The sequence below is a fragment of the Phytohabitans sp. LZ39 genome (assembly GCF_059359075.1).
This window is the reverse complement of the sequence record NZ_JCADBM010000040.1, coordinates 1-48,439: the sequence shown is the minus strand read 5'-3', so window position 1 is coordinate 48,439 and position 48,439 is coordinate 1. Positions and strand designations below refer to the sequence as shown.

The following is a 48,439-nucleotide window of genomic DNA, read 5'->3' as shown; positions in this document are numbered from 1 at the left end:
CTGGCCTACCAGTGGGGTGGGACCGCGTTCTCCTACCGCACCTCCAGCGATCCGACCAATCCGAATGGCTGGTCGTCGCAGCAGGTGCTGTCCACCGCCACCATCTCCAACTCCAGCACCGGTCCGATCGACCAGGCGTTGATCGGTGACAGCAGCAACATGTACCTGTTCTTCGCCGGGGACAACGGCCGCATCTACCGGGCCAGCATGCCGATCGGGAACTTCCCGGGCAGCTTCGGCAGCCAGGCCACGGTGATCATGACGGACACCACGAACAACCTGTTCGAAGCGGTCCAGGTCTACAAACTCCAGGGCCGAACCCAATACCTCATGATCGTCGAAGCCATCGGCGCGCAGGGCCGCTACTTCCGCTCGTTCACGGCGACCAGCTTGGGTGGGACGTGGACGCCGCAGGCGGCCAGTGAGAGCAACCCGTTCGCGGGCAAGGCCAACAGCGGCGCGACGTGGACCAACGACATCAGTCACGGCGAGCTGATCCGTAGCAACGCCGACCAGACCATGACCGTCGACCCTTGCAACCTCCAACTGCTCTACCAAGGCCGCGCCCCCAACTCCGGCGGCGACTACGGCCTGCTCCCATACCGACCGGGCCTCCTGACCCTGCAACGCTGAACACCTACGACGGCGGGCCCGGCACACCACCGGGCCCGCCGTCGGCGTAGCGGGCGGCGATCGCGACGGCGCGGTCGCGCAGCGAGGTGCGCAACCATTGCGGGGCCAGGGCTTCCGCGCTCGTGGCGAGCTGCCACAGCGCCCACTCGGCGTGTCGCGAATCCTGGAACGTGACCTCCATCCGCAGCCAGCCGTCCGCGTCGGTCTCTTCGGCGAGGACGGCAAGCGCCGTGCCCACAAGGGTTTCCCGCCGCGCCGGGTGCACCCGAAGCCGCACGGCGACCTGATCGCCGCCGGTCCGAAACCGCGTGCTGCGTTCCCGCCAGATCTGGTCCAGGTCGACCCGGTCCGGCCGCTGCGCCGGTTCGGAGAGTGCCTCCGCGGCCAGCACCCGCGACAGCCGGTAGGTGCGGTCGGCACCGGACCTCGTCGCCAGCAGGTAGGCCTGGTCGCGGACCGTGACAAGGCCGATCGGGTCCACCGTGCGCCACTTCGGCGCCTGGCCGACCGCCGCGTAGTGGATGCGCAGCTTGAGTCCCGCGAACACCGCGCGCCGGACCTCCCCCACGACGGCCTCGGGCACCTCCTCGGCGACCAGCCGGCGCGAGAGGAGGTCGGTCTCCGGGTCGACGAGCAATCGCCGCGCGGCGCCGGCCGCGGTGGCCCGATAGCTTTCGGGCAGCGCGTCGACCACCTTGCGCATGCCCGACGCGAGCGCCGAGCCGAGGCCGAACGCCTGCGCGCCGCTGCGCGATCCGGCGACCAGCAGGGCGAGCGCTTCGTCGTGGTTGAGCCCGGTGAGCTCGGTCTGGAAGCCGGGCGACAGCACGAACCCGCCGTGCCGACCGCGTTCGGCGTACACCGGGACGCCGGCCGCGGACAGCGCCTCGATGTCCCGCAGCACGGTGCGGGTGGACACCTCCAGCTCGCGGGCCAGCGTGGCCGCGGACAGCCGACCGCGCTGGCGCAGCAGCAGCACGAGCGAGACCAGCCGGTCGGCGCGCATCCGAAAACTTTACATGAATACACGACACAGGATGTCGTGATTCGTTGGGAGGCTGATCAGCAACAACGTCGACGACGAACGGAGCTGAAGTGGCAGTGGAACGAACGGCGGTCAACCCGGTGGCCTGGTCGGTGGAGATGGGATTCAACCAGGGTGAGGTCGTCTCCGGGCACACCCGGACCCTGTACTGCTCCGGGCAAACCGCGATGAGCGAAGACGGCAAGCCCCAGCACGACGGAGACATGGCGGCGCAGTTGGCGCTCAGCGTCGACAACCTGGAGGCGGTTCTCGGCGAGGCCGGCATGTCCCTGGCAGACCTGGTCCGGCTCAACGTCTACACCACCGACGTCGACCTGCTGTTCCAGCACTACGGCGTGCTGGCGTCGAGGTTGGGCGCCGCGCGGGTGGCACCGACCACCACGATGCTGGGCGTGACCCGGCTGGCGATCCCCACCCTGATGGTCGAGCTCGAAGGGACCGCCGTCGCGTGATTCCCGTGCTCAGGATGGTGACGATCGGCGTCTACGGCTTCGACCGCGAGTCCTTCCTGCGGCGGCTGCGGCACGCTGACGTCCGCCTGCTGCTCGACGTACGCCAGCGCCGCGGTGTCCGCGGACCGGAGTACGCCTGGGCGAACTCGCGGCGGCTCCAGGCGGCCCTCGCCCAAGCCGGGATCGCCTACGAGCACCATCCTGAGCTCGCCCCGACCACCGAGCTACGCCAGCTCCAGTACGCCGAGGACGACCGCCGCGGGGTCGGCAAGCGCTCGCGGCGGGAGCTCGCCGCCGAGTACACCCGCCGGTACACCACCGAGATCCTCGACAGCGCCGACCTCGCACCGATCGTGTCGGCGCTGCCGAGCGGTGGGACAGCGGCGCTGCTCTGCGTCGAGCGCGATCCCGAGGCCTGCCACCGCTCGCTGATCGCTCAGCGGCTGACCGAGCGGCACCGCGTCACGATCGAACACCTGCGCCCGATGTGATGGACGGGCTGGGCCTCGCCAATGGCCGGCGCCAGCCCGTCCGGGATCGAGGGTTGGAGCCGGGTCAGGCCAGGTCGTACCGGTCGAGCTCCATGACCTTGGTCCAGGCCGCGACGAAGTCGTTGACGAACCTGTCGCGAGCGTCCTGGCTGGCGTAGACCTCGGCCAGGGCGCGCAGCTGCGAGTTCGAGCCGAAGATGAGGTCGACCGCGGTGGCCGTCCACTTCAGCTGGTCGGTGGCCGAGTCGCGGATCTCGTACACGTGCTCCTCGGACTTCGACGCCTTCCATTGGGTACCCGGGGAAAGGAGGTTGACGAAGAAGTCGTTGGTGAGCATGCCGGGCCGGTCGGTGAGGACGCCGTGCTGGCTGTCTCCGACGTTGGCCCCGAGGGAGCGCAGGCCGCCGATCAGGACCGTCATCTCAGGCGCGGTCAGGTCGAGCATGTACGCACGGTCGACGAGCAGCACCTCCGGCTGGGTCTTCTCGCCGGGGCGCAGGTAGTTGCGGAAGCCGTCCGCCCGGGGCTCGAGGACCCGGAAGGTCTCGACGTCGGTCTGCTCCTGAGTGGCGTCGGTGCGGCCCGGGCGGAACGGCACCGTCACGGAGAAGCCGGCGTCGCCCGCCGCCTTCTCGACGGCGGCCGAGCCGGCCAGCACGATCAGGTCGGCCAGCGAGATCTTCGCGCCGCCGGCGTCGTTGAACTCGCGCTGGATGCCTTCGAGAGTCTCCAGGACCGTCGCGAGCCGCTCGGGCTGGTTGACCTCCCAGCCGCGCTGGGGCTCGAGACGGATCCGGGCGCCGTTGGCGCCGCCACGCTTGTCGGTGGAGCGGAAGCTCGCGGCGGAGGCCCAGGCCGTGGAAACCAGCTGGGCGGTCGTCAGGCCGGACTCCAGGACCTTCGACTTGAGGACGGCGATGTCGGCGTCGCTCACCAGCTCGTGGGTAACGGCCGGCACCGGGTCCTGCCACAGCTGGGGCTCGGCGACCCACGGCCCGAGGAACCGGCTGACCGGGCCCATGTCGCGGTGCAGCAGTTTGTACCAGGCTTTGGCGAAGGCCAGCGCGAACTCGTCCGGGTTTTCCAGGAAACGGCGCGAGATCTTCTCGTACACCGGGTCGACGCGCAGCGACAGGTCGGTCGTGAGCATCGTCGGCTTGTGTTTCCTCGACGGGTCGTAGGCGTCCGGGATGATCGCCTCGGCGTCCTTGGCGACCCACTGCTTGGCACCGCCGGGGCTCGTGGTCAGCTCCCATTCGTAGCCGAAGAGGATCTCGAAGAAGCGGTTGCTCCACCGCGTCGGCTGGTCGGTCCAGGTCACCTCGAGGCCGCTGGTGATCGTGTCGGCGCCCTTGCCGGTGCCGTGGGTGCTCAGCCAGCCCAGGCCCTGCGCCTCCAGCTCGGCGCCCTCGGGCTCCGGGCCGACATGGTTGTCGGCGATGCCGGCGCCGTGGGTCTTGCCGAAGGTGTGGCCGCCGGCGATGAGGGCGACGGTCTCCTCGTCGTTCATCGCCATCCGGCCGAAGGTCTCGCGGATGAAGTGGGCCGCGGCGGCTGGGTCCGCGTTGCCGCGTGGGCCTTCCGGGTTGACGTAGATGAGACCCATCTCGGTCGCGCCGACACCCTCGGCCACCTCCTTGTCGGACACGTAGCGCTCGTCGCCCAGCCAGGTGTCCTCCGGACCCCAGAAGATCTCCTCGGGCTCCCACACGTCCTCGCGGCCGAAGCCGAAGCCGAAGGTCTTGAAGCCCATCGACTCCAGGGCGACGTTGCCGGCGAGCACGAGCAGGTCGGCCCAGGAGATCTGCTGGCCGTACTTCTGCTTGACCGGCCACATCAGCCGGCGGGCCTTGTCGAGGTTGGCGTTGTCGGGCCAGCTGTTGAGCGGGGCGAAGCGCTGACCGCCGTCGCCGGCACCGCCACGACCGTCATGGATGCGGTAGGTGCCCGCGGCGTGCCAGCTCATCCGGATCATCAGGCCGCCGTAGTGACCGAAGTCGGCCGGCCACCAGTCCTGGGAGGTGGTGAGCACCTCGGTGATGTCCCGCTTGAGGGCTTCGACGTCGAGCTTCTCGAACTCCTTGGCGTAGCTGAACCCCTCCCCCAGCGGGTCGCTCTTGTCGGAGTTGGCGTGCAACACCGAAAGGTCGAGCTGGTTGGGCCACCAGTCCCGGTTGGTGTGCGGGCGGCCACCGGTCTTCGGGGTCGGCGAGTCGATCGCCGGGTTCTCGCTCTCGCTACCGTGCGCGGTGACGGAGTCGTGCGCGACCGGGCAGCCGGCCGCCGCCTTCTCGTCCACGCCCTGCGCGCTGGCCGGGGCGTTGTCCTGGGTGTCGCTCATCTGCTTCCTTCCGAACTGGCGGTCAGTTGGGCGTGCGGTTGGTCGCACAGTCGGGGCAGGTGCCCAGATAGACGACCTCCGCCTCGTCGACCACGAAGCCGCGGTCGTCCGAGGCGGTGAGACAAGGAGCGCGCCCGGCAGCGCATTCGACGTCGGCGATCGCACCGCAGGAGCGGCACACGAGGTGGTGGTGGTTGTCCCCCACCCGAGACTCGTAGCGGGCGGTCGCACCGGCGGGCTGTATGCGCCGGACCAGACCGGCGTCGGTGAGCGCCCGCAGCACGTCGTAGACCGCCTGGCGGGAGACCCCGGGGTGATCGCCCCGGACCAGCGCGAGCACCGCGTCGGTGTCGACGTGCGGGTGGTCACGCAGCGCGGCCAGCACCGCCAACCGGGGCCGGGTCACGCGCAACGAGGCTTCCCGCAGCCGCGCCTCGAAGTCCGGGTTCACTCGATCAACATAACACTAATCTGGAGTGATTCAAGTTTTCCGGCAGATCTTGCCGGTACCAGCCGCCGCGCGGCGCCCGACACCCATGGTGCACCGCATACCCACGCGAGGAGGTCCAAACCGCGGGCTACCGTCATGGCCTCTGGCCACGGTCCTGCTGTGCGCCCGCGCGGGTCGTCCAGGCCGACGACCAGGCACCGCGTACGACGCCGGCCTGACCAGCCCGCGGCACCGCCCATCGGCGCGGTCAGAAACGACAGCCCACATCCCACCCGGGGAGCGCCGAGCGGTCGTCACGTCTGTCCATATAGGACATATGCACTCGCTGGCCTCGACGTCCATATAGGAGGACCGGTTGCTGGGCAGCCGAACAGGCTGGAATGGTATGCCGCCGGACCAGGCCGTGCGACCAACGGATGACCGGTCTCGGTCAGGTGGCCGCGCTCCGCGAAAGCGGGGGACCCATCCGCTTGGTAGTGTCGGGTGTGACCTGGGTTCTGTCGTGCTAACGGCTCGTGGTGCGGCGTGATCATGGAAGGAACGGGTGACCAGTCGACGCGCGGGCCGCACCAACCCAAGGAGTCTCGATGTCACTCACCCCGGCCGACGTTCACAACGTCGCTTTCAAGAAGCCTTCCATCGGCAAACGCGGCTACGACGAGGAACACGTCGATGCCTTCCTGGACGAACTCGAACAGGAGCTCATCCGCCTGATCGAGGCGAACAACGACCTGCGCATCCTGATGACGCGGGACCGCGCACAGGCCGGCGCGGACACCGACCAACAGCTGGCCACCGCCTTGAACGAGTTGACCGCCCAACTCGACCGCGTCCACCGGGAAAAGGCATCCGCGGAGCAGGTCGCCCGTGCGACGCAGGCCGAGCTGGGGCAGGCACGCGCACAGACCGGCGCAGTGGCCGCCCGCGACCGTGAGCAGGCATCCCAGATGCTGATGATGGCTGAGCGCACCGCCGACACTCACCTCGACGAAGCCCATCGCGAGGCCCGCGACGTGTTGTCCGACGCCCGCTCGACGGCGCGGCAGATTACCGGCGACGCACTGGCCGATGCCGATGCCTTGGAGCGGGGCGCACGACAGCGCCACGACGACGCGATGAGCGGCCTAGAGGCCGAGCGCACCGCGGCCCAGCACCAGCTCGAGGATCTTGAGGCATTTGAGCAGGAGTACCGGTCACGGCTGGCGGCACATGTCGAAAGCCAGCTGCGCGAGGTGGACGGGAGCGACGAGCTCAAACCCTGACGGTCCGAACGCGGCCGCAGGTCCATCCACGGGTGCGCGTGCCCCGCGGCCTCCCACGCCCCTGCCGCCACCCGGCGCGACCAGGACAGCGGCAGCTGAGCCCGCGACCTCAGCCGCCGGTTTCGGCCCCGTCGACCGGGCCGACGTCAAAAGGTGTCCGAAGTCGCTTCATCGCGGCCTCGCTCTCGTCTGGAACGGCTTGGCGCGGTCCCGACGTGTCCGCGTGCGGCGCCGGCCGGAAAAGCTCTCCGTCGGAAGAAGGCGCCTCGAGGGCGGGCTCGGGTGTCGCCTTACCAGTCATTTGCGCTCCAATTGCGAGACCGATGGATAGGCCCCGGACCTCGCGAAATTGCAATCCGGGCGGGTTGGGTGTACGCCTCGCGTACCCCGAGAACCCAACGGTACGCGCAATCCGCTCACGTGAGGTCGGGGCCAAGAGCGGACTACTACAGGACCGCTCCGCGCGGTGCCACCTCGATGGCCGCCACCCCCCTGCCGTAGAGAATCACGAGCCGGTCGCCGTGCCTACTGCGAAGCACGCCGGACTGCTCGGCAAGGGTCGAAACGACATGTTCGACCAGCTCGTCCTCGTCGGTGGTCTGAGGCTCTTCGTAGGTGATGTCCATACGCTCGCCGCCGGTGAGCCGGACGCGAAGCACTACAGTTGCCATAACGTCGAACCTAACCCCTCGGTCGAGGCGGTGCCGGCAGGCCGTCGACACCCTGTTCATGCACGCGGGAGCGGCCATGTCAAAGACAACCAGCCGAGTGTTGGCCGGCGTCGCCGTTGCCACCTTGGCGGCGGCGGGTGTGGCGGCGGTCATCCGCTATCGCCGGGGAGGGCAAGCTCCCGCGGAGGAAGGTGCCCACCTCGACGAACTCCAGGTGCGGCTGACCGAAGCCGAAACGCCGGGCGATCTTCAGCCGACACGTGTGCGGCGGGTCCTCGAAAACCTTCAGCGAAATCAGGGCATATCGGCAGCCCAGCTGGTGCGGTGGATCGCTGCCCTCCGGCATGGGACCCTTACCCCCGAGCAGGCGACGGTGGCGGAGAGCGACTTCGACACCCTTGAGCGGGAGGCAGATCAAGGCGGCGCATGACAGCCCCGGCCGCGGTCGCTGTCCGATATCAGGTCGCTTCCTCGGCCGGCCCGCCGGGAAATGTCCAACACCGGGCTATGCACGTCCTATATGGACCGAACTGGAGTGGCGCCCGCGGGGGCGTCTTCGGCTTCCCCCGCGTTCTCGGCGGTGCCGGTCGGGCACCGGCTGAGTCCGGACCGCGCTCAGCGGCGTCGCCACACGCGAGTTGGAACCTACCGCCGGATAGGTAGTCCGGAGAATGGGCGTCGTGAGCGTCGAGTCGATTCTGCTTTTCGTCCTGGCCGCTGTCGCGGTGATCGTCGTGGTGCGGTGGGTCGCCGACCGGATCGGCTTGCCGGCCGCGGCGCTGCTCCCGCTCGTCGGCATCACATACGCGTTGCTGCCCGGGCCGAACGTCGCGCTCGATCCGGACATCATCCTGACGTTTGTGCTCCCGCCGCTGCTGTACAGCGCCGCTCTGGACTCCTCGTTGCTGGCGATTCGCCGCAACATGCGCACCGTGGTGAGCCTTTCGGTGGTCCTGGTCCTGCTCAATGCGCTGGTGATCGGCTTCGGCTTCGCCTGGTTCGTCGCCGGCGCGACCGTGGCCGCCGGCATCGCGGTCGGTGCGGCGGTCGCGCCGCCGGATCCGGTGGCCGCGCTGGCGGTCGGGCGCCGGGTGGGGCTGCCGCCCAGGCTCCTTACCCTCATCCAGGGTGAGGGGCTGTTGAACGACGCCACCGCGCTGACGATCCTGAGCGTCGCCGTCGCGGCGGCGACCGGTGACGGTTTCTCGGTCCCGTCCACGCTTCGCCTGTTCCTGTTCGCGGCAGCGGGCGGCGTCGCTGTGGGCATGCTGGTCGCGTTCGCCGTCCGCCTGCTGTCGCGGCCGCTGAGTGGCGATCCCTTGATGGTCAACGCCGTCTCGTTGGCCACCCCGTTCGCCGCCTACCTGCTGGCGGAACAGATTCACGTCTCCGGCGTGCTGGCGGTGGTCGTCGCGGGGCTGATCGTCGGACACCAGCGGCCGCGGTCGACGTCGGGCGCGAGCCGGCTACAAACCAGTGCCGTCTGGCGACTGGTCGACTTCCTGCTCGAAGGCTTCGTGTTCCTGCTGATCGGGCAACAACTTCCCGCGGTCGTACGCGGGCTCGCGAGATACGACACCTCCACCATCGTCATCGCGGTCGCGATCACGGTCGGCGTCGTCCTGCTGCTGCGTCCACTGTGGCTGATGCTGACCCAGTCCCTACCCCGTTCACTCCACACCTGGCTGGGTAGCGAAGCGGCCGGCGAGCGCCAGAGCCAGCGGCTGAACGGCCGGGAGGTGCTCGTCCTGAGCTGGTCGGGCACCCGCGGCGTGATCAGCCTGGCGGCCATCTTCACCCTCCCGCTGACCACCGACAGCGGAGCCCCGTTTCCGGACCGCGACCTGCTGCTGTTCTGCACGTTCGTCGTCGTGCTCGCCACCCTCGTCGGTCAGGGCCTCACGTTCGCACCGATCGCCCGCGCCCTCGGGCTGCGCGCGGACGAGGCCGACCAGGCCCGCCAGCGCAACGAGGCGCGTGCGGCTTCCGTCGAGGCCGCGCTCGCCGCGCTCGACGACGTGGAAGCCGAGGAACACGACGACATCCACACCGATGTGATCGAGGCGACGCGCACGCAGCTACGCGCCCGGCTGGCCCGCTACCAGGGCCGGCTCGACCTGCTCCGCGAGAGCGACTCCACCGACCTACCCGTGTCGCCGCGCTACGAAGCCGCACTGCACGTACGCCGCGTGGCGATCGACGCCCAACGCGAGGAGCTCCTGCGGTGGCGGGATGCCGGCCGCCTGCCCGACGACGGCCTGCGGACTCTGGAACGCGAACTCGACCACGAAGAACGACTACTACCCGACCGGCCGGCACGCCGCTGACTGTGCGTCAGGCCGGCGCCGGCTCGGGCGCCGCCAGCAGGCTGGCGCGGGACACGCGAGACGGCATCGGTCGGCGCACCGCCGCGAAGAGCCGTGCCAGCGCGGCCGACCGGCCAGCCGTGGCCGTGACCGCGGCGACGGCGTCCGCGCCCCCATCGACCCAGCTGTTCCAGCTTGACCGTTCGGCGGGGTCAAGCCGGTCGTGGGCGACCGCCAGATCCAGCAGCGACCCGGCGATCTCCCGGCACATGTCCGGCTTGTACCTGAACCGGCTGGCGATGACCCCCAGTTGGCACACCGTCGCGGTGCCACCGGCCACGGCGATCGAGATGTTGAGGTGTGACTCGACGCCGAAGTGAGTCGGCAGCACCCCGTCGAGGAAGCGGCGGCGGATCGCCCGGTACCCGGTGAGCGAGTTGGCGCCCAAGCTACCGACCTCCGGGAAGAACTCGGCCACCAACGGCTCGTAGATGGTGAACGTGCTGCTCAGGATCGTCCCCACGTCCGCGTACTCATAGTCGCCCACGATGTGGTCGGCGGTGCCCGACACAGCCGCCTGCCGCAACGTCGCCGGCACGTTGGCATCGGACGAAACCAGGTCCGCGTCCAGGAAGCAGAGCCACGGCGAGGTGCTACCGGCGATCGCCGCCGCCATGGCCGCTCCCTTGCCGCGGGGCCCGCGAAGCACCTCGGCGCCCGCCGCCTCCGCCCGCCGCGCCGTAGCGTCGCTCGACGCGCTGTCCACCACGAGAACCCGGTCGCCCGGCTGCGCGGCCACGCACGCCTGGCCGACGATCGTGGCGATGTTCTCTTCCTCGTTGCGCGCGGGAATCACGAACGTGAACACAGACCGTGCCTCCATCGATGGGCGAATCACAGCGGATCTGGGAAGTACCAGGGCACAGGTCAGAGGGAGGGCCGCCTCCCCTTTGCGATCGCCTCAGCGATCCTCGGTCGGTGGCGGCACACTGGTCGGCGGCGGAATGGCGACGCGCATCGGCGATCCCAGCGAGGTCCGGGCCGGCTACCGTGCCAACAGCCTATGCCACCGGTACGCCGAGAACACTCTCGGGCGGCGGCCCTGGCGCATTTGCCCGCAGGGGTCCATCGTTAAGCTCATGGCGCAGACCTCGCACGGGACGGACCGGGACCTTCAAGCCGGCATCGCCGACCTACTGGAGCGCATGGCCGGCGAGACCGCGCACGTCGGCGTCTCGGTCCGGGGCGGGATGGTGATGCTCTTCGGCGAGGTGGGCAGCACCGCCGAACGCCTGCGGACCAGGCAGGCGGCGATGGGCGTGCTCGGTGTACGCGGGGTCGCCGACGAGATGGTCGTGCGCGAGCCGGGCACCCCCGGCGCCTCCGACGCCGACCTCACCACACTCGCCAACCGGCTGCTGGCCACGGACGCCGCCGTTCCCGCGGGCGCGGTCCGGGCCGGCGTGCGTGGCTGTGTGCTCACACTCTCCGGCGCGGTGGCCGTGACCGGGCAGCGGGACGCTGCCGCACGCGCGGTCCAAAATCTGCCGGGGATCGTCGGTCTGTGCAACGACGTCCGCGTCGCCAAGCCGCCTGTGGATGGCAACCGGCGGTCGAGCTGACGGCTCGCTCAGCGACGGCGCCCGTACGAAGTCGGGGCTGTGGCAAGCCCAAGTCGCCAGGTCCCTGGTGCCGGCGCCTCACCGAGTCGTACGCCTCAGGCGATCGCTGGTCTCCAGTTCGCCGCCGCACCTGCCGCCGATGAGCGGCGCGCGATCGACCGGTGTACCCGCCTGGCGACTTCGCCACCACCCTACACCTGGCGAAGATCCGGGGATCCGGCGCTTCGAACCGAAGCTCCGGATCCCGTATCGCCCGACCACAACTACTGCCGCGTCGCCGGCCGGGCAACGCCATGAGCCTACGCCGCTCCCAACTGTGACGTACGTCAACAATGTCGGACTTGTCGACCGGCCGCAGAAAGCGGCGCCGGATTTCAACGCCGGCCGGCGCGGCCGGAGGCGACCTCCCGAACCGCCTGATCCGGACCGAACTGGCGTACTGTGAAAGGTCGCCGGAAGCGACCACATCCCAGCTCTGAGGTGCCCGCCACACCGGCCCTTAAAGGGGATGCCCATGTCCGTCTCGCGCCCGACCGAAGCTGACCGCGCCGCCGCAACCGCATCGTCGGGCTGGGCGCCAGCATGACGGATGCTCGCGCCGCCGCGCTGGCCGACTACCTCCACCAGAGGGCCGCCGCCTTCTCGTTGTCCGCCGACGTCAACGACGCCCAGGAAACAGCGCACGCCGGCATGGCGCTGCTCGACGCGGCGGCGGTCGCCCAGCGGCTCGGGCCCAAGGATGAGATCATCAGGACCCTGTCCGAGGCAGGACGCTTCGAAACGATGCCGGACGGCAAGGCGGTCTTTCTGGAAACCAGCGAGCTCCGCACCGCGATACAACGGCCACTGCTCGGCAGCCGGATGACCGGCCACGAAATCCTCGCCTTGGTCGTCAGCACCGCGCGCCGCCCGTAGGCGGCACCGCCTGAGCAAGGTAGGGAGTTCAGCGGGTGCGGCCGGCTCGGCGTGCCGCGCGTTCGGCTCGGGCTGGTGCACCGACCTCATGCAGGTGTCGCAGCGCCTGGCGGTACGAGGTGACGAGGCTGGTTTGTTCGTAGGCGACACCGATTTCGGCGCAGTATGCCCGCACGATCGGCTGGGCCTTACGCAGGTTCGGGGTGGGCATGGCGGGGAACAGGTGGTGCTCGATCTGGTAGTTCAGGCCGCCCAACGCCGCGTCGGTCAGCCAACCGCCGCGAACGTTGCGGGAGGTCAGCACCTGCTTGCGCAAAAAGTCTTCGTCGCCGGTCGGGTGCGGCATGCCCTTGTGGTTGGGTGCGAATGTCATGCCGAGGTAGACGCCAAACAGCGCCTGATGCACGAGCAGGAAGGCGATGGCCTGCACCGGTGAGAGGACAATCAGCAGTGCCGACAGGTAACCGGCGGCATGCAGGATCAGCAGCGCGGCCTCGAGGCGGCGGTGTTTCACCGTGCGGTTTCGCAAGGCCTTGACGCTGGAGATCTTCAGGTCGGCGGCCAGCAGGGTGAGCAGCGGGAAGAACAGCAGGGCCTGGTGCCGGGTGATGAAACCCTTCAGCCCACGGCGGCCCAGCGCCGACTCCGTGGCCCAGATGAGTACCTCGGGTGCGACGTCCGGATCGAGGTCGTCGTGGTTGGGGTTGTTGTGGTGGCGGGTGTGCTTGTCCATCCACCAGCCGTAGCTCATCCCGATACCGAGGTTTCCGGCGAGCCGTCCAGCGACCTCGCCGGGGCGTTTGGTACGAAACACCTGACGGTGTGCCAGGTCATGCGCCACGAGCCCGACCTGGGCAAACGTGACGGCGAGGAACACAGCCGTGATCATCTGCCACCAGGAGGAACCGATGGCGAAGAACGCGATCCAACCGCCGAGGAACATGAGCGTGACCACGCTCAGCCGCGCGAGGTAGTAGGCGGGTCGGCGCTGCATCAGCCCCTCGCCGTTGATCCGGCGGGACAGCACAGCGAAGTCGCTGCCGGTCGGCGCCGTTCGCGACGGCGTCACGGTGATCGTCATGGTTCCATCAAACCTGCTGCCGGCCGCCTCGTCAGGAGCGCTACGACCTGCGGCGTGGTGGTGCTAGCACCACCATCGACTCGCCCGCCGGTGGGCACAATGTGGTTGTGCAGATGCCAGGGACCGGCGCTCGCCTGCGCGGATGGGGCAGGCACGGTGTGCGCTCCGTGTTGGGCGGGATGGCCGCGACCGGTCTCGCGTTCACCAATATCCCGCTACTCGCCGTGTCGGTGGTCGCGCTGGCCCTGGCGCCAGTGCCGTTTCTCGGCCTGGCGCTGACACCGTGGACGATGACCCTGGTCCGCAAGCGCGCCGACCTCGAGCGCCGACGTGCCTCACGGACCGGTGTCCTGGTGACCCGCCCGTACCATCCGCCGCCGGAACGGGCCATGGCCGGCGGCTGGCAGCGCTTCCGATGGATCGTGACGGACCCAGCCACCTGGCGCGACCTGGCCTGGCTCCTGCCCGGCGCGATCGTCAGCTTCGGGCTCGGCGTGATCGCCGTGGCCGTGCCGCTGTACGGCCTGGCCGGCCTGACGTTGACACCGTTGTGGATCTGGCTCGGCACCGGCTGGTACGGCTACGGCGCGGTCTGGTCCATCGACACATTCAGCGAAGGCCTGCTCTGCATACCCCAGGGCGCCATCATCCTCGCCGTCGGCCTGCGGATCGCGCCGTTGCTGCGCCGTGTCGACGCCCTCTTCGCCCGGCTCCTGCTCGCGCCGACCACCACCGCCGCACTCCGGCTGCGCGTCACCCAGCTGACCATCACCCGCGCCGACACCGTCGACGCCCAGGCCGCCGAGCTGCGCCGTATCGAACGCGACCTGCACGACGGCGTCCAAGCCCGGCTCGTCTCACTCAGAATGGTGATCGGCTTGGCCGACACCCTGATCGACCGCAATCCGGCCCAGGCCCACAAACTGCTCGCCGAAGCACGAGAATCCAGCGGCGCGGCGCTGGTCGAGCTGCGGCACCTCGTCCGCGGCATCCACCCGCCGGTACTCGCCGAACGGGGACTCGCCGGCGCTGTCCGCGCGCTGGCGCTCAGCCTCCCGGTACCGATCACCGTCGACGTCGACCTGCCCGGGCGACCGGACACACCCGTCGAATCCGCCGCATACTTCGCCGTCGCCGAGGCACTGACCAACATGGTCCGGCACAGCCGCGCCCACACCGGATCGGTGTCCCTACGGCACGCCGATGGGACGCTGACCATGACGGTCACCGACGACGGCGCAGGCGGCGCGGACCCCGCCACCGGCACCGGGCTGCACGGCATTCAACGGCGCCTCGCCGCGTTCGATGGCACGATGGCCCTGTCCAGCCCGCCCGGGGGACCCACCGTCATCACCATGGAGCTGCCGTGCGCGTTGTCATCGCCGAGGACCACGCCCTCCTCCGCGACGGACTGACCCGCCTGCTGCGGGCGTTCGACTTCGACGTCGTCGCGACCGTCGACAACGGCCCCGCCCTGCTCCCGGCCCTCATCTCCCACCAACCCCAGGTGGCGATCATCGATGTCCGCCTCCCGCCGACGTTCACCGACGAAGGCCTACAGGCCGCGATCGCGGCCCGCGCCCAGATTCCCGGCCTCCCGGTCCTCATGCTCTCCCAGCACGTCGAGCCCATGTACGCCCACGAACTGCTCACCGCCCCCGGCGGCGGCGTCGGCTACCTGCTCAAAGACCGCGTGTCCGACGTCGAGGAGTTCGTCGACGCCGTCCGCCGGGTCGCCGGCGGCGGCACCGCCATGGACCCCGAAGTGATCTCACAGCTACTCGACCGCCGAGAGCCCCTCGCCGTCCTCACCGCACGCGAACGCGAAGTGCTCGCGGTCATGGCCGAAGGCCGCTCCAACGCCGCGATCGCCGCCAAACTCCGCATCACCGAGAAGGCCGTAAGCAAGCACATCAACAACATCCTCACCAAACTGAACATGCCACCCTCCGACGACGACAACCGCCGCGTCCTCGCCGTCCTGGCCTACCTCAACGCCTGACGGCTGGAACGGACACCAGACACCGAATACGACGGCCCGTTGCCGCCCTCATGACCTGGCCGCCGAGTACACGGTGGCCGGGTGGTCGTTGCCGAAAACCCGCCGGCAGCTGGCCAGGGTGTCCGTGGCTCGAGAGCGTCCTGCGGTGCCGGCACAGCAACCAGGGGGCGGCCGCCTGGTTCAACGATCCGGCGCCCCGGGGGCAGATGCGGGGCAGCCGGCGTTCGGGGGATCCCGGCTGCCCCACGTACTGGAGGGAGTGCCCTTGCCTTTCCAGCATCGGTAACCTGCTGGCACGCAGCAATTGGGGTAATCCCTCAATCTGCCAGCGCTACTTCTTCACCAGTGGCTTGCCGTCCTTGCAACGGCCGACCATCTACCGACGACGTTCTCGCCGGTGACATCGCCGGCTTTCTTGTCGCCGACGAACCGGTACAACGGCCAGCTGCGCCGAAGGGCTCCGGCGTGGCGCCGAGGATGGCGGCCATACCCGCGCTCAGCGCTACGATGCCGCGTGCGATCGCGTGAACGACAGTGAGGGTGTGGGCCGGCTCTCTTCTGATCTGTGTCAAAAGGCGCGGAGTAGCACCGGGACTGGACCGAGCATCGTGGCTGTGTACAGGGTTTGCGCCTATTCCCGATGCCGGCCCGGCGGTCGACCACGGTGTGGCCGGTGCCCATCCCACCTCTGGCAGCGGGCCGTCGTCGCCGAGGCGAGCGGGATCGGCGATGTCGTCCTCATGATGCGCGCGGTTTCGTCTCGACGCGCCGCGTCCGGAGGGTTCGCGTGATCCCTACCGCCGGCATCCGAATTGAGGTCACCGTTCCGCTGCGTTTCGTCGATGGCTACACCACTTTGGCAAGGCTCTTCACGTTCACCGGGCTGGTGGACGGGCGCGAGCATGTGGCGCTGCGGCTGGGCACGATCCGATCCGGCCAGCCGCCGCTGGTCCGCCCGCACAGCGAGTGCCTGACGGGCGACGTGTTCGGCAGCCAGCGTTGCGATTGCGGACCGCAGCTGCGTGAGTCGGCCGAGCGGATCACCGCCGCGGGCGGATATCTGCTTTATCTACGGCAAGAAGGCCGCGGTATCGGCCTGTACGCCAAGCTTGAGGCCTACACGCTCCAGGACACCGGGCTGGACACCTACCAGGCGAACCTCGCCCTGGGGCATGCCGAGGACGAACGGGACTACACCGTCGCCGCCCAGATGCTGCACGCACTCGACGCTGGCCAGATCGCACTACTGAGCAACAACCCGGACAAGGCCAGACAGCTGGACCGGCTCGGCATCGCCGTCACCGAGCAGGTGCCGACCGGGGTTCACGTATCCGTCGCCAACGCCGGATATCTGGCCGCCAAGGCCAAGCTCGGCGGCCACATGATCCCGACGACCATCTGCGACCGCGGGTAGGTCTCCTGATGGAAATAAGCGTGCGGTCCGGCTGCCCGTGGCCATCGCCACCCGCCCATGCGAAGGGATTTGCCAAGTGTTGTGGACCGGCCCGGTCAGTGGGCTCGCTGTACAGACCGGTGTGCTCCTCGCTCTGGCCGGGTTGGTCGGCCTGACACGGGCGGGCTGGGTGCTCGGCCTCGGGTACGCGATGGCGCTGACCGGCCTGCTGACCCATGGCCTGCGCCGGTCCGAGCAGGGCCGGCTAAGCCCGGCCGACTGGATCACCCTGACCCGCGCGATCCTCGTCGGCGCGGTTCTGGCACTGTCGGCATCCGTCCCCGGATCGGTCCGGATGATCGTCGCGATCGCGGCGCTCGCGCTACTTCTCGACGCGGTCGACGGTTGGATCGCCCGGCGCACCGGCACCGCGTCGCCACTCGGCGCTCGGTTCGACATGGAGGTCGATTCCTTCCTCCTGCTGGTACTCGCCATCTACGTCGCCCGGTCGGCCGGCGCGTGGATCGCCACAATCGGCCTGATGCGCTACCTGTATGCCGCCGCCGGCTGGGCACTGCCCTGGCTGCACGGCCGAGTTCCGTACCGGTACTGGCGCAAGGTCGTCGCCGTGGTCCAAGGCATCGTTCTCACATGCGCCGCGACCGGGATCTTCCCCACCTCGCTCATGCACATCGCTCTCGGCGCGGCGCTGGCCCTGCTTGTCGAATCCTTCGGGCGGGACGTCGTCTGGCTCGCCGCCCAACGTGGCACCCACCTCACCACACTGGGCCGCCTCGCGTTCCCAGTCTCGGCCGGCTCCCTCGCCTGGGACGGGCAACCCCTGCTCTCGGCCGGCATGGTCGCCGGCCGAGACGACTCGCCCTCCTAGCCACAGACGTGACCGGCTGGACAAGCCGGCAGCGGCTGACCCACACGCGCGCCGCGCCGACGCGTCGTGGACCCTCCCGCGCCGACGACAAGACCGCACGTGTGGAATCGCTCAGATCGTAACGGCGAGCCCAAGGCAGATCGCCACGTCGAACGACCGGGAGATCCGGCGTCGGCGGTGACCGGCGTCACCACGGGAGCCCGCGGGAATGCGCGGTCGGGCGAGCCGGTTGTACCGGGTGGTCGAACGTTTCTGTGTTCGTGGTTTACCTGTCCACGCCTGCGGATTCCGCGGGCGTGCCGCTGTTTCTTGGTTGAGATGGTGCGGTACCGCCGCTGCGACAACCGGCCGGCGGACCGCGACGCGGTTCGCGTCCCATCTCCTCCAGGAAGGCACTACATGGCACAGGGCACTGTGAAATGGTTCAACGACGACAAGGGCTTCGGCTTCATCATGGTCGACGGCGGAGGCACTGACGTCTTCGTCCACTTCTCCGCCATCCAAACGGCGGGCTTCCGCAGCCTGGCCGAGGACCAGCGGGTCGAGTTCGACATCGCCCAGGGCCCCAAGGGCCCGCAGGCCGAGTACGTCAAGGCCCTGTAAAGCTCCGAGGACCCGGGTACGGCCCCGTAACGACGCGAGGTCGCACCCGTCAAGCCTGCAGCCCCTCATCCGGCAACCCGGTCGGGGGGCTGTAGCTGTGTTCAACGGCCGATTACAGGATCGCTCCGCGCGAAGCCACCTCGATGGCGGCGACGCCCCTGCCGTAGAGCACCATGAGCCACGCTACCCAGGTCAGCCCCGTCACTTGCGTTCCAAGGGGAACGGTGGTGGACTGTGATTAGCACTCGCATTATCTGAGTGCTAACCGAATGGGATGAGACCCCGATCCGGGGCACCGTGCGGCGGTCATCGCAGGTCGGTCCGACCAGTGCCACTCGGCACGAGGAGCAGAGGACGACGCAGATGACCAAGTTGATCGTTTTCGGTGACGAGGCCCGTCGCGGCCTGGAACGCGGCATGAGCATCCTGGCGGACACGGTGAAGGTGACCCTGGGCCCGAAGGGTCGCAACGTCGTGCTCGACGCCGGGTGGGGGGTGCCCACGATCACCAACGACGGGGTCAGCATCGCCAAGGAGATCACGCTCGACGACCCGTACGAGAAGCTGGGCGCCGAGTTGGTCAAGGAAGTCGCCAAGAAGACCGATGACGTTGCCGGCGACGGCACCACGACCGCCACTGTCCTGGCCCAGGCACTCGTACGGCAGGGACTGCGCAACGTCGGCGCCGGTGCCAACCCGATCGCGCTCAAACGTGGCATCGAGGCCGCCGTCGCAGCGGTGGTGGAGGCGCTGAGGAACCAGGCCCATGAGGTGGAGACCAGGCAGCAGATCGCCGCGACCGCCTCGATCTCCGCCGCCGACCCGGCTATCGGGGAGATCGTCGCGGAGGCGATGGACAAGGTCGGCAAGGAAGGCGTCATCACCGTCGAGGAGAGCAACACCTTCGGCCTGGAGCTTGAGCTCACCGAGGGCATGCGCTTGGACAAGGGCTACATCTCGCCGTACTTCGCCACCGACACCGAACGGATGGAAGCCGTCCTCGACGATCCGTACCTGCTCATCGTCGACCACCGCGTCTCGCGTCTGAGCGACCTGCTCCCGGTCCTGGAAGAGGTCACACGCACTGGCAAGCCGCTGGTGGTCATCGCCGAGGATGTCGAAGGCGAGGCCCTCGCCACCCTGGTCGTAAACAAGGTCCGCGGCACCTTCGCGTCACTCGCCGTCAAGGCACCCGGCTTCGGTGACCGCCGCAAGGCGACCCTCGCCGACCTCGCCATCCTCACCGGTGGCCGGGTCATCAGCGACGAGGCCGGCATCGCACTCGACCAGGCCGGCCTGGACATGCTGGGCCGGGCCCGAAAGGTCGTCGTCACCGCGGACGAGACGACGATCGTCGACGGCGCCGGTGACGCCGAGTCGATCGCCGGCCGGGTCGCCCAGCTCCGCTTCGAGATCGACAACACCGACTCCGACTACGACCGGGAAAAGCTGCACGAGCGCCTAGCGAAGCTCGCCGGCGGCGTCGCGGTCATCAAGGTCGGCGCGGCCACCGAGGTCGAGCTCAACGAGCGCAAGCACCGCATCGAGGACGCCGTCCGCAACGCCAAGGCCGCCATCGAAGAGGGCCTGCTCCCCGGAGGCGGGGTGGCGTTGGCCAACGCGGCGGCCCACGCCCTGGACAAACTCGACCTGACCGGTGACGACGCCACCGGCGCGAACATCGTGCGTCTCGCCCTCACGGCGCCGCTCAAGCAGATCGCCAGCAACGCCGGCCTCGACGGCGCCGTCGTGGCCGAGAAAGTCACCACCCTGCCACCGGGCCACGGCCTCAACGCCGCGACCGGCGAGTACGTCGACATGGTCAAGGCAGGCATCGTCGAGCCCACCAAGGTCACCCGCTGCGCCCTCCAGAACGCCGCGTCAATCGCCGCGCTGTTCCTCACCACCGAGGTGCTCATCGCGGAAAAGCCCTGACACTGCCCGCACGCGCGTACTGTCATTGTCTACCGGTTCGTTGCCGCTCCAGTCCCCGGCGGCGCGTCCACCGCCATCCAGACGCACCGGGAGCCGGACATGTTCGAGCCGGTAACGCCGACACACGCCATCACCACAATGAGCGCCAGCGACCGCCTGCACGGGCTGGTCGATCGGGTCGCGGCCGGCGACCGGGTGGCGTTTCGACGTCTGTACACCCTTCTCGCCCTGCGGGTCTGGCGCGACGCCGTCCGGGCGCTGCCGCGTCCGCTCGACGCCCGAGCCGTGACGCGGTCGACGTTCGTGGAGGTGTGGCACATGGCCAGACACCACGTCGGCGCGGCCAGCATCGACAACCGCGCCTGGATCGCGGCGATCACCGCCCGCCGCGCCGACGACCGGCTCCGCGTCACCGGCATTACCAGCTCCCTACGCGACGACCATGACAGCCATACCCTTCGGGAACTCTCCGCACTGCTGGGGCGCCGGCCACGCAACGACCCGGATCGGTCTGGCATCCCATACCAGCGTCGACGCCCCTGACCCCGGTGGTGCGGGACGTTGGTTGCGGTCATCGTGCCGTCCACTGTGTCTGTCGGGTATGGACAGAGCGGTCACCGCCGAGCACCCGGCGGCCGGGCGTCGCCGATCGGGCCACGACCGTGGCCCGGCACGTCCAGGAAGGAATGCCCTATGGCCACCAACGCCTCTGCCTACCCGACCGACGTGGGAGCCGACACCCCTACAGTGACCGAGGCGCTCGCCGTGGCAGTGGCCGCGGCCGGCCTCGCCCCGTCGTTCCACCACGTCCCGCCGTGGCGGTGGCACATGACCGGCGACGGGCTGGACCTCCACGTCGAACCCAGCCGCCTTTCCGACCTCACCGACCCGGACGCCCGCCTGGCGATTTTGAGCTGCGGAGCCGCGTTGCACCACGCCCGGGTCAGCCTGGCCGCGCAGGGCTGGCGCGCCACCGTGACCCGGATACCCGACTCCGCCCGGCCCGAGCACCTCGCGCGGCTCCAGGCGGACGGCCCGGCGCCGACACCGATCGAGGCGCTGACGGTACGCCGCGGACAGACCATCGGGGTACGCCACACCGACCAGCGCCCGCTGTCCGGCCGGCGGATCGGCCCCGACGAGTTGACCGCGATCATCACAGCCGTCCACGCCGAAGGCTCACTGCTCCACGTCCTGTACCCAGACCAGGTGCGCCACCTCGCCGCCGTTCCTTCGCAGCCAGCCTGGGCCACAGTCCGCGACCGCGACTTCGGCCACGACGGTGAACAGCACCTCAGCGCCGGATACGACCGGTCAGCGCTGTTCGCGATTCTCTACGACCGCGGGGACCAACCACTGAACTGGCTACGCGCCGGAGAAGCGCTGTCCGCGGCCTGGCTCACAGCCACCGAGGTCGGCGTTTCCCTCCTCCCCCTCAGCGCCACCGCCGAGATGGTCGGCACCCGCCAGGCGATCCGGACCCTCCTCACCAGGGTCGGCCACCCGTACCTGGTCCTACGCCTGGGCACCATCGACCAGGACGACGCCGGTCAGGCCCACGCTCCGCAGCAGCCGATCGACCGGATTTTCGAAGTGTCGTAACCGGTGGCCAGCCTGAACGGCGTCGTTCGGGGTCAAACCGGAGAACACCTCGCGCGGATACCGCTGCTCAAGCGCTGGCGGGTTGACTAGCTTTCGGGCCGTCCGATCGCGGTTAGGTCGATCTGTAGCATCCGCAGCAGGGAACCGTTCTCGTGCGTATCGACGACAATGGGCAGTTGCCGGTCGACCCAGTCGGCCCTTTCGTGCAGTCCTCTGGACCGCAGCGCCTCGATGATCCGAGTCTTTTCGACGTGCATCACTGCCACCTTCGAGGGATGCCGGCATGCACGCCGGGTCGGGCTGACTGACGCACGCCTCCTACTGTGCCGGGCTCGGAACGGGACGGCCGTGACCGCCTTCGGCCTCCCACGCGTCCTCAGCCGTGCCGTCGATCGGACGTGTGGTGGGGATGCTGACGGCCAACATGATGTGTTGGGCGTGGACGAGATTGGTGGTCGTGGCGGCCAGCACCATGGCCGCGTCGGCCATGCCGTCGGCGGTGTTGGGTGGGACGACGAGCAGGTCGATCCGATCGTTGTCGCCGATCGCGGTCAGCAGACTGACCGGTTGGCTGGTGAAGTAGCCCAGCCGCAGGACCCGGCCGGCCACGCCGAGGCGACGAGGGTGGCTGTCCCAGCCGGCGGCCGCCAGAACCAGCCGGTTGACCGGTCCGCGGACCTTGTCGAGGGCCAGAACCAGGCCCGGTAGCTCGGCGACGGGGTCGGTGGAGCGCGGCCACCAGGCACCGTCCAGCAGGGTACGGCGCGAGCCGGTGGACTCCAGCCGCAGCCGTGGGGTCGATGGCGGCGCCAACGAGGTGATGATCATGCGTTCGGCGGCAGTCGTGGCGCTCATGGTCGGCTCCTCGCCCGTCGCCGGTGTCGCCAGTCGAAACCGGCGGCGGGCTGGTTGGGGGTGCGGTGGCTAGGGTGCCGGATGTCCGGGCGCGGGTCAGTGGCGCTGGCGGGACAGGCGGCGTAGCTGGGTGATCCTGGCCGCGCCGACCGCCATGGTCAGGAGTGCGGCGCCGGTGGCGGCGACGAGCAGTGCCAGGGCCAGCGGCAGGCTGCCGTCCATCCACAGGAAGTCGACCCGCACACTGCGGGTGTTCTGCACCATGAACACAATCAGGATCACCGACAGCAGCGCGGTGGCGCAGATACCGAACCAGGCGGCGCCGGTGCGGGTGCGCGGCACTCGGTTGGCGGACGCTGTCGGGGGCGAGACCGGAACTTCTGGCGGCACCGCGGTGGCCAGGTCATCGGAAACGCCGCGGAAACGACGCAAGTCGTTGGACATGACATCCCCTTTAGGGGGTGTGGCCGGCGTGGCGGGCACCTCAAGGTGGATGTCGTCGATTCCGGAATACCCTCATCGTACACCCGTTCGGCCGCCGGCATCCGCCCGGAGCTTGCCGCGACCGGCCGCATCTGGAGTGCGTCAGGGGCCGCTGTGGCTGGCGGGATCTGCTCGGTGCCGTCGACGACGGCCAGGGTGCGTAGTCCATCGTCCACTCCCCCGAACCTGCCGACTCGGCCAATTGAGTTTGTGCCAACCGGGGTGTCAGGACGGCGCCCCGGTCAGCTTGTCAGGCGTGATGGGGAGGTCGCGGACGCGGATGCCGATGGCGTGGTAGACGGCGTTCGCGATGCTGGCGTGTACGCCGACCGCGACCACCTCGCCCAGGCCCTTGGCGCCCAGGGGGTGGGCGTTGTAGTCCGGTTCCTCCACGAAGGACACGTCGATCTGGCCGACGTCGGCGTTCACCGGTACGTGGTAGTCGGTCAGGGCGGGCGCGATGAACCGGCCCGTCACCGGGTCGGCCGCCAGGTCCTCCATCAGGGCGCCTCCCAGCGCGTAGATGATGCCGCCCTGGGCCTGGTTGCGGGCGGTCTTCGGGTTGAGTACGCGGCCGACCGCGAAGACGCCGACGTGCCTCGTGACCCGCACGCGGCGGAGCGTGTCGTCGATGCGCACCTCGGTGAAGTGAGCACCGAAGGTGGCGTACGAGAAGCGGGGATCACGACCGGCCGGGTCGTGGAAGCCCTGCTCGACGATCGAGCGCCGGCCGTTGCGGCACAACAGGTCACGGTACGTCTCGCCGCGGCGCGGGGCGTCCACGTCGTACAGGCGGCCGCGGGCGGCGCCGATCCGCTCCTCGGGCAGACCGTGCAGTGGTGAGCGCGGGTCGGCGATCGCAAGGCGGACCGCGGCCTGCCGTGCGCGGAGAGCGGCCAGGTGTACGGCCGTGCCGGTGCTGCCGGTGGTGCGGGACCCGTAGGTCGGTGACGACTCGGGCAGTGTGGTGTCGCCGGACCGGAAGCCGATCCGCGCCGGCTCGATGCCGGTGCCGTCCGCGGCGACCTGCGTGAGTGTGGTGAGGTTGCCGGTGCCGATCTCCTGGGTGGAGGTGCGTACCTCGGCCGTGCCGTCGTCGCGGATCTCCACGGCGGCGCGCGCCGGTCCGTGGTGCTCCAGGCGTTGCGCGGACGACATGCCGAAGCCGACCCAGTCGTCGCCGTCGCGCATCATCCGGGGGCGGGGCCCGCGCTGGTCCCAGCCGAATCGGCGGGCCCCCTCGTCGTAGCACTCCAGCAGCTGCTTGCCGCTCCACGGCCGCTGTTCGAGCGGATGCGCCGCGAGGTGGTTGCGGCGGCGCAGCTCGACCGGGTCCATGTCGAGCGCGTAGGAGAGCTCGTCGAGCGCGCTGCCCACCGCGAACATGCCCGGCCCGTCGCCCGGCGTGCGCATGGTGGCCGGTGTGGGCATGTGCATGCTCGCGACCTCGACGCGGACGCCGATGCTCCGCAGTGCGTACACGGTGCCGGTGGGGGAGATCGCGCCCTCCGGCCGGTCGAAGAGGACCGGGGTGCCGTTGACCGTATGGTGGGTGATCGCCAGCAGCGTGCCGTCCCGGTTGGCGCCGACCCGCAGCCGCTGGATGATCGGCGGCTGGTGCCCGTGGCAGGTGAATACCTGTTTGCGCGTGACCACGAGCTGGACGGGGCGGCCCGTCTGCCGGGCGGCCACGGCCGCGAGCAGGGTGTGCCCCCAGACCGTCGTCTTGTTGCCGAACGCGCCGCCGACCAGCGACGAGATGACCCGCACCCGGTCAAGCGGCACGCCGAGCGCGCCGGCGATGATCGGGCGGTCGCCGTGGACGTGCTGGCTCGTCGTGTAGACCGTCAGGGAGTCGCCCTCCCAGTGTGCGAGCGTCGCGTGGGGCTCCATCGGGGCGTGGCTGTTGTACGGCGTGCGGTACTCCAGGTCCAGCGTCACGTCGCTGGCGGCGAGCTTGCCCTCCGGGTCGTTGAGTGCGAGGGCGGTCGGAAACTCGGGCTCGAAGCGCCAGACCGGCGGGTGCGCGCCGGGCAGCGCGGCGTCCAATGTGGGCACGGCCGGTCGGGTCTCGTAGTCGACCGCCACGAGGTCCGCGGCGTGCGCGGCCTGCTCCCGGCTTGTGGCGACGACGACCGCCAGGTACTGGCCGTGGTGGTGGATGTGCTCGTCGGCGAGGGGGAAGCGGGTCTCCTGGTAGCGCAGGGCGGCGGGCGAACTGTGCCACTGTGGACGGTTGAGGTGTGTGATGACGGCGAGCACGCCGGGCGCCGCCTCCGCCTGGGTGGTGTCGATCGCGCGCACCCGGCCGGCGGATACCGCGCTGCTGACGAGCGTCGCGTAGACCATGCCGGGCAGGCGGGCGTCGGCGGTGTACCGAGCCGCACCGGTCACCTTCTCGCGTGCCTCCACGCGGTTGATGGGCCGCCCGATCGCCATCATTTGTCCCGCAGCTCGGTCAGGGCCCGGCGCACGACGCCACGGACCAGCTCCACTTTGTAGGCGTTGTCCGGCCGCGGCCGCGCGCCCTCGGTCGCCGCCTCCGCCGCCGCCGCGATCGTTACCTCGTCGAGCCGCCGGCCACGCAGCGCGCTCTCGACCGCGTATGCCCGCCACGGCTTGGGTGCCACGCCGCCGAGGCAGACCCGGGCCTGGCGGACGACGCCCCGTTCACTGTGGACGGCCACGGCGGCGGAGGCGAGCGCGAAGGCGTACGAGGCACGCTCTCGAAACTTGACGTACGTCGAGCGGGCGGCGAACGGGCTGGCCGGCAGGTCCACCGCGACGATAAGCTCGCCGTCTCGCAGCGTGTGCTCCTCGTGCGGGGTCTCACCGGGTAGGCGGTGCAGGTCGCCGACCGGGATCAGGCGGGTGCCGCGGGCGCCCTCGACCACCACGGTCGCGTCGAGGGCGAGCAGGGCCACGGCGCAGTCCGATGGGTGCACCGCGATGCACGCCTCGCTGGTGCCGAAGATGGCGTGCAACCGCCCGTCGCCGTCGATGGCGGCGCAGCCGGCACCGGGCTCCCGCCGGTTGCAGGCGAACTCGGGCAGCCGGAAGTACGGGCACCGCACGCCTTGCAGCAGGTTGCCGCCGAACGTCGCGCGGTTGCGGATCTGCGGCGAGGCGCCGGCCCGGAGCGCCCGCACGAGCGCCGGGTATGCGGCCGCGAGGCGCTCGTCGTCGACCGCGTTGCGGCACAGGGCGCCGATCCGCACGCCGTCGCGGCTCCACCGCAGCCCGTCGAGCGGGAGGCCGTTGATGTCGACGAGGCGCGCGGGTGTGCGTACCCGGTCGCGGAGGAGGGTTACCAGGTCGGTGCCGCCGGCGATGATCTCGACGTCGGGGTGGGCGGCGATCAGCCGCAGCGCCTCGCGGACCGTTCCCGGCCGTTGGTACGCGAACGTGTCCACTACTCCCCCTCGCGTGACAGGTGCGCGGCGGCCTCGATGGCGTCGCGGATGTTGCTGTACGCCGCGCAGCGGCAGAGGTTTCCGCTCATCAGCTCCGGAATCTCAGCCGCCGTCACGCCCGGCCGCTCGGCCAGCAGCCCGACCGCCGACACGATCTGACCGGACGTGCAGAATCCACATTGGAATCCGTCGTGGTCCATGAACGTCCGCTGCACCGGGTGCAGCCGGCCCTCCTCGGCCAGTCCTTCCACAGTGGTCACCGCACTCCCCTCGTGCATCACCGCGAGGGTCAGGCAAGAGAGGACGCGGCGGCCGTCGAGCAGCACGGTGCACGCGCCGCACGCGCCCTGGTCGCAGCCCTTCTTGGTACCGGTGAGGTCGAGCCGGTCACGCAGGGTGTCCAGCAGACTGGCCCGCACGTCGACCCTGAGTTTCTCGCGACGGCCGTTCACGACGAGAGTCAGGGTGCTTTCCCCGGCGGCGGCGGGTTCGCGCGCCACCGCGCCCGTCGGTGCCACGGCCGCGCCCACGCCGATGGAGAGCCCACCCGCCAGTACGGCCCGCCGGCTGGTTCCTTCGCTCATGCGGACAACTGTGCTGTGGCGGCCGCCACGGGTGACTCCTGCCGCGGGCCGTACCGGCGGGCCACTGGGACGAGGACGGTCCTCCAAGTGGCCGGCGTAGGTACCGTTCGGCGGCCGGTCGTGAGCCGAACGCCCCGGGTCGGTTTACATGCCGGCGGACGCTTGGGCTAGGCGCGTTTGTTGAGGGCGTCGTTGATCTGGTTGCCGATTTCGGGTGTGATGCGGTCTTCGGGCAGCGCCACGCCTAACGCGGCGGCGAGCGCCGCCTGGTGGGTGTCGACGGTGGACTCCATCAGCGTCGCGAGCGTGGTCGCGCTGGTCGGGGCGCGCCAGGTGCCGATCGCGATCGCGGCGAGGCCGAGCAGGGCGGCCGGCCACCACCAGACGGCCCAGGGCAGGTACAGCAGGCCCCAGGCGGCCCAGGTGGCGTCGGTGAAGTACTGGCGGTGTGCGGTGTCGACGAGTTTGCGGACCTCGGCGTCGACTATCAGCCAGAGACGGGGCCACGCGAGTGGCGCGGAGAGGCCGTATTCGGCGTCCAGGCGCTCGCCGAGCAGCCGGAAGCGTTCGCCGACGGCGGTGGCGCGTACCGGGAGGTACCGCGTCGGCGGCTGGTCGTCCCGCGCGGCCCACGTCTCCTCGGTCCGTTCGCGAAGGCGGCGCTGGCGGGCTGGGGAGGCGTCCCGGATCCAGTAGCGGTGGACGACGCGCTCGCCGACGGTGGTGGCGACCGCGCCGGCTACGGTGGCCGCCGCCAGCAGACCCGCGGCCAGTACCACGACGGAGGCCGCGTCTCCCCAGCCGCCGGTCGCCGAGCGCGCCCTGGCCAGCGCGTACGTCGCGTCGAGCGCGTGCCGGTGGCCGCACGCGACGGCCCAGGCGGCCACCGCTGCGTACAGCAGGCCCGGCAGGACCACGACGGCGGCCCAGCGTTCCGTGATGCGGCGGCCGAGCGTGAGCACCAGGTCGGTCATCCGCGCCCCCCGAAGCGCGGCAGCCGGCGCACCATCTGCCGGTCGGTGACCCAGCAGCGCGGCGCACGGCCCGTGTCGGGGTCGGCGGTCGCGGCGCGCCCGCACGCCGGTGTCGCGGGGCACCGGTAGGAGCCTCGCACCACGAAACCCGGCACGCCGAGCGCGCTCAGGTCGGTGGGGTCCGCACCCTTCATCGTCTCCACGTCCTCGTCCTCGACCGCGTCCGCCGGGTCGAGGGGCAGCCGGTGCGCGGCGATGGCGTCGGCGATCGGCGTGCCGTTGGCGATGTCGGCGGCGGCCGCGTCCAGCCGGCCCGCCCATCCGAACCGGTCCGCGGCCGCGGCGAAGACCGGCATGCGCTCGCACCACCAGGCCCGGACGGTAGGAGCGTCGGTCATGCTGGCTGTCCTTTCACGGTCCGATGTGTACGAACGGAGCCCACCGACTCGGCCGCTCCGGGGCCGCGTCCCGCATCCGCTGTACCGTAGCGTGGAGCGCGGCCGCCGCTCCCGTGGCGTCCGGCGCCTCGCCGCTGACGAGCACCGGGTACAAGCCCTCGGCCACCTCCAGCGCGGCGGCGGCCGAGATGTCCCAGAGCGCGCCGACCACGTGCCGCCAGCCACCGTGGTGCAGCGCGGCAGCGAGCGTGACCGACTCGTCGAGGCTGCGCGTGCCCACCGCGGACGTGCGGCACGCGGACAGGAACGCGAACTCGCCGGCCCCCGCACCCACCAGGTCGTCGATGTCGACGGTGCCGGCCTCACGCCAGTCGTACCCGTACAGCCCGGCGGCCGACGGGTCGAGCAGGTCCTGCCGGCCGTGGCAGGAGACGTGCAGCCACGGGTGCGCGCCGAGCGCCGCGGTGAGGCCGGCCCGGGTCGCTGACTCGTCGATCAGGACGGTGACCCGATCGGTCCCGAACAGCCGCTCCAGCAGCGCGGCCTCCTGCGCCGCCCATGGCAGCGGCGGCAGGCCAGGCGTGCGCGCGGCGGCGAAGACGAGCATTTCCTGTTTCCGGCGGGCCAGCCGCGGCGCCCGCCGCCCGGTCGCCGGCCCGGACGGCGCCAGGGCGTAGGAGGAGACCGCCCGGTCGAGCACCGTCCGCCCGTCCCGCGCCGCGTGCAGCCCGGCGGCGTGAAGCGGCAGCACCGACAGCGGGCCGGTCGGGCACCACCAGATCCTCGGCCAGGGCCGGCCGTCCTCGGGTGAGCCGGTGGCACCGAGCGCGGCGAGCACTGGCTCGGCCACCGCCGTCCACAGCCACGCCATGATCTCGCCGAGCACCGACTCCAGGATCAGCCGCTCGGTGTTGCCGGCCGCCCCGTCCGTGGCCGCCGCGACCGCGTTGAGCAGCCGCTCGGCCTGCTCGATCGCCCCGTCCGGGCTGAGCTCAGGCAGCGGCACGACGAGCGGCCCGTCGCACCGGACCGCGACCGCGTCGCAGCGCAGCCGGCTGACGTTGACGACCACCACCGTCTCGTCGGCGGTAGCTGGTAGCAGCTCCGCGAACGTCGGCGCGCGCAGGAACCGTTCCGGATGGGGCAGTGCTTCGCTCGGTGGCAGCGCACGGATCCGATCGAGCAGCGCGTCGAGGCGGCGGGCCGCATACGCGCGGAGGTTGAGCGTGCGGTCGCCGCCGCCGCCTTCGTCCCAGCCGGTGGGCGTGGCGGCTGTGGTGAGCGTGGCCGTGTATCCGACGAGCTCGTCCGCCAGCTCGGGGCTGACGGCGCGCAGCCCGTCCAGGTTGGCGCGGGCCTCGCGGACCTGCGCCCATACCACCCCGCGGCCGGCCTCGGCCAGCTCGACGGCGCGGTCCGGGCGGCCCGCCTCGGTCGCCGCGGCGACCGCGTCCCGGGCGAGCGCGCCGGCCTCGGCGTCCAGCCGGGCGAGGCGGTCACGCTGGTCGAGCCCTCGCCAGGCGAGGGCCGGGAAGAGGTCGACCGCGCCGGCGAGGATATCCACGGCTGGCTCGGCGCCCTCGATGGACAGCGTGGCCAGACCCCACCCGCGGGCGGTCCGGATCAGCGCGCCGATGGGCGCGGACGGCGTCTCCCATGCCTCCCGCCACGCGGCCACCGCCGCCGCCCAGTCCGCCGGGTCCGCGTACCGGCCGGTCGCCGTGTAACGGGTGTGCAGCGCGACCGCGAGGTTGCACAGCATCTGCGCCCGCACCCCCTCGTCCGGCGGGACGAGCGCGGCTGCCCGCCGCCCGGCGTCGATGGCCGCGTCGAGGTCGCCGGCGTCGTGCCGCCGCTGGTAGCGCTCGGCCAGCAAAGCCGCGTAGTTGTAGAGGTGTAGGCCCTGGAGGGCTGGCGCATCCCATTCGTCCACGTTGGACTCGTCGGTGGCGGCGGTGAGGTGGGTGACCGCCTCATCCAGGTCGGCGTCGTCCTCCGCGTCTTTGAAGCGGGCGGCCAGCGCGTTGGCCAGCGATGGGCGGCGCAGGCGGCGGGCGGTCCACTCGTCCGGACTGGCGGCCACCGACTCGCGCAGCAGCTGGACCGCCTCGTCGAGGTCGGCGTCGGTGTCCCCAGCGTCGCGGCGCAGACGCAGCACGACCCCGAGGTCCCATTGGTACGCGCCGAGGTCGTCACCCGGGCCCGCGATGGCGATGAGGTGGCGCAGCCCGGTCTCGGCGGTGCGGAGGTCGACCGGGTTGGCGTAGAGCTCGAACCGGAGCCGAGCCAGGTGCGCGATCCGCCCGACCGTGGACTGCCGGATCGGCGGCGACGCCACGACGATCTCCACCGCACGGCGGGCCGTCTCGGTCGCGTTGTCCAGGTCGTCGGCGGCCAAGGTGGACGCGGCGAGCTCGCCGCAGAGGACGGCGATCGCGATGTGTAGCTCGACGAAGAGCCGCCCCGTCGGCGGGGTCGCGCCTAGCGCTTCCCGGAGCGTGCCGATCGAGTCGACCAGGTAGGCCGCCGACTCGGTGCCGCCGGCAAGCTCGTCCAGGCAGGCGATGTAGTTGAGCAGAATCTGCCCGGTGACCGTCGAGTCGCCCTCGGCCCGGGCCAGGTCGAGCGCCTCGCGCAGCAGATCGGCCGCCCGCCGCAGGTCGCCGTTGGCCTCGCCGTGGGCGCGGAGGCGCAGCGCACTGGCCAGGTTGGACAGGGCGGTGATCCGGTCGGGGTCGCCGGCCGGTCGCGCCGCGACCGCCGTCTCGCCGGCCCGGACCGCGGTGTCCAGGTCGGCGTTGCTCCCGGTGATCGTGTTGTGCAACGGGACGAGGATCGACAGGAGGCTGGCCGCCTCGGCCCGCTCGGTGTCGTCGCTGGCGAGGTCCATCGCCCGTTCGGCGTATCGCATCCCTCGTGCGGCGGCGTCCGCGTCGCCGATGGCCTCGGCCCGCAGATACAGCGAGCCGGCCACTCCGATCAACCGGTCCGGGTCGCTGAAGAACGGCTCTCGCCGGAACAGGTCCGCGACGCCGGATACCTCGCTGGTGGTCAGGCCGAACATCGCGCGGTTGCGCCGCATCGGCTCGTACTCCGGGTGGCTCTCGCCGACCGCCGCGACGGCTTGGTTGCTGGCGTCGAGGGCGCCGTCGAGGTCGGCGGTGTCGCCGGTCTGCCGGAAGCGGGTGATCCGGCGGACGGCGAGCGCGTTCTGCACGACGTGCGTGAAGTCGGCACCGGCCGGCGTGTGCGTCTCCGCCTCTTCGGCCACTCGTACCGCCTCGTCGAGCAACTCGGCCTGGCCGGTCCGCTCGTACGCCTGGGCGACCACGTGGCTGAAGTCGGCGAGGTGGCCGCCGTACCCAGGGTCGTCGGGCGTGGCCCGCAGCAGCCGCGCGCGCAGCTCGTCGACCTGGCCGCGGGTATGCGGGGACAGCGGGTCGCCACCGGCGGAGGTAGGCGCGGTGAGCGCCTCGGTGTCCGCGTCCAGTCGGGACCGGAACTCCGCGGTGCGCCCGTCACCGGGCGGTAGCAGCGCCAGCGCGGTGCGCATCATCGCGGCCGTCTCGCGCAGTGCCTCCACCCGGCCGGTGCGTTCACCGATGCCGCGGATGTACTCCGCCTGCTCGGCCAGCTGGGCGGCGGCCTCCGGATCGGGATCCGGGTCGGTGCCGTGGGCCTCCCGCGCGAGCCGGGCCAGCCCGACCGCGGCGTCGTCGGAGTGGGTGCGGTCGAAGAGCTCCAGCAGCGACTCCGCCAGACCCGACCGTGCCCGTTGGCGGACCCGTTCGTCGTCACCAGCGGCGACGCCCGCCGACCGCCACAGCTCGACCGCGTGGGTGAGGTGGTCGAGATCGCGAGTCCGCTCGTAGAACGTGGCGACGGTGACGGCGAGGTTGACGAGGACGGACGCGCGGTCGCCGGACCGGGCCGACGTGACCGCGAGCGCCGCCTGGCCCGCCTCGACCGCCTCGTCAAGCGCCGCCGCGTCCCCGGTCTCGCGGGCCAGCGAGCCGAGCATCGCGCCGAGGTTGGAGAGGCGGGCCTGGTGCATCTCGGCACCCTCCGGCGTCCGCGCCACGGCCACCCGCTGCGCGTCCACCGCCTGGCGCAGCCGCCCGATGCCGCCACCGTCCAGATAGGCGTCGAAATGGCGCTCCGCCTCCAGCGCGGCCGCCTTCGCCGGCTCGAACTCCCGCTCTTGCTCCTCGTCGCCGTCGCCGTCGTCGTCGGCCATCGCCGCCAGCAGGCGCTCCGGCACCGCGTCGGGGTCGACCTCGTACACCCGCCGCAGGTATCGGATCGCGGTCAGCAGGTCAGCCTCCGGGAAACCCTCGACCCGGGCCTCGCACCGCAGCCAGTGAAACCAGCCGAGCAGGTAGGCCACGTTGACATCGTCGCCGTCGTCGAGTGCGGCGAGCGCCTCCGCGTCGGCCATGGCCTCAGCACTGAGCAGCTCGTCAAGGCCGTGCTCGGAAGCGTGCTCCAGCCGAGCCTCGACGGCAGCGAGCGGATCTTGCCCGCCGACCATCCCGCACCCCCAACACGTGCATCGCACCCGTCCGACGCGGGCCACCCATACCTTAGGAAGCGCGCCGTCCGGTGGCGACCGGCTATCCGACAGACGTCAAAGCCCCCGTACGTCAGATGGCGTTGGATTCCACTACCCACGATGGTCGACAGGTCGCCGAGCATCTAATTTCGCGCTACTCACGCGGCCGGCGGCGGACGACCTCAGCGCCACCGCTCGCCAGGGGTGAGGACGTACTGCCGGTAGACGTACGGCCACGGCACTACCACCAGGAAGATGACGACGAGAAGGCACGAGGTCGTGTAGCCCCACGTCTCGTCGTCCATCCGACCGGAGAGCCAGGTGGGCAGGGCCACCGCGCTGAGCCAGATCAGCTTCCAGGCTGACTCGAACACGAGCAGCGGGAGCATCGTCACGGGGTGGCGCAGGCCGACGAATGACAGGAGCGATAACGCCGCCAGTATGCAGTAGACGATGCTCTCCGTCCCTCTCCAGGACGAGTCGTGGTGCAGGACGATCGGCCACGTCTCAATCGCGAGGCCGATCGCGAGCAGGGAGTATCCGAAGCGCAGTGCGTATATGCGCGGCAATGACACGTCGGCATCTTTCACCAGGGTAGTGGTGGTCATGGGTCAACGGTAAAAAGGACGTGGTCGACGCTCATCAGTGGAAGTACGGAGCCGGTACTGAGTACCGTCGTGCTGTGGCCACCCGCAGGCGACGACCGGGCAACCTCCCCGCCGAGGCCACGAGTTTCGTCGGTCGCCGCCGTGAGCTGGCCGAGGCGAGGAAGAAGCTGGCCGACGGGCGTCTGGTGAGCTTGGTCGGGCCCGGTGGCGTGGGCAAGACACGCCTCGCGGTCCGTCTCGCCACCGATCTCGCCCGCGGGTTCCGGGACGGCGCGTGGCTGGTCGAACTCGGTAAGCTGCGCGATCCGGCGCTGGTGACCCACACGGCGATGGCGGCCCTCGACCTGCGCGACCAGGCCGCCTCCGAGCCGCGTGAACTGCTGCTCCGGCACCTCCGCGACGCCGAGCTGCTGCTCGTCGTCGACAACTGCGAGCATCTGCTCGACGCCGCGGCCAAGCTGATCGGCGAGGTGCTCCGGGCAGCGCCGGCGGTTCGGGTGATCGCCACCAGCCAGGCGCCGCTGCGGGCTGCCGGGGAACACGTGCTGCCGGTGCCGCCGTTGTCGCTCCCGGCCGACGATCCGCTGGAGCGTCTGCGCGAGAACGAAGCGGTTCGGCTCTTCGTCGAGCGCGCGGCGGCGGCGTCGGGCGACTTCGAGCTCACCGACGCCAACCGGGCGGCCGTGGTGGAACTGTGCCGGCGCCTCGACGGGTTGCCCCTGGCGATCGAGCTGGCGGCGGTCCGCACCCGGGCGCTCGCCCCCGCACAGATCCTCGACCGGCTGCACGACCGGTTCGCGCTGCTCGCCCGCGGCACCAGGGCGGCCCTGCCGCGCCACGAGACGCTGCGCGCCACCCTCGAGTGGAGCTACGACCAGCTGACTTCGGCCGAACAGACGCTGTTGTCCCGGCTGTCGGTGTTCGCCGGCCGGTTCACGCTCGACGACGTCGAGGCGGTGTGCTGCTTCGGTGAGGTGCCGGCGGCGCAGAGCGTCGAACTGGTGTCCTCGCTGGTTGACAAGTCGCTGCTACAGCGAGAGCCCGCTGCGGGCACGGCCGTCTACCGCCTGCACGAGACCATGCGCGAGTACGCCAGCTCGACGCGTTCCCCGGATGGCCTCGAACAGCGCTGGGCGGACCACTACCTGCAACGATGCGCACGATTCGGTGCCGAGGGCCGGTACCGGCTGGTGGAGTGGCTGACGTGGATCGAGCCGGAAATCGACAACGTCCGGGCTTTGCTGCGGGCGTTGTCCGACGACGTGCGCGGCGTCGCTCTGGCCACCAGCCTGATCTGGTACTGGGTCACCCGCGCCACGACCGAGGGCGTCCGATGGCTCGACGAATTGGCTCCCGCGGCGGCGGCGCCGTGGACTTACTTCGCCCGGGGCTTCCTGGCCGTGCTGCAAAGCGACCCGGTCGTCGCCGTGCCGGTGTTGGAGCGTGGCGTGCTCGCCGCTCGCGGGGCCGGGCAGCCGGACGTCCTGTGCCAGCTGCTCGCGATGGCGGCGATCGCGGCGAACATGGCAGGCGACCGTCCGTCCGCCGAACGGCTGCTCGACGAAGCGGTAGCCCTGTCCGCCGAGCGGGACGACGTCGGTGCCACGCTGATGGTGCACCAGGCGCGGACCCTCAACGCACTCGGAGACGGTGATCTCGAGACCGCCTGTGCCGCGGCCGCCGACGGCGCACGGCTCAGTCGCCGGGCGGGCGATCTGTACAGCCTCACGATGATGCTGGTAAACCAGGGCTTCGCGGCACTGCGCTCCGGTGACGCCGACGAGGCGGAGCGTCGGTTCGTCGAGGCGCTGCCGATCGCCCGCCGGATAGACGACCGGGTCGCGCAGTGTTACCTGCTCGGCGGCCTCGGCGCGTGCGCAGCGTCGGTTCGCGACCCACAGCGTGCGGCCCAGCTGCTCGGGGCCATGGAGGGGCTGCGTGTCGAGGTGGGTGTGATCGTCAACAGTGGAATGGCGCCCGCGCTGTCGTCGGCGACCGAATCGGCGCGGGCGGCTCTCGGACCGGCGCGCTTCGAGTCGGCGCTGCGCGACGGCCTGCGGATGAGCCGTGCCGACGCGCTGCGGCTGGCGATGCGCGAGGTAGCCGCCCCGAGCCCGAACGGTCCGTTGACACAGCGCGAGAAGGACGTCGCCGGGCTGCTGGCCGAAGGCCTGAGCAACAAGGACATCGGTGCGCGGCTGTTCATCTCCGAGCGCACGGTCGAGAGCCACGTGCGCAACATCCTGAACAAGCTGGGCTTCCACTCGCGTACCCAGATCGCGAGCTGGGCCGCCGCCCCCGAGAGCTAGAGAACTTCGCGCCGTCGAGCCTCAGGGGCAGTAGCTCAATGGTTCGAGCAAGGTCCATATAGGACGTCGGTCGCGGGTGCAAGTCTCGCTGCCCCTGGGTGTCAGGGCTGGTCTTTGACGCCGACGCCGCAGTAATGCCAAATGCCGCCCGGCAGGTTGGTGGGCAGCTCGGGCGACTTGGGCAACGGGTTGTGCAGCTCGGGCCGCCAGTCGTTCGGCCCGACGAGCCCAGGCTCGACCATGGTGAACCCGTCGAACATCCGGGCGATGTCGGCCCTGCTACGGGGCACCAGCGGCGCATCCCAGTGCAGATCCTGGGTCAGTTGGAAGAGGCGCTGCGCGGCAACCGGATCAGACTCGTTGGTCAGGTGGCTCAGCGCCAGGTAGCTGCCGGGCCCCACCGCGTCACGGAACTCCCGCACGATCGCCCATGGATCCTCCTTGTCCCACAGGCAATGCAGCACGCAGATGAACATGATCGCGACCGGCTCGTCAAAGTCGATCAGCCTGCGGACCTGCTCGTTACCGAGCACCTGCTCCGGCTCGCGCAGATCCGCGCTCAGCGTGACCACGCCGGGGCCGGCAAGCAGCGCCGCCGCGTGCGTGGACACCATCTGGTCGCGGTCGACATAGACCACTCGCCCCTGCGGGTCCGCGCGTGCGACGATCTGGTGAGTGTTGGCCATGTTGGGCAGGCCCGAGCCGAGGTCCAGGAACTGGCGGACACCCTGGCTGAGCAAGTAGTCCACCATCCGTTGGAGCAGGTGACGGCCCTGGCGGGCCGCGTCCTCACCGGTCGGCACGCCCATCCCGGCCATCATGCCGCCGGCCGCGTCGGACGCCTCCCGATCGATGGCGAAGTTGTCCTTGCCGCCGAGCTGGTAATTCCAGATCCGGGCAGTATTGGGAAAGCCGGCTTCAACCGGGTCCGCGTCGGACGCCGCTGGTGGAGTGGACATCACAGCCCTCCTACGGGGTGGCGTTGGCCGCGTCGAGCATAGCCGCCAGGCATTGTCCATGGTGTCCGCCCGGTGCACCCGGGCCGCATCGACCGGGTCCGTCGCCCGCGTACATGACAACACGGGCACCCCACCTTCCTCCACGCACCGACATGATCTGCGGTCCGCTCCGCCCGGATCGCGGCATGAGCGTGCCTGGTCGCTACGTTGCGGCTGACCGTCCGGACAGCCGGTAGCGCAACCAGACAAGGCCGTCGCCGACGGTCTCGTGTGCGATCAGGTCGGCGTCACCGGCAGGCGGTGCTGCGGCTCCGTGCCAACGGCGAGTGCCCCCAGCACCGGCCAGCAGAGGGTGGATCAGCAGGCTCACTTCGTCAAGAAGACCACCGTCGAGCAGGGCGCCGATCAGTGAGCCCCCGCTGTCCACCCGAACCACCTGGATGCCTTGCGCGGCGAAGACGTCCAGTGCTGCCGCCAAGTCAACCCGGTCAGCACCAACGACGACCTCGCGTATTGTCCTACCGGCCGGACGCGGTGGCGTCGCTTCAGCGTGCAAGGCGAGCACGTCCGACCAATGCCCGGCATTGCGCAGCGCCTCCCATTCGCGGACCCGGCCCTGCCCATCCACGACGGCCAACAGCGGTCCGCTGACCGCCGGCCCGGGTCCAGCGGCTGCGGCAAGCAACCGCTCCTGGGCGAGGATCGTGTCGGACCCCACCAGCGTGACATTCTCCGACCAGGTCGCGGCAAGCCGGTAGAACTGGCCGAGATCCGGCTCAAATCCATCGGTAGCGCCCTCGATCGACACAGCCACGTGCGCCACGACATACGGCCGAGACGCGAAACTCGATGCACCTGTCGACATAGGCCCGAAGGTAACGTGCGGGGCCGACAACAACGGCGTCACCGCCGACCACATGCACCCTTCCTGGCCGACGGCTTCCACCGGCTACTCGCCCGGCGTCGGTGTATCGCGGCCGGGTCTCATACGGCCATCAAGGTCGGGCTGTGGTCGGCTACCGTGTGAATCCTACTTCTGGCCAGGCCGGAGAGGGCCCGGTGAGCAGCGGGCTTGCGTGCCCGAGGAGGTGCAGGTCGAAGAAGGCGCGAACGTAGGTGCGTTGGAGCAGGACCGAGCGTGGTCCGTCGATGGTGCCGATCTGTTCGGGGAGCCCCGCCGGTAACAAGCCTGAAGTCTGGCGCAGTAATGGCTGTAGGTCGGTGAAGGACATGTGCGCTGTTGCCGCTACGTGCAGCTCAAGGTGCCAGCCGCGCAGGCGGGGCCACAGTCCCGCCCACAGTTCACGTTCGCGGCCTTCGGCGTTGATCAACAGGTACGGCTGGTCCAGGCCGGCAGTGGTGACCGGCCCGTGCAGTCCACCGTCGAGATTGATGCCGGCTTTGACGCGTGGGTCAGCGTGCATCGCAGCGGCGGTCGTGGCGCCGCCCAAGGAGTGGCCGAACATACCGACATGGGACAGGTCAAAGGCGCCGCGCAGACCGGGCGGCAACGACCGCTGCTCCGCGTCGATGTTGTGTCCACGGTTCAACGCGTGCAGCTGATCCAGCGCGAACAAAGTGTCGGCCAGGCGGACGGCGACGGCCCGTTCATCGGTCCCTGTAAACGACTTGGATCTGCGCAGCGCGACTCGTCCGTCGGGAAATTCCACGGTGCTGGCATCGTAGGTGTGGTCGATGGTCAGCACCACGTAGCCATGACTGGCCAAGTCTTCCACCACGGCGGTATTGGAGCCGCGGTCCATGCCATCACCATGCGAGTAGAGGACCACCGGTCGGGGCCCGGATCCGGGCAGCACCGCGGCGGCAGGGTACGCGTGGGTGGTGGGTAGCCGTACCGTGCCCGCCCGGTTCAAGGTCAGGACCATCTTGGCCTGCACGGGCGACACCCATGACGCGTAGGGCTGGCCGGTCGCGGGCTCGGCCGGGTACCACAGCTGCACCATCAGCTCTCTGGCCGGCCGGTCGGTGGCCCATGGTTCGTCTCGGGCCGCATCGATCAGATGCAGGGAGGTCGTACCGATGGGGTGTGGGCCGGTCGGGTCTGGCAGGGTGAGCTGCACCGCGCCCGTCCGGTTGACGGCGTGGCCCACCGATGGGGTGCTGATGGGTTCGGCCGCCAGCCCGAACAGCGCCACAGCGGTAAGCCCGACCAGCGCGGCAACTTTCCATCGGCGCCGACCGCGGTGCCGTGGATCAGAACCAGCCGGTGGCGGCCGGAGGACCTCGCCTGGCAGGTCAAATGCGGTCACGCCTCAGTGTGCGCCCCAAATGACAACAGCGCCGCTGTACGTATGTCGAAAGGCGGAACCTCGTCTTGCCCGCATGTTTGATCGGGGGCCCAGCGACGCGAAGACCAACACCCGCGCTACAACAACGAGCTGCCACGCCGGACCGCGACTCCCTCCCGGTCATGACACCCGGTCGGACAGCGCAACGGTGGTTATCCGGAGGTCGTCAGGGCGGCCCAGAAGTCGAGCTGGTGTGTGGTGGCGTAGTCGACCGGGCCGATACGGTCCGGTGCGAGGGACTGGACGTGTGGTACGCCTGCGGTGGGATGGAACCGTGGCCACTGGTTGAGGTCGGCGCTGTTTGGGTTGCCGGTACGTGCGAAGTTCGTCCAGTAGCGGATCATCCGGTCGGATAGCTGGATCTGCTGTGCGGTGGCGGTTTCGGTGAACTGCTTGTCGCGGAACACGTATGGTGTGTCGCCCGCGTGGTAGGCGCCGGCCGGGAAGTCGTCTGGGAACGGCAGGTACACGGGCGCGTCGCGGTCCGCGAATTCGTACGCGTAGGTGGGCACTCGGCTGGCCAACGCCCGGTGCTGCTCGAACGTCGAGCGGGCCCACATCCGGTCGGTGAGCACGCTGGCCCAGGTGATACTCGGCGACTCGGTGTTCGTGAGCGGGTAGCGCCGCATGATCGCGTCGACCTTGTCCGCGCCGAACGCGGCCGTCAGCAGCTGCGGATACTGCTGCGCGGTGACCGGATTACCGGCGAGCACCCGGAACAGTCCGACGAACGTGCGGTGCTCGTCGCGGGTCGCACCGGAGATCACCGGTACCCGATGGAAGTGGCCCTCGCGCAGCGCCTGCGCGGGCAGCTGCGGCAGCGTGTGTCCGCCGTACGCGAACGGCTGGAAGATGTTCATCACCTGCGGGAAGGCCAGGATCGTCTCGACCGGGAGCGCGCGTAGGCAGTCCAGCGCGGCGGCGGAATCGGTCGCCTCGCAGCCGAGTTCGCCAGCAACCCAGGCACCGGCCTCGGTGACTTCCGTTTCCGGGCGCCAGCCGAACCACGGCTGGGCGCCCAGGCCCGGATACATGGCCTCGGCGGGCAGATCCATCAGGCCGAAGCCGCTTTCGATGATGGCGCGGTCGAACAGGCCCTTCGAACCCGGTGCCACGAGGTGGGCGGTGGTGGCCAGGCCGCCGTACGACACGCCGAACAGCGTGACGTTGCGCGGGTCGCCGCCGAACGCGTCGATGTTGCGTCGGACCCAGCGCAGCGCCGCCTGCTGGTCCTGCATACCGAACGTGCCCGCGCCGTCCAATCCGGGAAGGCCGAAGCCGCCGAAGACGCCCAGCCGGTAGTTGATGGTGACCGCGATGACGTCACCGTCGGCGGTCAACCGGTCGGCGTTGAAGAAATGTCCGGCCCCGACCACGCCATCGCCGTGGATCCACACCATGACCGGCTTGCGGGCGCCGCGGCGCGCGTCTCGCGGAGCGATGACGTTCAGCGACAGGCAGTCCTCCTCGACGCTGGTCACGTCCACGTACGACGACGGCAACTGCGGGCAGGGGCTGCCCGGTTTGGTGGCGTCCCTCGGCTGTGTCCACGGTGTGACCGGCTGCGGCGCCCGCCAGCGCAGGTTTCCCGCGGGCGGGGCAGCGTACGGGATTCCCTGGAATACACGATGCTGCGCGCCGACGGAGCCGCGCACGGGACCGGCATCGGTTTGCACGATGGGGTGGCCGTTCATCGGTGTCCTCTCCGGATGCGTGCCGGCCATCGCGGTGGTAGCTGGGGTCACGAGGACGCCAACCAGCGTTATGACCGGCAGGCGGCGTTTCCAGGTCGTCGCACTCATCCTCGTCCTTTCCGAGTGGGTTCGATTCCGGTGGCCAGCTCGACGATCGTCACCAGCTCGCGCCGGTATGGCTCCAGGTCCAGCTCTGGATCGGCGGCGAGCTGGCCGATGACGGCGTTGCGCAGTGCCATCACCGCTACCGCCATCACCCGGGTGTCGAAGCGGCGGAACTCGCCGTCACGCTGGCCTTGCAGGAGCAACTCCTCCATCGCAGTCAAGTCCGACGCGGCAATGCTCGACGCGAGAGTGGAGGCGCCGCCGGCCCGCGCGTTGCCGAGAATCTCGGCCAGAGCCCGCAGATACGCCCGATGCTCAGCCATGAAGTCCACATTGGCCTCCAGGAACGCGCGTAGCTGGCCGGTGGCCGTGGTCTGCGCATCAACCCGCGGGAGCACGAACGCGGCGAACTCAGCCAGCACCCGGCGCGCCACCTCGTCCATCAGCTCGTCCCTGCCCGCGAAGTGGTACGAGATCAGCCGCGTGCTGCTCAGCCCCGCCCGCTTCGCGATCTGGACGAACGACGCCCCACCGAACCCCAGCTCCGCGATCGTCGCGATGGTGTGCTCGACGATGTGCGCCCTTCGCGCCTCGTTCGTGAACGTCTGTCGCTTTACCTGCACGAGTAAAACATAACACACCCAGGTAAGGGCGACGCACTCTCCTCGGCATGTGCGTGTGCCTGGCTGACGTGGCTGTAGCGGCGTCCGCTGCCGACTGAACGATTCGGTACAGGTGGCGGGCGCAGTGGCTCTGCCCGCGACTATCGACACCAGCGGCTAGTGAGTTTTGACTCCATTGATCGACTCGCCCGATGATCAATCTCCGGGAGTTTCGACCGGGGTTCAGGCCGGCGTGTGGATGGTCTTGTCGGTGCGGGCGTGGGTCTGGGCGAGCCGGTAGAGTCGGTGCCGGTCTCGATGATGTTGCCGCCGAAGGTGAGCCGGTCCACGATTGCGGCGCAGAGCCGCGGATCGGTGAAGGTTTTGGTCCAGCCGGAAAAGGCTTCGTTGGACGCGATGGCGACGGAGGCCTTTTCCTCGCGTTCGGTCAAAACTTGGAAGAGCAGCTCAGCGCCGCGCCGATCAAGTTCCATACAGCCGAGCTCATCAATACATAGAAGATCGACGCGCCCGTAGCGGGCGATCGTCTTGGCCAGCATCTTCTCGTCGGCGGCTTCGACGAGCTCGTTGACGAGTTTGGTAGCCAGGACGTAGCGGACGCGGTGGCCGGCCATCGCTGCCTCGGTGCCCAAAGCGATGAGCAGGTGCGACTTCCCGGTGCCGGAGTCACCGATCAGGCAGAGTGGCAGCCCTTTCTTGACCCAGTCGCATTTTGCGAGGGTGTGGACCACGGCGGGGTCGACGTTCGGGTTGGCGGCGAAGTCAAACGTTCGCAAGGCCTTGTCGCGCGGGAAGGCGGCAGCTTTGATGCGGCGTTCAGAGCGGCGGCGGGCTCGGTCGTCGCACTCGGCCATGAGCAGTTCGGCGAGGAAGCCGCGGTAGGTCATCTGGTCGCGGGCGGCGGCTTCGGCGAGGTCGGTGAACTGGGATCGGATGGTGGGCAGGCGCAGCAGTCGGCAGGCGGAGTCCACCGCGGCGTCGGCGGCTTGCTCGGTCAATCCTCGGTGACGGCTGGTCATGATCCGGTTCCTTCCGCTCGGCGTCGCAGGAGCTGGTCGTAGGCGGTGACCGTGGGCAACGGCCGAGTATCGGCAGGCAGTTGAGCGAGCCGCCGCTCGGTCAGAGAGATCACGTTGGCCGGTAATGTCCGCGGATCAGGCGATGGCGGGGACGGACGGTCGTCGGTTTCGGCGAACTTGCGGGCCTCCAGTGCGACGGCGTCTGCGGTCAGCGCTCCCACGCGGACGGCGGTGGCCAGGCCCGGCGACAACGTGTTCGTGGAGCATGTGCCGGTGCAGCAGGAGGACCTCGATCAACGCTCGGGTTCCGGCGGCGTCGCCGTGAGCCTTGCGGGCCGCGGCCCACCAGGCGTCGTGGACCGGGGTGAACCTGCCTGCCGCGCGGGCCTGCTCCAGGGCGGCGGCGCCCGGCAGCACCCCGGGCATGCGGATCAGGCCTTCTAGATAGTGGTCGAGATCGAGCCGCGAGCCGCCTTTGGCCATCAGCCGTTCATGCCAGGCGACCTGTTCCCGGCCCTCGTAAATGACCAGGTGGGAGGCGTGTGACTGGACCTGGACCGGGCGGCCGACCAGACGCGCCGGCACGGAGTAGCGGTTCGTGCGGACGGTGACCTGGCTGTAACGGTCGACGCGAGGCGTCAGCCAGATGCCGGTCTCGAAGTCGTCGTCCGGCAGCCGCGCCAACAGCGGCTGCTCGACCGCGAAGTCCTCGCCGACGATCCGGTCCCGGGTGCCGATGCGCCGAGCGTTGTCCTGATCGTCCCACTGGTCGATCATGGCGTTGAGCTGATCAAATGAGTCCACGCGCGGGACTGGGACAAGGTGGTTGCGGCGGAACCAGCCGATCTGGCCCTCGACACCGCCCTTCTCGTGTGCCCCTTCGATGCCTGGCTGGCAGTAAAAGACATCCAGGCCGTAGTGCGAACGGAACGCGGTCCAGCGCTGGGTCTCGATGCGCTGCCGGGAGAATCCCAGCACCTTGGCGACCGCCGAGCGCAGATTGTCGTAGCGACCTTGCCGGTCGGCACCCCGCCAAGCCTCTTCAGAGCATGGACGTGACCCTCGAAGAACGCTTCCTGCCCGCCGGACGCGAATACCCGGTGGATTGCCTTGCCGGAGAACGACATTCGGAACGAGAACAACATGCAGGTCACTAATTCACCGCGCAGACTGATAGCGACCTCGCCGAAATCGACCTCCGCCTCAGCGCCCGGCCGGTGAGTCTGCGGGAAGAACACCTTGATCGGACCGCGACCTGACTCTGCCCTGATCTTCGGCTTGCGGTCGGCGACATATGTCCGCACGACCTGGTAACAGATGTCAGCCATGCCGTGTTCGTCGAGCAGCCGGTGATAAATCCGTCTCACCGTATGCCGCTGCTTGCGGGGCGCGTCGAGATCAGCTCGCAGAATCTCATCGATCGCCGGCTTGAAGGGATCGAGCTTCGACCCCCGCGACGGCATCGCCTTGCGCGGCGGCGGCAACGCCAACACCGCGGCCGCGCTGACCGTCCGCCGCCCGACCCGGTATTTCTCCTCGATCGTCCGTCCCGACATCCCCGCCGAGATCGCGGCGGATCGCCGCGAACAACTCAATCTTCGACATCCGCGGCATCAGCCGGCCTCCGTCTCGGGTCAGCCGACGCTCCCACCACGCAGCGTGGTGTCGAAACTCGCGGACATCGAATCCATCCGATCGAGCGTCCACCCCCGGTGGTGTCGGAACTGACGGACAAACCCCACGTCAGAGCCGCTCAGATGATGGTCGTAGAAAACTCATTTCGCCGCAGGCTCCTGACACATAGGCTCGCGCGCATGACCGACGGCGACTGGAGAGACAGCGGGTTCCGGCAGCGTCGGCCCTCCGCGGGAACTCTCGCCTGGGTTGCGGCGTCGATGGGTCGAGGTAGCCGCATCGTCGGCTATCGACGATTGACCGGTGGCGTCTCCTCCGCCGTGCATCGGCTGACGGTCGAACGACATGGAACGCGAAGATTCGTCGTACTGCGGCAGTATCCGGGCGGCCTCGGCCTGGAGGAGGCTCTGGAGACGGAGATCGCCAACCTTGGTGTAGTGGCAGGAAGCGGGCTCCCGGTTCCGAGCACCCTGGCCACTGATGTCACCGGCGCTTCGACCGGGGGCGCGCCAGCATTGCTGATGACCCGATTGCCGGGGCATGTTGACCTCGATCCGGCGCAACCTCGGTCATGGATGACAAGGATCGCAGAGCTTGCCGTATTGCTGCATTCCCTCGATCTCCCCGCGAAGATCTTCAGGCCGTGGACGGATTCCTGGATCGCTCCCCGGGACGGGTTTCGGATACCGGCTGACGCAAAGAAGCCGGCTGTATGGAAGGCGGCATTCGGTGCCATGGCGGGGCCGCCGCCGAAGGACACGGCCGTCTTTCTGCACTGCGATCTCCTACCGGTCAACCTGCTCTGGTCGCGGGGCAGGATTACCGGGCTGACCGACTGGAACTCCATCCACCGAGGGTCGCGTGCGATCGACGTCGGGCATTGCCGGCGATACCTGGCGGCGCTCTACTCACCCGAGTGTGCGGAGCAGCTCCGGTCGCTCTACGAGTCGATCGCCGGGGTGACCCTCGATCCGTGGTGGGACCTGTATGCCCTGCTGCACTATGAAGACAGCGGGCCGAAGTGGATCCGTGGTCAGGTCGCGGGGCGCCGTCCTGTCGATGTGCCCGGCATGACTGCCCGGGTCGAGGTCGCTATCGAGACAGCGCTACGGCGCCTCGGGTAACCGCGAGTTCCGACAACCTCGCGGCACCGTGGTGTCGAAACTCGCCGACACGAAGTCCGCCGACGATCAAGCGGTGTCCAAAGCGACGTTCAAACGGTGTCCGGAGACGCGGAGATAACCAGGCGCAGCGTTTGCGGACGTTCTGGTGCTCGAACGGGCTTTGAGGCCTGCTGTTCAAGGGCATCCTCAGGTGGTGTCCATTGTGGTGTCCGTCGGTGGTTTGGTCCGTAGTAGTCGCCAACTCAATGCCGCGAGCAGCGATAGCAGGACTGCGTCGCTGGCGGCGACGGCGGAAACGCCGAACCGGGCAGCGACCATGCCGCCCAGTACGGCACCGACCGGGGCGGCGGCCAGTGCGACGACACGGTTGGTGCTGCTGTCCGGCCGCGCCGTTCGTCCGGGGCAGCTCGTTGTTGGTAGATGTTGGCAAGCATGTTCCAGATGGCGCTGCCGGCGGCGAAGACCGCCAGCGCGGCACTGCCGGACACAACCGTGGTGGGCGAGTGTGAGGACCAGCAATGCTCCGGCCTGGCCTGCCAGTATCCAGCGCAGCGCGGCAAGGTCGCCCAACCAGTACCGACGCGGCGGGCGGTCAGGCCGCCGGCGATGGAGCGCACTGATGCCACGACAGCGACCAGGCCCGTAGTCGGCGACCGGCACCTTGAACACATCGAGGACAAGTAGGACCAGGATCTCGACCAGGGCGCTGATGACCAAATTGCACGTGCGGTAAGTACCGCCAGCAGCCGGTGGCGGATCAACCAACCCACGCCGCCGACGATCTGGGTCCAATGGTCGGCGTGGTGGCCGGTTGACACGCGAGCGGAGCCTGAGCGGCTGGAGCGATGTGCGGTCGCGCAAAGTCCTGCCGCCCAGGCTGCCACCTTTCAGCTCATCACGAGCCGGTCACCAACGCCGAGGTACCCGGCGGCCGTGGCCCAGTGGGACGTCCAAGTGCCGAAGGCTGTCGCACCGTTAAGCACGTGCGCTTCAAGCCGACCCGAGCCGGTCGGTCCGGCTTGTCCGGTGCCAACGATGGTGAGGTCTGCGCGGCTGTCACCATCGACATCACCCATCACCACGAGATCGCTTGAGGTGCCTAGGTAGCCGGCGGCTGTCGCCCAGTTGCCGAGCCAAGAGCCAAAGCTCGTCCCGCCGTTGAGCACGTGGGCTTCCAAACGGCCGGAGCCGGTAGGCCCCGCCAAGCCGGTGGCCACGATCACCAAGTCTGCACGGTTGTCGCCATTTACATCGCCCATAGTGAGGCGGTCGTTAGCGCTGATGTAACCGGCCGCAGTCGCCCAGTTGCCGAGCCACGTGCCGTAACCGGTAGCCGCGTTGAGTACGTGTGCCTCCAGACGGCCGGAGCCGGTCGGGCTCAGACGACCCGTGCCCACGATCACCAGATCGGCCCGATTGTCGCCGTTCACGTCGCCCATCACGAGGTCGTCGGAAGGGTTCAGGTATCCGGCGGCTGTGGCCCAATGATGCATCCAGGTGCTGTACCCAGTGGCGCCGTCAAGGACGTGCGCCTCGAGTTTGCCCGAGCCGGTAGGGCCGGACTGGCCGGTTGCCACGAGGACCAGGTCGGCGCGGCTGTCGCCGTTCACGTCCCCCATAAGCACGCGGTCGGTAGCGCTTCCCAGGTATCCGGCTGCTGTGGCCCAGTTGCCAAGCCATGAGCTGTAGCCGGTAGCGCCGTTGAGCGCGTGCGCTTCCAGGCGGCCCGAACCGGTAGGTCCGTTTAGGCCGGTGGCGATGAGGGTCAGGTCGCCCCGGCCGTCGCCGTTGACGTCGGTGCGGTGCTGCGCTGGCGGGTCGTTGATGTCTGCGATGTGCAGGAAGTCCTGTGGCCACGCACTCGTGCCCCGTTGAAGGGTGCGTACACCAAACCTGCCATTCCAGTTGGCGTTGTACTCGTGCACGTCGATGGTGTTGCCGCCGTTGCGCACGTCGGCCACGATGGCGACGTGGCCGTAGTCGCCGCCGTACGCCGACCCCCACCATGCGACTGCGCCGCGTTGGGGGTTTCCGTTGACCGGGATGCCGCGGCTGATTGCACCCATACGCCACTCGCGAGCGTGTCCGCTACCGTTGTATTGGATGTTGGCCCACTGGAACCGGTAGTCGCCGATCGAGCCACCCATCTGGGTGTTGATGGTCCATGCGGCGTAGTCGGTGCAGTTACGGTAGGCGAAACGCAGCGGCGACAACGCGTCCATGTTGGCATTGGGCCAGGGGTAGTTGTCGCCCAAGGCTTGCGCCGGCGTACCAACACCGATGATCATTGCTATCGCGAAAAGGGTTGAGACTAGCGACCTAAACGCCGCCCGGTATCGTCTCGTCGACTTCTTCATGAGACCCCTTCAGTCTGTCGATGCAGATACGAGTCGGTTGCAAGCTCCTCTTGTCAGGCTTCCTCCACACCTTGGCAGGCCTCACATCGGGCCCTCGTCGCACAGAAGCGCCGCCCATAGATCGCAGATCATCGCCGGCAGTTGATCTACATCTCGATACTGGCGTATCCCACAGCGACTTACCGTAAGCGCCGGATGAGGAAGATCGGCCCCTCCGTTCGGTGGAGGACTTCCGTCGCGACGGCCCAGGCACTCACCAGACCATTCGGCTGTCCAAATGATAGATCTACGACACGAGCCAAACGCGCGAAGGATAGCGAGAGATTGCCCTAAATGGGGGTTATCTGCCTCGGAGGCGTCAACCATCTTGGAACCTGGACAACGAGTTCTTGGGCGACCGCGTTGAGCAGGCGCATCATGGGTCGACGGACATCGAAGATCAGGCTATATGTCGCTTCCCTTGACGTCAGAGGAATCCACATAGACAGCCAACGACCGAAGCGGCTGCGCAGCATCAACGCACTATCATCGGCATTTCAGGACGTTGCGGTCGCGGAGTCGACACGGCCAGGGTGGACATCTGGAGCCCATGCCGCTGCGTCGCTCCCTCCACGGTTGCTGGTTGGGCGGCGACCGTCGCCCCACGGCCGCACCCGTCGCTACCCTTGACCGGTCATGATGCGTATCTCGGTTGTCGGTAACTCCGGCTCGGGCAAGTCCACACTGGCCAGAGCCATCGCCGCC

Annotated in this window: 43 protein-coding genes and 1 pseudogene; 19 read left to right on the top strand and 25 right to left on the bottom strand. The window is 69.5% G+C overall.

The window, feature by feature from the left end; translation table 11 throughout:
* A partial coding sequence (locus AC5L36_RS43720; protein WP_494909864.1) for a non-reducing end alpha-L-arabinofuranosidase family hydrolase occupies positions 1-633 on the top strand: 633 nt, incomplete at its 5' end.
* A 4-nt stretch (positions 634-637) separates the two neighbouring features.
* Here AC5L36_RS43720 and AC5L36_RS43715 read toward each other — a convergent pair.
* Positions 638-1,639: a helix-turn-helix transcriptional regulator gene (locus tag AC5L36_RS43715; RefSeq protein ID WP_441217635.1), complete on the bottom strand. Its 1,002-nt coding sequence runs from the start codon at positions 1,637-1,639 to the stop codon at positions 638-640.
* An 89-nt stretch (positions 1,640-1,728) separates the two neighbouring features.
* Between AC5L36_RS43715 and AC5L36_RS43710 the strand changes: the two genes are divergently transcribed.
* Complete coding sequence (locus AC5L36_RS43710) at positions 1,729-2,130, top strand: RidA family protein (protein ID WP_441217637.1); 402 nt, start codon at positions 1,729-1,731, stop codon at positions 2,128-2,130.
* Between the two features lie 14 nt (positions 2,131-2,144).
* A complete protein-coding gene (locus AC5L36_RS43705; protein WP_441217733.1) occupies positions 2,145-2,621 on the top strand; it encodes a DUF488 domain-containing protein in 477 nt (158 codons plus the stop codon).
* Positions 2,622-2,685: 64 nt separating this feature from the next.
* Here AC5L36_RS43705 and katG read toward each other — a convergent pair whose 3' ends face one another.
* The gene (gene katG / locus AC5L36_RS43700; protein WP_441217639.1) at positions 2,686-4,962 is read right to left on the bottom strand and encodes a catalase/peroxidase HPI; all 2,277 of its coding nucleotides are present in this window, start codon (positions 4,960-4,962) and stop codon (positions 2,686-2,688) included.
* 22 nt (positions 4,963-4,984) lie between these two features.
* A complete protein-coding gene (locus AC5L36_RS43695) occupies positions 4,985-5,413 on the bottom strand; it encodes a Fur family transcriptional regulator (RefSeq protein ID WP_441217641.1) in 429 nt (142 codons plus the stop codon).
* A gap of 587 nt (positions 5,414-6,000) precedes the next feature.
* Between AC5L36_RS43695 and AC5L36_RS43690 the strand changes: the two genes are divergently transcribed.
* On the top strand, positions 6,001-6,675 hold the full coding sequence (locus AC5L36_RS43690; protein WP_441217643.1) for a DivIVA domain-containing protein: 675 nt from the start codon (positions 6,001-6,003) through the stop codon (positions 6,673-6,675).
* A gap of 446 nt (positions 6,676-7,121) precedes the next feature.
* Here the strand turns inward: AC5L36_RS43690 and AC5L36_RS43685 are convergent, their stop codons facing one another.
* Positions 7,122-7,499 (bottom strand): hypothetical protein, encoded by a 378-nt coding sequence (locus tag AC5L36_RS43685; protein WP_441217645.1) that lies wholly within the window; start codon positions 7,497-7,499, stop codon positions 7,122-7,124.
* On the opposite strand from AC5L36_RS43685, the gene AC5L36_RS43680 reads away from it, so the two are divergent.
* Positions 7,486-7,776 carry a hypothetical protein gene (locus tag AC5L36_RS43680; RefSeq protein ID WP_441217647.1) on the top strand — a complete coding sequence of 97 codons (291 nt, stop codon included), beginning with the start codon at positions 7,486-7,488 and terminating at the stop codon, positions 7,774-7,776. The two genes, AC5L36_RS43685 and AC5L36_RS43680, sit on opposite strands and share 14 nt — an antisense overlap.
* 250 nt (positions 7,777-8,026) lie before the next feature.
* Entirely contained in the window at positions 8,027-9,673 is a 1,647-nt protein-coding gene (locus AC5L36_RS43675) for a Na+/H+ antiporter (RefSeq protein ID WP_494909862.1), read from the top strand.
* Positions 9,674-9,680: 7 nt separating this feature from the next.
* On the opposite strand, the gene AC5L36_RS43670 is transcribed toward AC5L36_RS43675, so the two are convergent.
* Positions 9,681-10,520, bottom strand: a complete 840-nt coding sequence (locus tag AC5L36_RS43670) for a glycosyltransferase family 2 protein (RefSeq protein ID WP_441217651.1) — start codon at positions 10,518-10,520, stop codon at positions 9,681-9,683.
* 271 nt (positions 10,521-10,791) lie between these two features.
* On the opposite strand from AC5L36_RS43670, the gene AC5L36_RS43665 reads away from it, so the two are divergent.
* The gene (locus AC5L36_RS43665) at positions 10,792-11,274 is read left to right on the top strand and encodes a BON domain-containing protein (protein ID WP_441217653.1); all 483 of its coding nucleotides are present in this window, start codon (positions 10,792-10,794) and stop codon (positions 11,272-11,274) included.
* A 582-nt stretch (positions 11,275-11,856) separates the two neighbouring features.
* Positions 11,857-12,189, top strand: coding sequence for a hypothetical protein (locus AC5L36_RS43660; protein WP_441217655.1), 333 nt, complete (start codon positions 11,857-11,859; stop codon positions 12,187-12,189).
* Positions 12,190-12,217: 28 nt separating this feature from the next.
* Here the strand turns inward: AC5L36_RS43660 and AC5L36_RS43655 are convergent, their stop codons facing one another.
* The gene (locus tag AC5L36_RS43655) at positions 12,218-13,270 is read right to left on the bottom strand and encodes a fatty acid desaturase family protein (RefSeq protein ID WP_441217657.1); all 1,053 of its coding nucleotides are present in this window, start codon (positions 13,268-13,270) and stop codon (positions 12,218-12,220) included.
* A gap of 158 nt (positions 13,271-13,428) precedes the next feature.
* Between AC5L36_RS43655 and AC5L36_RS43650 the strand changes: the two genes are divergently transcribed.
* Together AC5L36_RS43650 and AC5L36_RS43645 are read left to right on the top strand one after the other, a co-directional pair.
* Entirely contained in the window at positions 13,429-14,685 is a 1,257-nt protein-coding gene (locus tag AC5L36_RS43650) for a sensor histidine kinase (protein WP_441217659.1), read from the top strand.
* A complete protein-coding gene (locus tag AC5L36_RS43645; RefSeq protein ID WP_441217661.1) occupies positions 14,637-15,272 on the top strand; it encodes a response regulator transcription factor in 636 nt (211 codons plus the stop codon). The genes AC5L36_RS43650 and AC5L36_RS43645 overlap by 49 nt, the downstream gene beginning before the upstream one ends.
* Before the next feature lie 339 nt (positions 15,273-15,611).
* Here the strand turns inward: AC5L36_RS43645 and AC5L36_RS43640 are convergent, their stop codons facing one another.
* On the bottom strand, positions 15,612-15,953 hold the full coding sequence (locus AC5L36_RS43640) for a COG4315 family predicted lipoprotein (RefSeq protein ID WP_441217663.1): 342 nt from the start codon (positions 15,951-15,953) through the stop codon (positions 15,612-15,614).
* Between the two features lie 109 nt (positions 15,954-16,062).
* On the opposite strand from AC5L36_RS43640, the gene AC5L36_RS43635 reads away from it, so the two are divergent.
* From AC5L36_RS43635 to AC5L36_RS43610, 6 genes are all read left to right on the top strand, one after another.
* On the top strand, positions 16,063-16,686 hold the full coding sequence (locus AC5L36_RS43635; protein WP_441217735.1) for a GTP cyclohydrolase II: 624 nt from the start codon (positions 16,063-16,065) through the stop codon (positions 16,684-16,686).
* A 76-nt stretch (positions 16,687-16,762) separates the two neighbouring features.
* Entirely contained in the window at positions 16,763-17,554 is a 792-nt protein-coding gene (locus AC5L36_RS43630) for a CDP-alcohol phosphatidyltransferase family protein (protein ID WP_441217665.1), read from the top strand.
* 399 nt (positions 17,555-17,953) lie between these two features.
* Complete coding sequence (locus AC5L36_RS43625; RefSeq protein ID WP_441217667.1) at positions 17,954-18,157, top strand: cold-shock protein; 204 nt, start codon at positions 17,954-17,956, stop codon at positions 18,155-18,157.
* Positions 18,158-18,520: 363 nt separating this feature from the next.
* Positions 18,521-20,092: a chaperonin GroEL gene (gene groL / locus AC5L36_RS43620; RefSeq protein WP_441217669.1), complete on the top strand. Its 1,572-nt coding sequence runs from the start codon at positions 18,521-18,523 to the stop codon at positions 20,090-20,092.
* Positions 20,093-20,191: 99 nt separating this feature from the next.
* Positions 20,192-20,635, top strand: a complete 444-nt coding sequence (locus tag AC5L36_RS43615) for an RNA polymerase sigma factor (RefSeq protein WP_441217671.1) — start codon at positions 20,192-20,194, stop codon at positions 20,633-20,635.
* 150 nt (positions 20,636-20,785) lie between these two features.
* The gene (locus tag AC5L36_RS43610) at positions 20,786-21,694 is read left to right on the top strand and encodes a nitroreductase family protein (protein ID WP_441217673.1); all 909 of its coding nucleotides are present in this window, start codon (positions 20,786-20,788) and stop codon (positions 21,692-21,694) included.
* 86 nt (positions 21,695-21,780) lie between these two features.
* Here AC5L36_RS43610 and AC5L36_RS43605 read toward each other — a convergent pair whose 3' ends face one another.
* From AC5L36_RS43605 to AC5L36_RS43560, 10 genes are all read right to left on the bottom strand, one after another.
* The gene (locus AC5L36_RS43605; protein WP_441217675.1) at positions 21,781-21,951 is read right to left on the bottom strand and encodes a hypothetical protein; all 171 of its coding nucleotides are present in this window, start codon (positions 21,949-21,951) and stop codon (positions 21,781-21,783) included.
* Between the two features lie 61 nt (positions 21,952-22,012).
* Positions 22,013-22,549 (bottom strand): DUF5994 family protein, encoded by a 537-nt coding sequence (locus tag AC5L36_RS43600; protein WP_441217677.1) that lies wholly within the window; start codon positions 22,547-22,549, stop codon positions 22,013-22,015.
* A 96-nt stretch (positions 22,550-22,645) separates the two neighbouring features.
* The gene (locus tag AC5L36_RS43595; protein ID WP_441217679.1) at positions 22,646-22,993 is read right to left on the bottom strand and encodes a LapA family protein; all 348 of its coding nucleotides are present in this window, start codon (positions 22,991-22,993) and stop codon (positions 22,646-22,648) included.
* Between the two features lie 264 nt (positions 22,994-23,257).
* Positions 23,258-25,471 carry a xanthine dehydrogenase family protein molybdopterin-binding subunit gene (locus AC5L36_RS43590; protein ID WP_441217681.1) on the bottom strand — a complete coding sequence of 738 codons (2,214 nt, stop codon included), beginning with the start codon at positions 25,469-25,471 and terminating at the stop codon, positions 23,258-23,260.
* Positions 25,471-26,445 carry an FAD binding domain-containing protein gene (locus AC5L36_RS43585; RefSeq protein ID WP_441217683.1) on the bottom strand — a complete coding sequence of 325 codons (975 nt, stop codon included), beginning with the start codon at positions 26,443-26,445 and terminating at the stop codon, positions 25,471-25,473. The genes AC5L36_RS43590 and AC5L36_RS43585 overlap by 1 nt, the downstream gene beginning before the upstream one ends.
* Positions 26,445-27,029: a (2Fe-2S)-binding protein gene (locus tag AC5L36_RS43580; RefSeq protein WP_441217685.1), complete on the bottom strand. Its 585-nt coding sequence runs from the start codon at positions 27,027-27,029 to the stop codon at positions 26,445-26,447. Before AC5L36_RS43580 ends, AC5L36_RS43585 begins: the two co-directional genes overlap by 1 nt.
* A gap of 167 nt (positions 27,030-27,196) precedes the next feature.
* Positions 27,197-28,003 carry a hypothetical protein gene (locus tag AC5L36_RS43575; protein WP_441217687.1) on the bottom strand — a complete coding sequence of 269 codons (807 nt, stop codon included), beginning with the start codon at positions 28,001-28,003 and terminating at the stop codon, positions 27,197-27,199.
* Positions 28,000-28,401: a hypothetical protein gene (locus AC5L36_RS43570; RefSeq protein ID WP_441217689.1), complete on the bottom strand. Its 402-nt coding sequence runs from the start codon at positions 28,399-28,401 to the stop codon at positions 28,000-28,002. Before AC5L36_RS43570 ends, AC5L36_RS43575 begins: the two co-directional genes overlap by 4 nt.
* A gap of 13 nt (positions 28,402-28,414) precedes the next feature.
* Positions 28,415-32,932: a CHAT domain-containing protein gene (locus tag AC5L36_RS43565; protein WP_441217691.1), complete on the bottom strand. Its 4,518-nt coding sequence runs from the start codon at positions 32,930-32,932 to the stop codon at positions 28,415-28,417.
* Positions 32,933-33,135: 203 nt separating this feature from the next.
* Positions 33,136-33,561, bottom strand: a complete 426-nt coding sequence (locus tag AC5L36_RS43560; RefSeq protein WP_441217693.1) for a hypothetical protein — start codon at positions 33,559-33,561, stop codon at positions 33,136-33,138.
* Between the two features lie 74 nt (positions 33,562-33,635).
* Between AC5L36_RS43560 and AC5L36_RS43555 the strand changes: the two genes are divergently transcribed.
* On the top strand, positions 33,636-35,870 hold the full coding sequence (locus AC5L36_RS43555; RefSeq protein ID WP_441217695.1) for a helix-turn-helix transcriptional regulator: 2,235 nt from the start codon (positions 33,636-33,638) through the stop codon (positions 35,868-35,870).
* A 101-nt stretch (positions 35,871-35,971) separates the two neighbouring features.
* Here the strand turns inward: AC5L36_RS43555 and AC5L36_RS43550 are convergent, their stop codons facing one another.
* The 7 genes and pseudogenes from AC5L36_RS43550 to istA form a co-directional block, all read right to left on the bottom strand.
* Positions 35,972-36,973 (bottom strand): SAM-dependent methyltransferase, encoded by a 1,002-nt coding sequence (locus AC5L36_RS43550; protein ID WP_441217697.1) that lies wholly within the window; start codon positions 36,971-36,973, stop codon positions 35,972-35,974.
* 58 nt (positions 36,974-37,031) lie between these two features.
* On the bottom strand, positions 37,032-37,643 hold the full coding sequence (locus AC5L36_RS43545; protein WP_441217699.1) for a dihydrofolate reductase family protein: 612 nt from the start codon (positions 37,641-37,643) through the stop codon (positions 37,032-37,034).
* Positions 37,644-37,845: 202 nt separating this feature from the next.
* Complete coding sequence (locus tag AC5L36_RS43540; RefSeq protein WP_441217701.1) at positions 37,846-38,985, bottom strand: alpha/beta hydrolase family protein; 1,140 nt, start codon at positions 38,983-38,985, stop codon at positions 37,846-37,848.
* Positions 38,986-39,290: 305 nt separating this feature from the next.
* Positions 39,291-40,940, bottom strand: a complete 1,650-nt coding sequence (locus AC5L36_RS43535; protein ID WP_441217703.1) for a carboxylesterase/lipase family protein — start codon at positions 40,938-40,940, stop codon at positions 39,291-39,293.
* Positions 40,937-41,560 carry a TetR/AcrR family transcriptional regulator gene (locus tag AC5L36_RS43530; protein ID WP_441217705.1) on the bottom strand — a complete coding sequence of 208 codons (624 nt, stop codon included), beginning with the start codon at positions 41,558-41,560 and terminating at the stop codon, positions 40,937-40,939. The genes AC5L36_RS43535 and AC5L36_RS43530 overlap by 4 nt, the downstream gene beginning before the upstream one ends.
* Before the next feature lie 140 nt (positions 41,561-41,700).
* Positions 41,701-42,579 carry an IS21-like element helper ATPase IstB gene (gene istB / locus AC5L36_RS43525; protein WP_441217707.1) on the bottom strand — a complete coding sequence of 293 codons (879 nt, stop codon included), beginning with the start codon at positions 42,577-42,579 and terminating at the stop codon, positions 41,701-41,703.
* Positions 42,576-44,135 (bottom strand): annotated as a pseudogene (gene istA / locus AC5L36_RS43520) (IS21 family transposase). Before istA ends, istB begins: the two are co-directional and overlap by 4 nt.
* A 258-nt stretch (positions 44,136-44,393) precedes the next feature.
* Here istA and AC5L36_RS43515 point away from each other — a divergent pair.
* Together AC5L36_RS43515 and AC5L36_RS43510 are read left to right on the top strand one after the other, a co-directional pair.
* Complete coding sequence (locus AC5L36_RS43515; protein WP_441217709.1) at positions 44,394-45,338, top strand: phosphotransferase family protein; 945 nt, start codon at positions 44,394-44,396, stop codon at positions 45,336-45,338.
* A 432-nt stretch (positions 45,339-45,770) separates the two neighbouring features.
* Positions 45,771-46,022: a hypothetical protein gene (locus tag AC5L36_RS43510; protein WP_441217711.1), complete on the top strand. Its 252-nt coding sequence runs from the start codon at positions 45,771-45,773 to the stop codon at positions 46,020-46,022.
* 203 nt (positions 46,023-46,225) lie between these two features.
* On the opposite strand, the gene AC5L36_RS43505 is transcribed toward AC5L36_RS43510, so the two are convergent.
* A complete protein-coding gene (locus AC5L36_RS43505) occupies positions 46,226-47,626 on the bottom strand; it encodes a CHAP domain-containing protein (protein WP_441217713.1) in 1,401 nt (466 codons plus the stop codon).
* Positions 47,627-48,439: the final 813 nt, after the last annotated feature.

Bases quoted from the DNA above. Each gene is read 5' to 3' on its own strand.
- AC5L36_RS43640 (WP_441217663.1), bottom strand. From the start codon at position 15,953: ATGGGCACCGGCCACACCGTGGTCGACCGCCGGGCCGGCATCGGGAAT.
- katG (WP_441217639.1), bottom strand. From the start codon at position 4,962: ATGAGCGACACCCAGGACAACGCCCCGGCCAGCGCGCAGGGCGTGGAC.
- AC5L36_RS43660 (WP_441217655.1), top strand. From the start codon at position 11,857: ATGACGGATGCTCGCGCCGCCGCGCTGGCCGACTACCTCCACCAGAGG.
- AC5L36_RS43705 (WP_441217733.1), top strand. From the start codon at position 2,145: ATGGTGACGATCGGCGTCTACGGCTTCGACCGCGAGTCCTTCCTGCGG.
- AC5L36_RS43595 (WP_441217679.1), bottom strand. From the start codon at position 22,993: ATGTCCAACGACTTGCGTCGTTTCCGCGGCGTTTCCGATGACCTGGCC.
- AC5L36_RS43570 (WP_441217689.1), bottom strand. From the start codon at position 28,401: ATGACCGACGCTCCTACCGTCCGGGCCTGGTGGTGCGAGCGCATGCCG.
- AC5L36_RS43590 (WP_441217681.1), bottom strand. From the start codon at position 25,471: ATGGCGATCGGGCGGCCCATCAACCGCGTGGAGGCACGCGAGAAGGTG.
- AC5L36_RS43510 (WP_441217711.1), top strand. From the start codon at position 45,771: ATGTTCCAGATGGCGCTGCCGGCGGCGAAGACCGCCAGCGCGGCACTG.
- AC5L36_RS43625 (WP_441217667.1), top strand. From the start codon at position 17,954: ATGGCACAGGGCACTGTGAAATGGTTCAACGACGACAAGGGCTTCGGC.
- AC5L36_RS43580 (WP_441217685.1), bottom strand. From the start codon at position 27,029: ATGAGCGAAGGAACCAGCCGGCGGGCCGTACTGGCGGGTGGGCTCTCC.
- istB (WP_441217707.1), bottom strand. From the start codon at position 42,579: ATGACCAGCCGTCACCGAGGATTGACCGAGCAAGCCGCCGACGCCGCG.
- AC5L36_RS43575 (WP_441217687.1), bottom strand. From the start codon at position 28,003: ATGACCGACCTGGTGCTCACGCTCGGCCGCCGCATCACGGAACGCTGG.
- AC5L36_RS43565 (WP_441217691.1), bottom strand. From the start codon at position 32,932: ATGGTCGGCGGGCAAGATCCGCTCGCTGCCGTCGAGGCTCGGCTGGAG.
- AC5L36_RS43690 (WP_441217643.1), top strand. From the start codon at position 6,001: ATGTCACTCACCCCGGCCGACGTTCACAACGTCGCTTTCAAGAAGCCT.
- AC5L36_RS43615 (WP_441217671.1), top strand. From the start codon at position 20,192: ATGTTCGAGCCGGTAACGCCGACACACGCCATCACCACAATGAGCGCC.
- AC5L36_RS43535 (WP_441217703.1), bottom strand. From the start codon at position 40,940: ATGAGTGCGACGACCTGGAAACGCCGCCTGCCGGTCATAACGCTGGTT.
- AC5L36_RS43515 (WP_441217709.1), top strand. From the start codon at position 44,394: ATGACCGACGGCGACTGGAGAGACAGCGGGTTCCGGCAGCGTCGGCCC.
- AC5L36_RS43715 (WP_441217635.1), bottom strand. From the start codon at position 1,639: ATGCGCGCCGACCGGCTGGTCTCGCTCGTGCTGCTGCTGCGCCAGCGC.
- AC5L36_RS43605 (WP_441217675.1), bottom strand. From the start codon at position 21,951: ATGCACGTCGAAAAGACTCGGATCATCGAGGCGCTGCGGTCCAGAGGA.
- AC5L36_RS43665 (WP_441217653.1), top strand. From the start codon at position 10,792: ATGGCGCAGACCTCGCACGGGACGGACCGGGACCTTCAAGCCGGCATC.
- AC5L36_RS43655 (WP_441217657.1), bottom strand. From the start codon at position 13,270: ATGACGATCACCGTGACGCCGTCGCGAACGGCGCCGACCGGCAGCGAC.
- AC5L36_RS43600 (WP_441217677.1), bottom strand. From the start codon at position 22,549: ATGAGCGCCACGACTGCCGCCGAACGCATGATCATCACCTCGTTGGCG.
- AC5L36_RS43685 (WP_441217645.1), bottom strand. From the start codon at position 7,499: ATGACCGCCGCCACACCCGCCGCCGCCAAGGTGGCAACGGCGACGCCG.
- AC5L36_RS43610 (WP_441217673.1), top strand. From the start codon at position 20,786: ATGGCCACCAACGCCTCTGCCTACCCGACCGACGTGGGAGCCGACACC.
- AC5L36_RS43560 (WP_441217693.1), bottom strand. From the start codon at position 33,561: ATGACCACCACTACCCTGGTGAAAGATGCCGACGTGTCATTGCCGCGC.
- groL (WP_441217669.1), top strand. From the start codon at position 18,521: ATGACCAAGTTGATCGTTTTCGGTGACGAGGCCCGTCGCGGCCTGGAA.
- AC5L36_RS43505 (WP_441217713.1), bottom strand. From the start codon at position 47,626: ATGATCATCGGTGTTGGTACGCCGGCGCAAGCCTTGGGCGACAACTAC.